The sequence below is a fragment of the uncultured Friedmanniella sp. genome (assembly GCF_964244285.1).
Taxonomy (GTDB): Bacteria; Actinomycetota; Actinomycetes; order Propionibacteriales; family Propionibacteriaceae; genus Microlunatus.
Genome location: NZ_CAXTHT010000001.1, coordinates 740,144 through 797,085, shown reverse-complemented (window position 1 = coordinate 797,085; position 56,942 = coordinate 740,144). Strand labels below are relative to the sequence as shown.

The window sequence follows — 56,942 nt, the reverse complement described above, 5'->3', positions numbered from 1 at the left end:
ATGCTCGCGGCCGCGGCGAAGGCGGCGGGCGCGCAGGTGTTCCGCGTCGGGCTGGTCAGCGACGACCCGTCCGAGGTGCTCCAGGTGATTGCCGACCAGCTGGTCCGGGCCGACCTGATCCTGACCACCGGCGGAGTGAGCCAGGGCGACTACGACGTGGTCAAGGCGGCGCTGCCCGAGCTGGGCGCCACCGACTTCGCCTCGGTGGCCATGCAGCCCGGCAAGCCTCAGGGCTTCGGCCTGATCGGGGACGACCGGACGCCGATGATCATGCTGCCGGGCAACCCCGTCAGCGCCTTCGTGTCGTTCGAGGCGTTCGTCCGGCCGGCGATCCGCAAGCTGATGGGCGTCACGCCTTACACCCGGCCCGTGGTGCGCTGCCGGGCCACGCACGACTTCGGGTCCGCGCGCGGACGGCGTCAGCTCGCCCGCGGCATCGTCAGCCTGGACGCCGACGGCGGTCGGCTGGTCGAGCTCACCGGCGGCCACGGCTCCCACCTGCTCGGCGGCCTGGCCCGGGCCAACGCCATCGTCGTGCTCGGCGAGGACGTGACGGCGGTGAGCGCGGGCGAGGACGTCGAGGTCTGGCTGCTGGAGGAGGTGTACGGGTGAGCGGACCGGTCTTCCCGCACCTGACCGAGGCCGGCCAGGCACGGATGGTGGACGTCTCGGCCAAGGAGGTCACCGCCCGCACCGCCACCGCGGCCGGCCGGGTGCTGCTGAGCGCCGAGTGCGTGGCCGCGCTGCGCGACGGGACGGTCCCGAAGGGTGACGCGTTGGCGGTGGCCCGGATCGCTGGGATCCAGGGAGCCAAGCGGACGTCGGAGCTGATCCCGCTCTGCCACCCCCTGTTCCTGAGCGGGGTGGACGTGACCGCCGAGGTGAGCGACGAGGGCGTCGAGCTGACCGCCACCGTCCGGACGAACGAGCGGACCGGCGTCGAGATGGAAGCTCTCACCGCCGTCACCACCGCCGCGCTGACCGTGGTCGACATGATCAAGGCCGTCGACCGGGCCGCGGTGATCACCGACGTCCGGGTCCTGGCCAAGTCCGGCGGCCGCCGCGGCGAGTGGCAGCGCAACGAGGACGGGAACCCGTGAGCGACTCCGCGCTGGTGATCACGGTCTCCACCCGGGCGTCCGCGGGCGTCTACGCCGACCGATCCGGCCCGATCATCGTCGAATCCCTGCGGACGCTCGGCTTCGAGGTGGACGACCCGCTGGTGGTGCCCGACGGGGACGAGGTGGGAGCGGCCCTGCGGTCGGCGGTCGAGGACGGCTATGCGGTGGTGATCACCACCGGCGGAACCGGGTTGAACCCCCACGACCACACGCCGGAGCAGACCCGGGCGGTGCTGGAGCGGGAGATCCCTCCGCTCGCGGCGGCGGTCGCGCGCTACGGTGTCGATCATGGTGTCCCGACGGCGGTGCTCAGCCGAGGGCTGGCCGGCGTGGCCGGGACGACCTTGATCATCAACCTGCCCGGCAGCACCGGCGGTGCGCGCGACGGGATGACCGTCCTCGCCCCGGTCCTGGGGCACGCCGTCAGCCAGATCCGTGGCGGCGACCACCGCCCGTGAGCGCCTCCGGTGAGCCGGGGTCAGGGGCCTGAGCTGGTGGGCCGGACCGACGAGCCGGGGCGCGGAGGATCGGGTCTGCAGCTCTTCGGGTCCCACCACTGGCCGGTGAGCCTGCGGCACGGACCGGTGCTGCTGTCACCGATGCGTCACCGCGACCGGGCCGCGTGGGAGCGGGTGCGGCAGGCGAACAACCAGTGGCTGCGGCCCTGGGAGGCGACCCTGCCCCCGGGTTCGCACTCCGGACCGGCCACGTACGCCGGCCTGGTCCGGGCCCTGACCAGGCAGGCCCGGGATGGCCGGATGCTGCCCTGGCTGATCTTCCACGACAACGCCGGGGGCGGACGGCCGAACTTCGCCGGTCAGCTCACCGTCAGCGGCATCGTGGGCGGTTCGGCCTCGTGGGGCCAGATCGGCTACTGGGTCGACGAGCGGCTGGCCGGCCGCGGCATCATCCCGACCGCGGTCGCGCTGGCGGTGGACTACTGCTTCGAGGTCATGCACCTGCACCGGATCGAGATCGCCATCCGGCCCGAGAACCACCAGAGCCTCCGGGTGGTCGCCAAGCTGGGGTTCCGGCCCGAGGGGCTGCGGCCGCGCTACCTGCACATCGACGGCGACTGGCGCGACCACCTGGTGTTCGCCCTCAACGCCGAAGAGGTGCCGGGCGGCCTGCTGCGGCGGTGGGAGAGCGTGCGGCCCCGCTGACGGGACTCGCTCGTCCCCTCGGCCCGGTTCTTCCCGACACGCCCCCGCAGATGAGCGGCCCGACCGGGACGGCCGTCTACGGTTCCCGTGTGGGGACGACAGGGATTATCTTTGCGGCGATCGCCATCGCCTGGCTGGCCTATCTCGTACCCCATTTCGCGCGCCGACCGGAGAACGAGCTGGTCGAGGAGCCCGTCGGCCCGGCCGAGCAGTTTGCCGACTCGATGCGCATCGTCCGCCGCGGCCGGGCGCCGCTGCTCAACCAGGACCTGGCCGAGATCGCCAGCTTCGAGGTCTCCACCCCGATGACCCGGCGCGCCGCCATCAACGACCTCCGACGGCTCGAGCAGCTGGCCGCCAGCCGCCGCCGCCGGGTGCTGATCGTGCTGGTCGGGGTGCTCAGCGTGACGGTCGTGCTGGCCGTGACGGGGCTCGCGCCGTGGTGGCTGCTGGTCGTGCCCGGCGGGCTGCTCGTGGCGTTCGCGACGCTGGCCCGCTTCAGCGTCCGGGCCATGCGCCACGGCCTGGACGCCCGCTACCGCGAGATCCGGCAGGGCGACGACGAGTCGACCGTGCTGATCCGACGCCGCGAGACGGCGCCGTCCGGCTCCGCTGTCGCCGTCCCTGCCGCCCCGAAGGCGACGCCCGGCGTCCTCTGGGACCCGGTGCCGATCACCAACGCCACCTACGTGTCCAAGCCGCTCGCGCCGCGCACCGTCCGCACGATCGACCTGTCCGGCGCGGCCGTCACAGCGTCGGCGCCCACCGGCCCGGTCACCGCAGACGCCCCGCTCAGCGCCCCCGCCCCGGCCGTCGTCGAGGACGAGGGTCGGGCCGCGTCGGCCTGACGCACCGGCCCACGTTTGGGGCCCCGCCGGGCTCTGGTGGTAATGTCCTCGAGGTCGGTCGAGGCCGACGGAGGGGCTTTGGCGCAGTTGGTAGCGCGTCTCGTTCGCAATGAGAAGGTCAGGGGTTCGAATCCCCTAAGCTCCACTTTTTCGGAAGTAGCCTTCACCAGGCTCTTCACTCCTCTGGAGTCACAGCCCTCAGCTGTCTGACTCATTCTCCAAGGCCGGACGTGTGTCAGCGGCATGCCCCGCCCTGTCGGACGGTCCAGACCGGCCCGGTCGGCGGTGGTCCCGAGGTGGAGCAGGTCGAGGTGGTGGTGGCCACCGACGCGTGGCCCGACCGGGCCTGGACCGTCAACGGTTTGCCGGCCCCAGGTCCGCCTCGAACCCGCTGCCGTGTCTTCAGCAGCACCCTTCAGACCCGACCAGCCCTCGTGCTCTGGGTAGGCGTGAACGAGCAGGTCAGGTCGCGATGACGTTGCCGGCTGAGACGGTGACGGGGATCGCCGCCAGCGGTTTCGGCGCTGGTCCCGACAGGTTCTTGCCGGTGAGCGCGTCGAAGATCGAACCGTGGCATGGGCAGAGCAGCTTGGCGTCGGCCGGCTTCACCGTGCAGCCCTGGTGTGTGCAGATGGCGGTGAAAGCGACGGCCCGACCTTCGGCCGGCCGGCTCACGATGATCGGCTTGCCTTTGAGCTGGGCCGAAACGGACCCACCAACCGGTACCTCCTTCAACGCCACGACCACGGGTGCAGCCGGTGACGGTGACGGTGACGGCGATGAGGTCGGTGGCGCGGATGCAGAACTCTTCGTCACCGGAGACGTTGTCGAGGAGGCGGGGGCGGATCCCGCGGGACGGGTTGAGGACGCTGGAGGGGTCGAGGACCGGCCCCCACAGGCGGCCAGGACGGCCCCTCCGGCTGCCGCCGTCATGCTCGTGATCAGCGCACGCCGAGACAACGACTCTTCGATCAAACCCTGCGGCTGCTCGTGCGTGGCGTCCTGCCTTTCATCGGTTGGCGCAGTCAGTGCTCGAGCGCGGCCGCGGTGGAGGCTTGGCGCTGGGTCGGGACCCCGGGGTGAGCCCACGCTCACCTCGGGGCCGGCTCGTGGAACTCAGAGGGTCTGGGCCTTGACGATGAACGGGCTGGCGGCCTTGAGGACGGTCGCGCGGGTGGCGGGCTTCTCGAAGGCCCCCTTGTAGACGCCGCCCTCGGCGGCCTTCTTGCCGAGCACCCCCAAGATGGCGGCGTGCCGGGCTTCGACGCCGAAGATGCTCGCGGCGGCGGTGAGGAGAGCCTTCTCCTTGAGCAGGCTCGGGGCCGCCCCGAGGTAGGCCTGAACCCCAAGGTTCTCGAAGGTGTAGGCGGTCTCCAGGAAGCTGCCCTTCGTCTTGAAAGCCGCGCCGAAGTCCACCTCCGGCGCGGCGACCGGGGTGGAGCCAAGGCTGCTGATGGTGTCCTTCAGCGCCACCACGTGCGCCTCCTCGTCCTTCTGGATGGCTTCGAGGTAGTCCTTGGACTTGCCGCTGAGTAGGTCGGCGTTGTTGCCCTGCCGGTAGAACTCGGCCTCGAGGTACTCGAGGGTGAGGGCGTAGTTGAGGACGTCGGTAGCTCCGCTGAACTCGTCGGCGGCGAAGGCCCACTTCGCGCCGAGCATCTGCAGCGCGATCGCGCCGGGGATGATGGCGGCGGTGCCCTTGATCAGGTCTCTGCGGTTGATCATGGTCGTCTTCCTTTCAGGACTTGATGAACTGGCCGGCGGCCTTGAGGACCGTTTTCATGGTGTTGTGCTTCTCGAACGAGGCCGGGAACGGGTTGCCGCCAAGAAGATCGGCGACGACAGCGGCGTGCCGGGACTCCACGCCGGCGATCGAGGCAGCGGCGGCCAGGATGTCGCCGTCGTTGACCCGCGCGACTTGACCGTGGTAGGCCGTCACCCCGAGCTCCTCGAACGCCGAGGCGGTGGTGAGGAACTTCTTCTTGCTGGTGAAGGTTCCGTCGGGATACTTGAAGGTCGGCTTGGCGGCGGGTTTGCCGCCAAGAGACTTCACGGTGTGGGTCAGGACCGTGACGTGCTCCTGCTCGTGGTCACGGATGGGCGTCACCAGGTCGAGGTCGCGTCCCGACAGGGCCCCGCCTTTGACGCCGCGGGTGTAGAAGTCGGCCTCGAGGTACTCCAGGGTCAGGGCGTAGTTCAAGATCTCGAGGTCGTTGGCGCTCGCGTCAGCCAAGGCCAGCTTGTCGTGCTGGGACAGGGCGACCAGGGTGGACCCGAAGCCGACCACGGCCGCTGCGCGGAGGAACTTGCGGCGCTGGCCCTCGTCGGCGAAGGTCATCACCGGACTTCCGCCGAACACCCGGCGGGCCGGGTCGGACTCGTCTACCGGAGCTGAGGGGATGTTCTGCTCGTTCATACCGAGCTCTCTTTCTCTGTGAGGGGACCTAGATGAGCGAAAGGGTTATCGGCCGGCTCCCCGAGAGCCTGGCGCTGCGGTAGGAGTGTCCGGGCGGCTACCTCCCACCCTTGGCCGGGGACTTCTTGACTGGACCGGCGGTACTGGCCCGCACGACAATCCGGTAGATCGGGTTTCCCTCCGGGTGACAGGCGAACAGGGTCAGGCGACGCTCGTCGGGATCCTTGGCCGGCTTGAGCACGAACGCCGGGTACTTGGCCTCGCGCACGATCGTGGTGTCCAAGACGTGGAAGGTCACCGCACGGTGGTGTCCCACCGACACCAGGATCTTGTCGCCCGGATGCAGCAGATTGAGGTACTTGAACGGCTGGGTGTGGGTGTTGCGGTGGCCCGACAGCACCGCCGTGCCAGCCGCGCCGGGCAGTGGTGTGCCTGGCCAGTGGCCCGGACCGTGGTCGAGCGCTTTTGCGTACACCCCTTCGCCGTAACTGGCGTCCAGACCGATCTTGGGAATACGGATCCGGCCCACCTTCTGGTACTTCCCTGGCGTTGTCCGCACCCCAGCTGCCGCTTTGGCCGAGACGGGGGTGTCATAGCCCTGTCCCGACGGGTCCGCCAACTCCTTCGTCAGCGCGGCCACCACCACCGGAGACGGTACTGACGCCTTCCGCTCTTGGCGCGGTTGCGCGGCCACCGCCTGCTTGATGACCGCCGACGGGTCCGCCGATGGATCACTCACCGGTCCCTGCCACGACACCACCCACGGTGCCAACGCACACACGGGGATCAGCAGCGCGAGCAACCACGTCGACACTCGGCGGCGACGCGCGGTCGGAGGTGGTGAGGGCAGGGCCACAAACGCTCAGCTTTCACAGCGGCAATCCACCGCCAAGCTCGGCTGCACAACTCATCGTGCAGCACCACGAAACCCCAAGCCGGACCAACACGGGAACCATAACACCGGATTAGTCGCGCGCAACCGATCCCGACAAGACGATGAGATTCCGCAGCTCGAGCAGCCTCATACGAGCTGCACGTTTGACGTTCAAGCGTTGTTCTGGGAGAAGATGCTTGGTCACGGTCCGGTGCGAGATCGAGAAGAGCCAGGCACCTACGGGACGTAGGTCACCGACATGTGCGCAATCTCGAGTCGGGTTTGCCCGGGAACAGCCGAACGTCGCGGAGCGGGTGTTGTCGGCCCGTTCTCGTACGGAGCAGGTCGACCTTCGACCGCAGTCTGGACGGCTGGTCCGTCAGCAAGCAGCACCCGGCAACTGACCGCGAGGGAGCCGTCGACGGAGTTGTCGTCCCGGGAATGCCGACTCTTTCCGTACCGGTTCTCATCCGGCCCGTCCGAGGGCTCGTCTCGGTCAACGGGGGAGCTTGCGACCCGCTCCCACCGTCGCGAGCCGGCAGGTGAGACTCGCGTGTGCCCCAGCGAGCCCGCTCTCTTCAGACGGTCCAGCCCCACCGGCCAGGTGTCGACGTCGGTCAGTGGGAGAGTCGCCGACGGGTCGAGGCGAGCAGGACGCCGCCGACGAGGACGGCGGTCCCACCGGCGAGGAAGACGGTGTGCACGTCCGTCGTGTCGAGGAGCGCGCCGCCGAGAGCGGCACCGAGGGCGATGGCGAGCTGGAAGGTCGCGACGAACACTCCGCCGGCCGCTTCGACCCGTTCCCGCTCGGCCCGGGACACCCACGTCTGCGACATCGTGGGGATGGCGCCGAAACCGATGCCCCACAGGGCGACGCCGACGAAGACGAGGAACGCGGAGGCGGCGGACAACGAGACCCCGACGATGGCTGCGGCGGTGATCAGGGGGACCGTCACCATCACGATGCCGAGGTGGCGGTCGGCGATGAGCCCGGACAGGAGGTTGCCGAGCAGGCCCCCGACGCCGTAGACCGCCAGGAGTACGGCGATCGTCGAGGGCGAGAGCCCCGGTACACCCTCGGCGGCCGTACGGATGAACGTGTAGCTGCCGAAGTGTCCGGCCACGAGGACCGCGAGGCCGATGAGTCCCACGAGCACCACCCGCGAGCGGAGGACGGCGAGCAACGTCTGGACACCGCCACCGACAGACGCCGGTACCGAGGGCATGACGACGATGATCAGGACGATGGCGATCCCGGTCGCGGCGGCGACCCCCCAGAACACCGCACGCCAGCCGGCGAAGGAGCTGATCAGCGCCCCGAGGGGGACAGCGGCCACGGTGGCGGCCGCCACGCCCAGGTTGACGACCGACATGGCGCGTCCGAGCTTTCCGGCGGGAACGAGATGGGCGGCGACGGCAAGGGCCATCGACCAGGTGCCCGCGATGGCGACGCCCAGCACCAGGCGGGCCACGACGACGAGTGCGTAGCTCGGCGCGACGGCGGTCAGCAGGTTGGACAGCAGGGCCATGACGAGCAGGCCGGTCAGGAGGCGCCGCCGGTCCAGGCGCGGGAACAGCAGCCCCACCCCTGGGGCGGCGACCATCCCGACCAGCGCGGTCGCGGTGACGACCTGGCCGGCGATGCCTTCGGTGATGCCGAAGTCGCTCGCCATCAGGGGGAGCAGGCTGGCGGGGAGGAACTCGCTGGTGACCAGCGTGAAGACCGCGATCATCAGGGCGATCACGCCGAGCCACCCGGACCGGGCCGAAGTCGGTGCCGTTGTCGTGGTGAGGGAGACCGAGGCGGTGCTCGTCATGCCAAGCTCCTCGAGGGGCGGGTGCGCCAGGCCCGCGGGCGCGGAGCTGGTCAGAACGACGGGACGTGGTGCCCGGCGGACGGTGGCGGGCGAGGCAGGAAGGCGGGATGGCTACCGAGTCCGCGGTTCAGACGGGATCACGGGCCACAACGCTCTCGTGCGGGGATTGCTTCCTCAACCGCGCAGGCGGCGAGGGTCGCCAGCAGCTGCAAGCCATCGCGGCTCGGTGATCCGGGTGCTGCGGTGAAGGCGAGCAGCTGCAGTCCGGGCTCCGAGAGGAGGTCCAGGGCCTCGAAGGTGAGGTCGAGGTCCCCGACGACCGGGTGCTAAACCTGCTTCGTCTCGCTGCAGGGCGGCGACCCCGCCAAGCTCGCCCGTGCTCTGGTCCAGAACGGTCGCTCGTGTCCGCCGCACGCTCGCCGAGCTGACCATACTGGCCCTCGACACGGAGGGGGGGTCAGGGTGCGGCAGGGCGCAGTGGGCCAGGTCAGGGTGACACAGCATCACGGCCAGACGGTCGTCGAGAAGCGCTTCGCCGATCCTGCTCGCCGCGAGGTCGAGATGCTCGCCCTCCGCACCCTGTCCGACCACGACCTGCCGGTGCCCGACCTCATCGAGGTCGGACCGGACTCGATCCTGATGACGCTGATGCCGGGCGAACGGCTCGACAGCGGCGACGCCGAGCTTCGACTCGACCGGCTCCGCACCTCGGCGGGTCTGCTACGCCGGTTGCACGCGCGACGACCACCGAAGGGGTTCCCGTCCGGTCCCGACGACGCCCACATCATCCGGCGCTACCAATCCGCTGGCGGACCACCGCTCCCGCTGGCGATTCCGCCGGCGGCCGGTCCGTCGACCCTGTGCCACGGCGACTGGACCGACGGCAATCTCCTCGCGGTGGGGACGGAGATCACGGCCGTCCTCGACTGGGAGGCCTCCCACGTCGGGAACCCGATGCGGGAGGTGTCGCGCGCGGCGTGGGGAGCATCGTTGAAGGACCCGCGCTCGGTCGAGGCCCTGGTCGAGGGTTACGGCGCTGATCTCGCCGACGTGAGGGCCTGGTTCCCGATCCACGCGGCGGAGCTCTGGCTCTGGTTCGCCGAAGCAGGACCGCCCGAGTATCTCGACCAGCTCACCGAGAAGCTCACCCGCTGGCCCTGATCGCCGTGAGAGCGACCCGAATCCCGTTGGCACGCTGTTCCGCCGCTGCGGCACCGGCACAGCGGCGACGGGCGGATGGATCCGTGGGAGCATGGCAGGGTGACCAGGCCAGAAGATGGTCCCGGCGAGCGGGCCCAGTCCGCACGTCGGCGTGCCCGTGAGCTCGAGGACCGCCTCGAGCGGCTCCGGGGCGGCGAGGCCGTGACGGCGGAGGACGCCAGCCGGGCGGGCGAGGCGGCCCAGCGACAGCGAGCGCGCAGCGCCGACGCCCACCGCGGCGCCGCCGAGGCGCACCGACGGGCCGCTCGCCACCACCGGGACGCCTCCGACGTGCTCGACGCTGCGGGGCAGGGTGAACGCGCGGCTGAGCACCGCCGTCGCGCGGTGGCCGACGACGAGGCCGCCACCAACGACGACGGCGCTGCCACCAACGACGAGAACGGCTGATGTCCACGAGCTCCCAGCCGACGACCCCGCCGACGTCGCCCGTCCCGCTGCTCGCGATCGGCGGGTCGGCCGGCAGCCTCGGTCCGCTCACCGAGCTGGTGAACGGTCTGCCGGCCGACCTGGATGCCGCGGTCCTGGTGTGCCAGCACACCGGCCAGGACGGGCGCAGCCATCTGCCCGACATCCTCGCCCGCCGTTCGCAGCTCCCGGCCTCCTGGGCGGTCGACGAGGAGCGGCTCGAGCGCGGCCACGTCTACGTGGCCCCTCCCGGCCGGCACCTGCTGGTCAACGACGGCTTCGCCCGCGTCAGCGCCGGGGCGAGGGTCAACCGGCACCGGCCTTCGGTCGACGTGCTGTTCGCCAGTGCCGCGCAGAGTGCCGGTCCGGCCACCATCGCGGTGGTCCTGTCCGGCGTCCTCGACGACGGTGCGGTCGGCGCGGCGCTGGTCGACCTCGTCGGCGGAACGGTCTGGGTGCAGGACCCGGACGCGGCCGAGTTCGGCAGCATGCCCGGTGCGGCCTTGGCGGCAGCGCCAGGTGCGAGGATCATGAGCAGTGTGCCCAGCAGCCGGGACATCGTTGCCGCGTTGCGACGATCATCAGCCGCACGAGCCTCCGACGTGCGGCCGGCCACGACCGAGGTGGAGGTGGAGGTGGGTATGGACGGTGCGTTCCCGAACGAACCCGGTTTTCTGCGCTCAGGGGAAACGAAGCTGACCAGGCTGGCCTGCCCCGAGTGCGGCGGCGGGCTGGCGCAGGTGGACCTGCCCCAGATCAGCTACTTCCGCTGCCACGTCGGGCACCAGTACGGTCCGCAGTCCCTGGCCGCGGCCCAGTCCGACGCCACCGAGCAGAAGCTGTGGGCTGCGCTGGCTGCTCTGGAGGAGCAGGCGGTGGTCCAGGGGTACCTGGAGGGCACCGAGGTCCTGGTCACCTCAGAACCGCCCCGTCCCGGCACGTTCCGCAGCAGTGCCTCCGAGCTGGCCGACCGGGCGGTGGCCCTGCGCGAGCAGGTGCAGAAGTGGACCCTGGCCGCTCATCCGGACGACGCCGCGGCGACGACCTGACGACCTGCTCCTCAGCTCCGGGACCCGCCGGCTGAGGACAGCTCCTCCATCAGCACGAGCGCTCCGCTCGGCAGACCGTCACCCGTGCTCAGGGGCGTCACGGTGACCCGGAGGATCACCGCACGGCCGCGCCGGTTGACGGCGTCCAGCCGCTCGCCCACCACCGAGGGCCGGCTGCCCGCGAGGACCGGCTCCAACCAGGCGTGGACGGTCTCGGTCGGCAGCCCGCTGTCCAGCTCCAGGAGCCCGGTCCCCACCGCCTCGTCGGCGCGCAGTCCCCAGAGCTCGTAGGCCTGCGGGGTCCAGACCTGGACCTTGAGGTCGCGGCCGACGACGATCATCGCCGCCTCGAAGCTGCTCATGATCGACTGCATGAAGGCGTTGAGGTCGGTGATCTCCCGCGTGCGGTCGGCCAGCAGGTCGTTCGTGCTCTGCATCTCGTCGTTGGCGGACTGGAGCTCCTCGTTCATGGTCTCCAGCTCCTCGTTCGTGGACTGGAGCTCCTCGTTGGTGGTCTCGAGTTCCTCGACGGTGCTCTGCAGCTCCTCGTTGGTGGTCTCGAGTTCCTCGTTCGTGGACTGGAGCTCTTCGTAGGCCACCTCCAGCTGCCGGTTCGTCCCCTCCACCTCGACGCGGAGCTGACGGAACCGTGTGACGTCGGTGAAGCTGATCGAGGCGCCCGTGACGCTGCGCTCCTCGTCCAGCAACGGCACGATCTGGATGTCGACGAACAGCTCGTCCGGCCCGGAACGCCGCCAGTCGATCTCGCGCAGCGCCACCGTGTTGCGGGCGGCGATCGCGGCGGCCAGGTGGGACCGCAGCTCGATCGGCCGGTAGGAGACCTCGAGGTCCTGGAAGGGCCGGCCGAGGTCGCGGTCGGAGAGGCCGAGCAGCGCGCTGGCGCGGTGGTTCACCACGACCAGGCGCCCGTCGGCCCCGACGGCGATCTGCGCGATCGGGGCGGTCAGCAGCACCTCCTCGCGGAGGTGGCCGAAGTCGTCGCCGCGAACCGGGGGGAGCTGACGGCGGAAGGTCGGTGCCGCCGTCACGCCGTCGGGGACGACCGACCTGATCCGGCGGAACATCCGCCGCTTGAGGTCGACGGGGTCGAAGAGGTTGCTGTGGTTGAGCAGCATCTCGGCCTTGCCGAGGAACAGCACCCCCCGCGGCCGAAGCGCGAAGGCCAGCCGGTTGACGATGCGGGCCTGGGTCTCGGCGTTGAAGTACATCAGGGTGTTGCGGCACAGCAGCAGGTCGATGCGCGAGATCGGGGCGTCGCGCGTGAGGTCGTTGCGACCGAAGATGACGTTGCGCCGCACGTCAGGGGTGAACACGTACCGCCCGGCCACCTGGTCGAAGTACCGTTCCCGGTACTCCTCGGGCAGGCCGGCCAGCTCGCGCTCGGAGTAGGTCGCCTGGCGGGCGTGGTCCAGCGCCTCCTCGTCGACGTCGGTGGCGTAGATCTTGACCCGCTCGCGGAACTCGCTGCCCATCAGGTCGTGCAGCAGCATGGCGACCGTGTAAGCCTCCTGGCCGGCCGCGGAGCCCGCGCTCCAGACGCGCACCGGACCACCGTTGCTGGCGTCGACCAGCTCGGGCAGCACGACGTCGCGGATATAGCCCCAGCTCTCGGCGTCCCGGAAGAAGCTGGTCACGTTGATCAGGATGGTGTTGAACAGGGAGGTGAACTCGTCCGGCTGCAGCTGCAGCACGTCCTGGTAGTCCTCGTAGCTCTCGACGCCGACCTCGTGCATCCGGTACTGCACCCGGCGCACCAGGCTCGGTCGCTTGTAGCCGGTGAAGTCGAACGACCGGCTCTCCTTGAGGAAGACCAGGAGCCGCTCGAAGGCAGGGTCACTCCCGAGCCCGAGACCGGGAGCCTCCTCGCCGTCGCCGGCTGCGCTCTCCGGCACGTCCTCCTCGCCCCGGTCGACCTCCAGGTCGCGCTCAGCCATCGATCACCGCTCCTTCCGCGCCCAGCAGGGATGAGAAGCCTGACACGGGCGCTGATCCGATCAGACGGCGCACCAGGTCGGCGGACTGGGCTGCGTCGTCCGCCTGCTGACCGAAGCGGTCGGCCGACAGGGGACTGCCCCGCTCCAGCGCCCGTTCGGCCAGCTGCCGGCTCAGAGCGGCCTTCTCCTCGAGACTGCGCAACGCCATCCACAGCGCACCCTCCATGGCTTCGGCCTGCTGCCGTAGGAGACCGGCCGCCGTCCAGGCGTGCCCGACGCGGCACCGGAAGCGCAGTAGGCCCCCGTCCTCGATCTGGAACATCGACCCGAAGCAGTCCGGGCAGCCGAAGCCGGCCGGGACCCCGGGCCGGCCCCCACCCTGCCCGGTCGCCTCGTCCATGGCGGCCAGCTCCACCTCCAGGGTCAGGACGTCGGAGGGGGTTGAGGTCTCCGGGCCGAGAACGGCCGTGCGACAGATCCGGTTCACCTCGGCCGCGAGATCGACCACCCTCGCCGTCCGGGCCCGGAGCAGGTTCGCCGCCACGGACTGCGGCATGGTCGGGTACGCCGCCTCGCCCGGGTCCTGCACGAGCACCAGGCCGCCGCGTTCCTCGACCGAGATGGCCCCGGCCGTGCCGTCGTCCATGGTGCCGGAGAGTACGACCGCGATGACGCGCTGGTCCAGCGCCCGGGCGGCGCTGCGGAACAGGACGTCCACTGAGGGCCGGTGCCCGTTCTCCCGGGGGCCCCGGGACAGCCGCAGCCCTTCCTCGCGTACCAGCAGGTGGTGGTCGGCCGGGGCGACGACGACCCGACCGGGTCGCAGGTCCTCCTCGCCGGTGGCGAGGGAGACCGGCAGAGCGCTCACCCGCTGCAGGATCTGTGACAGGATCCCGGACCCGGTCGAGGGCACGTGCAACACCACGAGCACCAGGGCCGGCAGGTCGGCCGGCAGCTGGCCGATGAAGTTGCGCAGGCTCTCTACCCCGCCCGCCGACGCCCCGACGACGACGACGTCGGGGCGGACGTGACCAGTCACGACCGGGCGGCTGCTCATCGTCGGGAGGGGGGCGGGGGCTCCCGACCTGTGTCGACCAGGCTGTCGGCCAGGGTGCGCAGCTTGACGTTCAGGTCCTGCGACCACGACACCAGCAGCGCGAACGCCTCGTCGGGGGTGATCTGGCGGCGTTCGGCGAGGATGCCGACGGCCTGCCCGATCCGCTGCCGGGAGGTGATGGCCCGCTGCAGCCGGTCGGCCTCGTCGCGCTGGCGGACAGCCACCGCGACCAGGACGGCCAGAGCCGTCAGCGCGATCTCGGACTCCGGCGTCAGCTCGTCGTCGTCGCCGGCGTACACCGTGAGCACCCCGAGCCGCCGGGGGCCGACGACCAGGGGAGCCGAGATGGCCGCCCGACCGAGGCGCTCGCCCTCGCGCGCGGGGGCGAGCGCCTCGGTGAGCTGGGCGGCATCGCCTGCGCTGAGGACCAGACCGGCGTCGCCGGCGCCGGGGACCAGCCGGAGCGTGGCCGCCAGCACCACGTCGGCGAGGTCGGTTCGCGTGGCACAGGCCTGCAGCTCCACGGCGGCCTCCGCCAGCTCGAGAGCCAGTGGGGCCGCGGGAGGCAGCTCGTCGGACTTGACCGCGCGCAAGGGGTGCGGTCGGTCGGCAGCGGGGAGCAGCTCCCACCGCAGCAGGGGCTCGCCCCCGGCCGCGGATCCGACGACCTCGGCGAGCACGTCGACCCGGACCTGGCCTCCGCCGGCCAGGCGGAGGTGGACGCCCGCCGCCTGCTGCGGTCCGTCGTCGGCCATGAGCCGGGTGATCATGCCGCGGACGGCGCGCCGGTCGGCCACCTCGAACCAGCTGGCGATCGGGCGGGGGGTGATCCGGACCTGGGGCTGTTGGAGCAGCTGCTGGGTCGCCCGGGTCAGCTGTTCGACCACACCGCGGTGGTCGGTGATCGCGTAGGCCTTGGTCGAGTGCTCCAGCAGCAGGTCACGCTCCGCGCTCAGCGACAGCAGGGCGCCGCGGGCGCTCTCCAGCTCTTCCTGCTGCACCCGGAGCTCTTCGTCGGCGATGAGCAGCTGCTCGGCGAGCTCGTTCAGCTCGCCGAGCAGGTCGACCGAACGCGGGCCCGACGGCTCTGCCAGCTGCAGGATCCGCTGCCGACGGGTGGTCAGCTCTCCGAGGAAGCGCTCCAGGTTCAGTGCCGACGTCATCAGCGATCCTCTCCACTGCTCTCGGCCAGTGGGGCCGGCAGGTTTCTGACTCCGAGGGTATCCCAGCGGAGCGGTGACGGACCCGGTCGTCCGGCTGCGTCCGGGCGCCGGTCGGTGGGGCAGGGCCGGAGCCTCAGGCGATCAGCAGCGAGCCGGAGACTACGGCTTCGGCCACCTCACCCAGCCGTCGGGCGTTGCTGAAGGCGAAGGCCCGCAGCCGGGCGAATGCCTCCTCGACGGTGAGGTCCAGCTGGGCGGCCAGCATCCCCGTGGCGAGCTGCACGGGGTCGTCGGCGGCGTCACCCACCGGCTCACCGCGTTCGATCGTGTCGAGGTCGGCCAGCAGCGTCTTGGCGGCGACCGCGGCCAGGAAGAAGTAGTCGGCCCACCGCCGCTCCCCGGCCCCGCCCTGGTCACGCGGGTACAGGGTGATCGACCCCAGCCCGACGCCGTTCAGCTGGACCGGAAACGCCCCGATGGTGGTGACGCCGGCCTCCACGGCTCCGTCGACGTAGCCGGGCCAGCGCGAGTGCTCCTGCTCGACCTCGGTCACCAGGACCGGGCACCGACGCTGGTACGCCTCGAGTCCCGGACCCTCGCCGACGAGCCGGGCCACCTCTTCCCGCTCGCGGGTCCACTCGTCGGTGACGCCCAGGAGGTGGGGGGCGCCGCGGCCGTCGTAGCCGTTGAGGGCCACACCGCGGAGCGCGGGCAGGACCGTCGGGACCGCGCGGCAGAGGGCGTCGTTCCAGCCCTGCCAGGACGGCTGACCACAGTGGTCGGCCATCGCCAGCCACAGCTCCTGGCGCCGGTCCTTGGACCAGCCGGCGTTGGCGTCGCCGTGCGAGGCGAGGGAGACCAGGGCGCGGCGCAGCACCTGGTTCTCCTCCTCGGCCGCCGACCGCTGGCGGTCGCGGTGGTCGGAAGGTGCGGGGCGGGGAACCGCCGGCGGGGTACGCCGAGTTCCTGGCGTGGTCCGGGCCACGCCCGGCGCCCGCGTCGACCCGGGCCGGTGCAGGTCGGCGGCCCTGGCGTAGGTCTGCAAGAGCCGATCGAGCGCTCGCGCCGCCTCGGCCTTCTGGTGGGCGGCCGACTCCTTGGCGAGTACGACGTCCTCGTGCGTGCTCGGCTCACCCCGTCGCAGCCGGGCGAGGCGGTCGCGCAGCTCGCTCGAACGCAGGGCCGCCGCCGCCACCCGGGCCGCGGCCAGCTCGCCTCGGTCTGACGCCACGTCGGTCACCTCTCCGCATGCGAAGGAACGCGTCCTCGCTGCTGGTACCACCCACCATGCCAGGAGCGGCCTCAGCCGCTGCTTCCGCCGGGCCGGCAGTCACCTCCATCGGTCGCGAGGCGGTGCCCCCAGGTGGTCGCTCGCCCCGTTCTGCCGGCCGTGCCCACGGCCGCATCGAGCAGCAGCCGGTCCATGGCCGACTGCAGGTCGGACGCGCCCGCCCGCAGGGACGGCAGCTCCGCGGCCGCCCGCTGCGCCAGGGTCGCCAGCTTCACGTTGTAGGTCTGGCTGTGCCAGATCAGGAGCTGCAGAGCGGGATGGGGGGCGAGACCGTGGCTGAACATCAGGGCACCCTGGAGCTGGTTGATGCTCTCCCTGCTCCGGCTGGACGCACGGACCGCCTCGTCAGCTGCTGAGTTCAGGGCGGCAGTGATGTCGTTGACCTGGCCGTGGCAGACGGCCGAGGCGAGGTCGCCGCCGAGGACCCAGCCGGACTCGACCACCGTCCTGACCCGCCCGGACGAGGTGTGGATGCCGTGCCGCCAGCTGAAGGAGCGGACGCCCCGCCGCAGCTCGGCCTGGAGGTGCTCGCCCGCAGCGCGGTCGGAGTCGGCAAGGTGCTGCAGCCACAGCTGCGTGCTGGGGACGGCGGCGCGATCGCCGTAGCCGAACAGCTGGAACAGGTAGGGCGACCAGGACCAGTAGTCGTCGCAGAGCCGCCAGACGTATCGACCGACCCGGTCCGCCGTCCCGCTGCCGTCACCGAGGGCGCGGGGCGGGCGACGGATTTCGGGGGCCGCTGAGCCGGGGACCAGGTGCGGTGCGCCCTGGCAGTCGATGCTCATCGGAGGAGGGCGACGGGTCGGGTCGACGCCGACGTCGCGCTGACGCTGCGCCCGGTGAGGCTGTGGAGGTCGAGCAGGAGGGCGCCGGGGTCGAGGGCCGGCTGGTCGCGCCACTGGTCAGCGGGCGGCACCAGCGATCCGGCTACCGCCAGCGACCAGCCGTGCTGCTGGTCGTCCTCGAGGTGGTCGACGCAGACCATGACCAGGGGGGGGCGGGAGGCGAGGGCGTCGAGCACCGCCGGCGGTGGGACGATGACCAGCACGTCGGAGCCGATGCGGTAGCGGATCGCGGTCGAGTGCGCCCGACGTCCGGGCAGGAAGAGCCGGCCGGTCTCATGGGTCGCCAGGAGTTCCCGGCAGCGGTCGCGGCTCAGGTGCTGCACCGCGACGCCGAAGCGGGCGATCGGCCACCAGGCGGGGACGGTGTCCGCGGTCACGCCGCGGACCGTGGTCGGGGAGGTGAGGGTGGGGCTGGAGGTGGTCATGGCAAGTCCGTCAGGCCGAGTCCTTGAGGATTCCGGCGACTTCGACAAGCGGTTTGACCAGCGTGTCGGCTCCGGATCGGCTGATGGAACAGCAAGGCCAGCGTAGCGGTTGCAGGGCGGGGTTGACCAGAGAGTGACGGCGGTCAGCCGTGCTGGCTGCGAGCCCTGCGGACGGCTTCGTCGACGAGGGTGCGTGCGACCTCCACCAGCTTCTGGTGCTCGTGCTGGCTGAGGGTACGCAGTCGCCGCAGCGCCTCGGCCTGGTCGACGCCGCTGCGGCTCATCACGATCCCGACGGCCCGCTCGATCATCAGACGGTCCTCGAGGGTGGTCGTCAGCTGAAGGGCGAGTCGTTGGGCCTGCTCGAGGGCCTGGGCGTTCTGGACGGCGATAGCAGCCGGGACGGCGTAGAGCTCACCGACCTCGGCGGCGCGCCTGTCGAAGGCACCCTTACCGAAGCTGTAGACGTTGATCGCGCCGATCACGCCGTCGGGAGTAATGAGGGGGAGCGAGAGCGCACTGTGGACGCCCATCCGGGCGACCCGGCCGCCGAACCGACGCCACCGCGGGTCGGCGCCCAGAGAGCCGGAGACGACGGTCCGCGCCTCGACCGCCGCCGTGAGGCAAGGTCCCTCGCCCAGCTCGTACTGCACCTCCTCGATCGCCGCCACGAACGGCACCGAGGCCACGACGGTCCGACCGCGGCCCTCCTCCAGGAGCGTGAGCCCAGCTCCGTCCGCGCCCGGTATGGCTTTCGTGGCGAACCCGGCCACCCGGTCCAGCAGCTCCGACAGCGGCAACCGTACCGACCCCAGCCGACCCAGGCCGTCCAGCCCGGCGCGGAGGTCGTGCTCCTCGAGCTCGTACTCCGCCTCGGAGCGCGACCCGTCGTCGACCTCGGTCACGGGGACCGAACCCCCGCCAGACTCCGTCACGACCTCACCCCTCTGCTCGTGCGCTGTTCCAGTGTCCAGTGTCCCTGATTTCTCCTCCAGGCGCGCCCCCGGGTTCTGAGTGCCGGTCGCTCCCTGCGGCAACTCGTCGGCTCCCTGTGGGCCAGCGCGAAGGAACGCCCTGCTGGTACAGCTCTCGGCAGCGACTCCCTTTCCGGAGCCAGATGGGGTTGGCTGGTCGGTGTGACTGACTCGGTTCGGAGCGCCCCTTCCCACCTCGGGTACTGCCCGGACTGTGAGTACCTCGGCGACCAGCCGGCCCCGGAGCCGGAGCGTGAGCGGGGTCGAGCCCGGCTGACCGCGGGGCCTGGTCGCGACCGTGGTGTTCCTGACGGCGATCGCCCCGCTGGCCACCGACATGTACGTACCCGCCTTCCCGCGGGTCGCCGCGGAGCTGACCGGGAGCGCCACCCAGGTCCAGCTGACCCTCACTACCTTCTTCGTGGGCATGGCCCTCGGGCAGTTGGTGGGCGGCCCGGTCTCGGACCAGCGTGGGCGCCGACGCGCTGCTCGCCGCGGTCGTGGTGATGACCCTGGCCTCCGTCGCGTGCGCGCTGACGCCCACGGTGGGGCTGATGATGGTGGCCCGCCTCGTCCAGGGTTTCGCCGGCGGCTGGGCCATGGTGATCGGACGGCGGTGGTCGTCGACCTGGCCACCGGCTCCCGACTCGTCCGGGTGCTCAACGTGATCGCCGCGGTCGGGGGCATCGCGCCGATCGTCGGCCCGCTGGTGGGTGCGGTCATCCTGCAGCTGTCGCACTGGCGGGTCTCGTTCTGGGTGGTGGCCGCGCTCGGGGTGGCCATGACGGTCGCCGTCCTGGTCGCGGTGCCCGAGACGCTGGCTCCTGACCAACGGCACGGCGGCGGGCTGCGGGCGTTCGGCGTGGCCGGCTGTGAGGTGCTGCGGAACCGTCGCTACGTCGGCTACCTCGTGGTCAGCGGCTCGGCGATGGGCGCTCTGTTCGCGTACGTGGCGACCTCGGCCTTCGTGCTGCAGTCCATGAACGGGCTGTCGCCGGTCGCCTACTCCGTCGACTTCGCCGCCAACGCCAGCGGGATGACGCTCGCCGCCGGGATCGCCATGCTGGCCGGGGCCGTGTGGTTCGACACCCCGCTGGTCGTGGCGCTCGTCAGCTTCTTCGTGCTGACGACCGCGCAGGGCCTGATCGGCGCGAACGGCGGTGCGCTGGCCTCGGCCCGAGGTGCCGGAGCGCCCGGGTACGGGCTCGGCGCTGCTCGGCTTCGTGCAGTGGGTCGCCGCCGGCACTATCGCGCCCCTCGCCGGCCTGGGCGGGGAGGGCACCGCCGTGCCGATGGCGGTCCTGATGGTCGGCGGAGCGGTGCTGTCCATGCTCGGGCTACTCGTCCTGGCCCGTCCTGGAGCATCTCGAACCCCTAACCGGCTTTGACAGTCATTTTCGTCTAGGCTAGCGTCAGGGCCGTCGCACTTCTGCTGGACCACCCGAGGGAACCCCTGTGAAGCCCATCCGCGCCCTGCTGCTCGCCACCCTCGCGGTCGGTCTGTCCGCCTGCACCAGCACGGCGGCGACACCCGGTGGGCCAGAGGCCCCGAAGCCCGTCGCGGTGGTCGCCTCCACCGACGTCTACGGCGACATCGTCAAGGTGATCGGCGGCGACGCGGTGTCGGTGACCTCGATCATCGATGACCCGGACAAGGATCCGCACGAGTACGAGGCCAACGCGCAGACCCAACTGGCGGTCTCCAAGGCCCGTCTCGTGGTGGAGAACGGTGGCGGGTACGACGACTTCGTGGACACGATGCTGTCCTCGGCGGCCACGAAGCCGACGGTGGTGAATGTGGCTGACCTGTCGGGCTATGACCAGGAGCCGGCGTCGGGGGAGTTCAACGAGCACCTGTGGTACGACTTTCCCACCATGACCAAGCTCGCGGGCCGGCTGAGCGCCGACCTTGCCGCCGCTGCTCCGGAGCAGGCTGCCACGTTCACGGCGAACGCCAAGACCTTCACCGACCAGCTGCAGAGGATGGAGCAGAGCGAGGCGGCGATCAAGAAGGACCACGCGGGGGAGGGGGTGGCCATCACCGAGCCGGTGCCGCTGTACCTGCTGGCCGCGGCCGGTCTGGACAACCTCACCCCGGAGGCGTTCAGCGAGGCGGTCGAGGAGGGCACCGACGTGGCACCAGCCGTGCTGAAGCAGACCACCGACCTCTTCGACACCCAGCGGGTGAAGCTGTTGGCCTACAACTCCCAGACCTCGGGCCCGCAGACCGAGACGGTGCTGGCTGCGGCCAGGAAGAACTCGGTCGCGGTGATCCCGGTGACCGAGACGCTGCCCACCGGGCAGACGTACCTGACCTGGATGCAGGGCTACCTCGACGCGGTCTCCGCCGCGCTGGCCGACTGAGGTGGCCGTCCTGACCGAGACGGTGTCCTCACCGGTGTCGGAGCCGCCGCCCCCGCTGCTGAGCGTCCGGAACGCCACGCTCCGCTTCGGCGAGCGGACGCTGTGGTCCGGGCTGGATCTGGAGGTGAGGCGCGGGGAGTTCATCGCCGTCCTCGGCCCGAACGGGTCCGGCAAGACCAGCCTGATGCGGGCGATCCTCGGCACCCAGGCGCTGAGCGAGGGGTCGATCGAGATCCTGGGCCAGCCGGTCCGACGGGGCTCCGCCCAGGTGGGGTACGTGCCCCAGCAGCAGCTGGCCGACCGGGGCACCCCGCTCCGGGCGCGAGACTTCGTCGGGCTGGGGCTCAACGGGCACCGGTTCGGGGTGCCCCTGCCCAGCCGGGCCCGACGCCGGGCCGTGGACGCGACGCTCGAGACGGTGCAGGCCTCCCACCTGGCCCGGCGGCGGATCGGGGACCTGTCGGGCGGGGAGCAGCAGCGGCTGCGGATCGGGCAGGCCCTGATCGGCGACTCCCGGCTGCTTCTCTGCGACGAGCCGCTGATCTCGTTGGACCTGTACCAGCAGCGGGCGGTGAGCACGCTGATCGACGCCAGCCGACGGGACGCGGACCGGGCCGTGCTCATGATCACCCACGACATCAACCCGGTCCTCGACGTCGTGGACCGCGTCGTCTACCTCGCCGAGGGGCAGGTCCGGACGGGCCGGGTCGACGAGGTGCTGACGAGCGAGGTGCTCTCAGAGCTCTACCGGACCCCGGTCGACGTGATTCGGGCCCGGGGTCGGATCATCGTCGTCGGCCTGCCCGACGGCGCCCACGAGGGGCACGAGGCCCATCCCCGGGGCGGGCTCGAGGCATGACCCACGACCTGCTGGGCCAGCTGTTCCAGTTCGACAACTACGGCGAGCTGCTCGTGCTGGTCCGTAACTCCCTGCTCGCCGGCGCCGTCCTCGGCCTGACCGGGGGCTTGGTCGGGGTCTTCGTGATGGCCCGGGACATGGCCTTCGCCGTGCACGCGGTCAGCGAGCTGTCGTTCGCCGGGGCGGCCGCGGGCCTGCTGTTCGGCGTCGGGGTGGTCACCGGCTCGCTGGCCGGTTCTCTGACCGCGGCCCTGCTGATCGGTCTGCTCGGCTCCCGGGCCCGGGACCGCAACTCGATCATCGCGGTGCTGATGCCGTTCGGCCTCGGCCTCGGCATCCTCTGCCTGGCCCTCTACACCGGCCGGGCGGCGAACAAGTTCGGCCTGCTCACCGGGCAGATCGTCGCCGTCGACAACCCGCGGCTGCACGTGCTGCTGGTCATCTGCGGCATCGTGGTCGTCGGGCTGCTGCTGGTCTGGCGGCCGCTGACGTTCCTCAGCATCGACGCCCAGGTCGCCGAGGCGCGGGGGGTGCCGCGGCTGCCGCTGTCGATCTTCTTCATGGTGCTGCTGGGGCTGGCCGTCGCGGTGTCGGTGCAGATCGTCGGCTCACTGCTGGTGCTCTCGATCCTGGTCACCCCGGCCGCCGCTGCGCTGCGCGTCTCCGCCTCACCGCTGGTGGTGCCGCTGCTCTCGTCGCTGTTCGCCGTCGTCGCGATGGTCGGCGGCATCATGTTGGCGCTGGGCGGTTCGGTCCCGATCAGCCCCTACGTCACCACGTTGTCCTTCCTGATCTACCTCAGCTGCCGGGGGGCCGGCTGGTGGCGGGAGCGCGAGTCCGGCCGGCGCCGTGACACTAAGGTGGTCGCGTGAGCAACGAGGTGGGGCCGCAGCGTAAGACCCGGCAGCGGACGGCCGTGGGCGCCATCCTCGACCGCTCCGACCAGTTCCGGACGGCGAGCCAGATCCACGACGAGCTCCGCCACGCCGGGGAGAACATCGGCCTCACCACGGTCTACCGCACGCTGCAGATGATGGCCGGCGGCGACGGTCTCGACCAGATCCGCACCGACGACGGCGAGACGGCCTACCGCCGCTGCTCCCGTGGTCACCACCACCACCTGGTCTGCCGCAGCTGCGGCCGGACCGTCGAGGTCGAGGGCCCCGCGATCGAGGTGTGGACCGACCAGATCGCCGCCGACCACGGCTACACCGACGTGCAGCACCACCTTGAGATCTTCGGCGTCTGCGCCGCCTGCGCCCCGGGCTGACGTCGGGGTCGGATCGGCTCGTCCGTGGCTTTCGTCAGGCGGAGGGCTGCCCGGAGCCGCGGCCGGCGGCCTGGACGCGGCGGGCCAGGCCGAGCTTGGCGAAGATCACGGCGACCTGGTTGCGCACGGCGGTCTCGGTGAGGGCGAGCTGGGTGGCGATCTCGGCGTTGGTCGCCCCGTCAGCCACCCGGTCCAGGATCTGCCGTTCGCGCTCGCCGAGGCCGGCACTCCTGGATGCGTGGCCGGCACCTCCGTCGACGCTCGGGGGCCGGCCGGTCGAGGGCACGCCGCGCAGCCGGTCGAGCAGCCGTCGGGTGGCCTCGGGATCGGTCAGGGTCTCCCCCCGCGCGGCCCGCCGGATGCTGTGGAGGATGCCGGCTCCGTGGATCTGCTTGGTCAGGTAGCCCAGGGCTCCCGCCATCACCGACGCCAGCAGCGCCTCCTCGTCGTCGTGGAAGGTCAGCAGCAGGCAGTTGATCTCGGGGTGCCGGGCGCGGACGTCGCGGCAGACGTCGATACCGCTCCCGTCGGGTAGCACGACGTCGAAGATCGCCACGTCGGGGCGCACCAGGTCGACCTTACGTACGGCCTCGGCGGCGCTGGCGGCCTCGCCGGCGAAGACGAGGTCGTCGGTGGCCGACAGCAGCTCGTTGAGACCGCGACGGATCATCTCGTAGTCGTCGAGGACGAAGACGCGTACGGGGCTGGTCGCTGAGGGGGCGTCAGTCATGGGGTCCACTTCGTGGTTGCTTCCCCCCGAGCGGAATTCCAGTCTGCCACAGCACGCTGCGACGCCGTCTGGGGCGAGCCGTCCCGTGTACCATCAGCACGTACTCGGGCCGATCGTTCCCTCAAGGCTTCCTCCATGCCTACCGTCCGCGGCCCTGCCTGCCCTGCTCCAGTCCGTGTGCGCGCCCGCTGCGGCGCGTGCCCCGCATGATCATGTGGTGGCAGCTCGAGGTCGTCGCCAACAGCGTGATCAGCGTCGCCTACCTCGTCATCGCCGCGCTGATCACGATCCCGTTGTACCGGCTGCACCAGGTGCGGTCCAACAAGCTGGGCACGGCGACGGCGATGATCTTCTTCAGCTGCTCGGTGGGTCATGGTCTGCACGCCATCAGCCCGTTCGTCGTCCACACTCCTGCCATGCCGGGCATGTCCGGCATGGTGGGCATGAGCACCTGGTGGAGCGCGTTGTGGCACACCTTCACCGCGGGGGTCGCGGTCTACTACCTCACCCTGCGGAAGTTCTACGGTCGGCTGCTGAACACGGCCCCGATGTTCGACGACCTGCTGGAGAAGCAGCGACTGGCCGACCTGGAGAAGCTCGAGACCGAGGTGCTGGCGCGGGCCGAGGCCGAGGCCGAGCGCGACTTCTACTTCTCGATGATGAAGTCGATCAACCAGAACAGCCACTCCCTGATCTACGTCAAGGACCTCGAGGGCCGCTACGTCCTGGTCAACCGGGCCTGGGAAGAGGCCGTCGGGGTCACCGAGGCTGAGATCGTCGGCCAGACCGACGAGAGGGTCAGCCCGACCCTCGCCGAGCAGTGGCGCGCGGCCGACCGGGTGGCGGCGGAGCGGGGTCGCTACCGGTTGGAGGAGCACGTGCCGAGCCGGGCCGGCGACCTCTTCTACGACTCGGTCAAGTTCCCCATCCACCGCTCCGACGGCACCATGTACGCGGTCTGCGGGGTCAGCCTGAACGTCACCGAGCTGAAGCGCACGAACCAGGAGCTCGCGACCGCCCGGGACGACGCGCTGGCCGCAGCGGAAGCCAAGTCCACCTTCCTGGCCACGATGAGCCACGAGATCCGGACCCCGATGAACGCGGTGATCGGGATGACGGACCTGCTGCTGGACACTCGGCTGGACGAGCAGCAGCAGGACTTCCTCAACACCGTCCGGTCCAGCGGCGACGCGTTGCTCGCCGTGATCGACGACATCCTCGACTTCTCCAAGATCGAGTCCGGGGAGCTGCGGCTCACCCCCGGTCCCTTCCGGTTGCGCGAGGAGATCGAGAACGCGCTCGACTTCGTGGCCGCCGCCGCCAAGGCGAAGGAGCTGGACCTCGTCTGCTACGTCGACGAGACCTGCCCGGACACCGCGATCGGCGACGCGCCGCGGCTGCGTCAGGTCCTGATCAACCTGCTGTCCAACGCGGTCAAGTTCACCCCCGCCGGCGACGTGCTGCTGGGGGTGTCCGCGGGGCTGGCGGTGGACGGCAAGCTCCCCCTGACCCTCAAGGTCACCGACACCGGCATCGGGATCACCCCCGACGGCATCAGCAAGCTCTTCACCTCCTTCAGCCAGGTCGACACCTCCTACACCCGCTCCTACGGCGGCACCGGCCTCGGCCTGGCCATCAGCCGTCGGCTCGCCCAGGCCATGGGCGGGGACATCACGGTGGAGTCCACGCCCGGGGAGGGGTCGACCTTCACGGTCACGGTGGAGCTGGACTCCAATCTCGCTCCCGTCGAGCCGCTGCCCGAGGACGATCCGGGGACCGAGCTCGCCGGCAGGTCGGTGCTGGTCGTCGATGACAACCTGACGAACCTCCGGGTCCTCGACCTGCAGCTGAAGGCGCTGGGGCTGGACACCACGACCGCGGCCACACCGGCCGAGGCGCTCACCGCGGTGGCGAGCGGGCGGACCTTCGACGTCGCCGTGCTCGACAAGCACATGCCACAGATGAACGGCATCCAGCTCGCGGCCGCTCTGCGCAGGATGCCGTCCTTCGCCACCACGCCGATGATCCTGCTGGCCAGCGTCGGTGACCGGCTGCCGCCGATGACGGCCGCCTTCGCGACCATCGTCAACAAGCCGGTGAAGGCCCTGGCCCTCAAAGCCGGCCTGAAGGCGGCGCTGGACTCCGGCGGCGACGGCCCCGGTGCTGCCTCCCACCGGCAGCTGCCTGCCGGACCCGCGGACCACCCGCTGAGGATCCTGCTGGCCGAGGACAACCTGGTGAACCAGCGTGTGGCCCAGCTGATGTTGAACAAGCTCGGTCACCGCGTCGACATCGTGACCAACGGGCGCCAGGCCGTGGACGCCATCACCGAGACGACCTACGACGTGGTGCTGATGGACATCCAGATGCCGCAGCTCGACGGTCTGGCCGCCACCCGGCAGATCCGGGCCACCCTGCCGGAGGAGCGCCAGCCGCACATCATCGCGATGACGGCGAGCGCCCTGCTGGAGGACCAGCGGGCCTGCACCGCCGCCGGGATGGAGAGCTACCTGACCAAACCGGTACGCGCGGCTGACCTCAAGCTGATGCTCGACAACGTGGGAGTGTCCATCCGAGCGCAGAACCCGGCACCGGACGAGACCCCGATCCCTGCGGCGGCCTCGCTGCTGGCGGTCGACCTCGACGTCTTGGACCAGCTTCGTACCGACCTCGACGACACCGACGGGTCGGCGGTCCGGCAGCTGATCCAGACCTACCTGGCGAGCGCCGAGACGCTGATCCCCGATCTCGTGGCGGCGGTGGAGGCCGGCGACACCGCGGGAGCGGGCAGCTTGGCCCACGCCCTCGCGTCCGCGACGGGCCTCGTCGGGGCCAAGCCGCTGGCCGGTCTCCTGCAGCAGACCCAGATCGCCGCGCGGACCGCGGCCTCGGACCTGCCCGACCTCGCCGTCCGCATCACCACCGAGTGCGCTCGGGTGGTGGACGTCCTGCAGGAGCTGGCCGCGGAACCCGTGAAGCCCAGCTAGCTCGAGTTTCCGCCCGACTGGCGCAGAATCAGACAGGTGTTCGATAATGGCTCATGGCCACCCCGGACAACCTGCTCATGTCGGCCCTGCACGGGACGGCCTGGCGTGCCGCCGTCGAACGCCGGTCGATCGCTGAGGCGGTGGCCGAGCTCCAGGGCGTCGCCGGCGGCCGCACGGACCTGATCGCCGAGACGGCGGGCATCACGGCCGGCTCCTGGCTGGCCTGGCCCGAGACGCACGTCGGCCACGAGCTGGTGGTGGCCGGCCTGCTCGTGGTGGCCGCGGAGAACCTGGACTACGACCTGCTGGCGCACTGGGTGCGGGTCGGCTACGAGCGGGGCCTGCGCTCGCGCCAGCCGGTCCACGGGGATCCCGTCGGCCACGGCGAACGCCCCTGAGGAGCGACGAGGGGCCGGTGACCTCGCGGTCACCGGCCCCTCGTCGTGCTGCTAGCGGGCTACTTCTGGAACCCGATGTTGGCCCACTGCGGGCTGCTCAGGCCGAAGGCGCCGTAGTTGGCGATCTTCGACTTGGTGGCGATCAGCTCGGGCCGCTGGTAGAGCGGCACGATGCCGACGCTCTTCCAGAGCAGCTGAGCCGCCTGGTTGGCCAGCACGGTGCGCTGGGCCGGGTCGGTCTCGACCTTGATCTGCGCGGTCAGCTTGTCCACGTCCGGCAGCGAGAGCTGCTGGTAGTTGCTCTCCGAGCCGGTGCCGTAGAGCTGGTTGATGTTGGCGTAGGGGAACTGCGTCCCGATCCAGGTGAACGCGATCATGTCGAAGGCGTGCGTCGACAGGGTGGTGTTGAACGCGTCGGAGGCGACCTGGACGATGTCGACCTTGACCCCGATGGCCTTCAGCTGGTTCTGGGTCTGCAGCGCCTCGTTCTGCGAGGCCGGGACGCCGTCGAGGGCGGAGAACTTGACCTCGAGCTTCTTGCCGTCCTTCTCGCGGATGCCGTCGGAGCCCGCCACCCAGCCCAACGCGTCCAGGTCCGACTTCGCCTTGTCGACGTTGTAGTCGATGCCGGTGGCCTTGCCCTCGTCCTCGTACCCCTGCTGGTTGCTCAGGATGATGCCGTTGTTCAGCTGGGTGACCGGCCAGTCGATGCCGGCCAGGTCGGACGCGCCGATCGACTGGCGGTCCAGTCCTTCGACGAGGGCCTGGCGCACCTTCTCGTCCTTGAGCACGCCGGCCTTGGAGTTGAACGTGATGTGCCGCCAGTTGGGGCCGGCCGCCTTGCGCACGGTGGCGTCGGCGACGCCCTTGGCCTGGTTGAAGCCGTTCGGGTCCGGGCCGATGTCGAAGGCGTCGATCTCGCCGTTGACGAAGGCGTTCGGCGTGGCGTCAGTGGCGATGGTCCGCCAGGTGATCTTGTCCAGCAGCGGCTTGTCACCCCACCACTTGTCGTTGGGGACGACGTCGATCGTCTTCTGGGTGCGGTCTTCCTTGTCGACCTTGAACGGTCCGGAGAGCCAGTCGTTGTCCAGCTTGGCCCAGCCGTCGTTGAACGTCTTGGCGTCCTTGATGCTCTCCGCCTTCAGCGGCCCGGAGAGGGGCGAGGCCCAGTCGGGGAACGCGTCCTTGAAGGTCACCGTGACGTCGAACTTGTCGGAGCCCGACTTGATGTCGCTGATCTGGTCGAAGCCGTCGGTCGAGGCGCACTTGAAGGTCTTCTGCCCGCCGTTGCAGGCCTTCCACGTGGCCGTCAGGTCGTCCACGTCGATCGGCGACCCGTCGCCCCACACGGCCTTCGGGTTCAGCACCAGGTGGATCACGGTCGGCTTCTGCGACGTGACCTCGGCCGAGGTGAGGAAGTCCGGGTTGGGCGTGTAGGCACCCTTGGCGTCGAAGTTGAAGTAGTTCGGCAGGAACGTGTTCCGGATGTTCGTCAGCTCGCTGTTGTTGCCGTCGATCTCGAGCGGGTTCCAGTTGGTCCCGAGGTCGCTGACCGCGAGCTTCATCTCCCCGCCCTGGGCCAACGAGGCCCGGTCCTGGGCGTTGATGTCCTGGGACGAGGCCGCCGCGATGGTCGGCTGGTCCGAGGCGGTGGTTCCCGGGTCGTCGGTGCTGCCGCTGCCGCACGCTGCCAGGACGAATGCCCCCAACAACAGTGGTGCCGCAATGATCTTGCGTGGAATCACTGATCCTCCATGAAGTCTGGTGGCCGACCCGGGGCCGACCCTCACTCAGTCACTCTAAGCACCGGCGTCGGTACTGGCCAAAGTCGCCGCGCTGACGCTCCTTGCTTGGGCTCTACTGTGCCCGTCCCGTGCAACAACTGTGTTACCCCGGGCTGGGGACCGGCTCCGGGGAGCCCGTCGGCAGCACCACGAGCTCCTCGTTGTAGTGACAGGCCGTGGTGTGGTCGGGTGCGCCGAGGGGGTAGAGGTCGGGCACCACGTCGACGCAGCGCTCCTGCTGGCTGGCGGCCAGCGTCGGGAACTTCTGGCAGCGGGTACGGAACCGGCAGCCGCTCGGCGGGTTCGCCGGGCTGGGCAGGTCGCCGGTGAGCAGGATCCGCTGCCGGGTGCGCTCCCGGTTGGGGTCGGGGATCGGGATCGCCGAGAGCAGCGCCTGGGTGTAGGGGTGGGTCGGGTGGTCGTAGACGCTGTCGACGTCACCGATCTCCACGATCTTGCCCAGGTACATCACCGCCACCCGGTCCGCGATGTGCCGGATCACCGCGAGGTCGTGGGCCACGAACAGGTACGACAGGCTGAGCTTGGCGCGCAGCTCGTCCAGCAGGTTGATGACGCCGGCCTGGATGGAGACGTCCAGCGCCGAGACCGGTTCGTCCAGGACGATCAACCTCGGCTCCAGGGCGAGTGCCCGGGCGATACCGATCCGCTGCCGTTGCCCGCCGGAGAACGCCCCGGGGTAGCGACTGGCGTGGGACGGCTCCAGCCCGACGAGACCCAGCAGCTCGTTCACCCGCCGCTCGATGTCGGCCTTCGGCACGCCGAAGACGCCCATCGGCTCGGCGATCAGGTCGAAGACGGGCATCCGGGGGTCCAGCGAGGCCATCGGGTCCTGGAAGACGACCTGGACGTCGCGACGCATCTGCTTCCGGTCTCGCCGCGTCAGCTCGCCGGTGTCGCGGCCCAGCACCACCACCCGCCCGTCGGTCGGTGGTTGCAGGTTGAGCACCTCGAGCAGCGTGGAGCTCTTGCCGCAGCCGGACTCTCCGACCAGGCCGAGCGTCTCGCCCTTCTTGATCTCGAGGTCGATGCCGTCGACGGCGTGCACCGTGCCGATCCGGCGCCGGTAGATGGCGCCCTTCATCAAGGGGTAGTGCCGCTTCATCCCTTCCAGCTGCAGCACGGTCTCCCGATCGGCGCGCGGCACCCGCTCCAGCGGAGCGTGCACCGGCGCGGCCACCGGGAAGATGTCGTCGAAGCGGAGGTTCCCCTGGGCGATCCGGCCGGTGTGGATGCACGCGGCCACGTGACCGGGGTGCTCGGTCGGGGCCAGCGGCGGCTCGAGGGTCAGGCACTCCGGAGTGGACATGGGGCACCGCGGCTCGAACGGGCACCCCGGTGGCAGGTTGACCACCGACGGCGGGTTGCCCTCCAGGCTGGCCAGCGCCTGCTTCTCGACCGCGTCCAGCCGGGGTACCGCCCCCAGCAGGCCGATCGTGTACGGCATCCGCGGCTGGTAGTAGATCTCGTCGACGGTGCCCTGCTCGACCGGCCGGCCCGCGTACATCACCGTGACGCGGTCGGCGATCCCGGCCACCACGCCGAGGTCGTGGGTGATCATGATCATCGCCGCGCCCGTCTCGCGCTGCGCCTTCTTGAGCACCTCCAGCACCTGGGCCTGAATGGTGACGTCGAGCGCGGTGGTGGGCTCGTCGGCGATGATCACGTCGGGGTCGTTGGCGATGGACATGGCGATCATGGCCCGCTGACGCATGCCGCCGGAGAACTCGTGCGGGAAGGAGCGGACCCGGACCTGCGGGTTGGGGATCCCCACCAGGTCGAGCAGCTCGACGGCCCGGTTCATCGCCGCAGCCTTGGACACGTCGTGATGGGTCTGGATCGACTCCACGATCTGGTCGCCGATCGTGTACACGGGCGTCAGGGCCGACAGCGGGTCCTGGAAGATCATCGCCAACGACTCGCCGCGCAGCTTGCTGAGCCGCTCGTCGGTCACGCCGAGCAGCTCGTCGCCGTGCAGCTTGACCGAGCCGGTGATCCGGGCCGCGGCGGGGTGCAGGCCCATGATGGCCAGCGAGGTCACCGACTTGCCCGACCCGGACTCACCGACGATGGCCATCGTCTCCCCGGCCGCCAGGTCGAAGCTCAGTCCCCGGACGGCTTGGACGGGCCCGGCCTCGCTCGGGAAGGTCACGTGCAGGTCCTGCACGCTCAGCACGGTGCCGGAGGTGGTCCGGCGGGTCTTGGGCAGCGGGGTCGGGCCGCTGGACACGGTGGTGCTCATCGCGCGGATCCTCCGGAGGCGGAGTTCGGGTCGAGCGCGTCACGCAGACCGTCACCGACCGCATTGACGCAGAGGACGAGGGCGACGACGGCGACGGCCGGGCTGGTGAACAGCCACGGGAAGCTGTTGACCTGTCGGGCTCCCTCGCCCAGCAGCGTGCCGAGCGAGGTGTCCGGGGGCTGCACGCCGAAGCCGAAGAAGGAGAGCCCGGTCTCGGCCAGGATGGCGGAGCTGACGTTGAGCGTGGCGTCGATGATCAACAGCGAGGAGATGTTCGGCAGGACGTGCCGGACGATCGTCTTCGGCGCCCCCAGACCCATGAACCGCGCGGCCTGCACGTACTCCCGCTCCTTGATCGACAGGGTCAGGCTGCGCACCACCCGGGCCGACAGCATCCAGCCGAACGCGGCCAGCAGGACCACCAGCAGCAACCAGGAGTTCGGGCCCTTGGACGCCCCGGTGGTCAGCACGGCGATCAACAGGAACGAGGGCACGACCAGCAGCAGGTCGATGACCCACAGCGCGACCCGCTCGAACCAGCCACCGAAGTAGGCGGCGAAGGAGCCGACGATGGCGGCGGTGCCGGTCGACAGGATGGCGACGAAGAAGCCGATCAGCAACGACTTGCGGAGGCCGCGCAGGGTGAGCGCCAGCACGTCGCGGCCGCTCTGGGTGCTGCCGAGCGGGTGCCGGTCGCTCGGCGGCTTGAGGAAGGCGAAGCGGTCCACCTGGTCGTACTTCCAGTGCGAGAGGTACGGCCCGGCCAGCGCGAGGACCACGAACACCACGATCAGCGCCAGCCCGACCACGGCGCTCCTGTTGCGGAGGAAGCGGCGCAGGATCAGCTGGCTCCGGGTGAGCCGCCTCGTCGGCGTGGGCTCCTCGACGGGGGTCCCCAGCGGGCTCTCGTCGGCAACTTCGAGCAGGTTCTGACCCATCGGACTCTCCTAGCTCAGCCGCACGCGCGGGTCGAGGATGGCCACGGCGATGTCGGAGAGGACGGCGCCGACCAGCACGCAGGCGCCGCTGAAGGCGACCACGGCCACCGTGCCGTTCACGTCCTGGCCGGTGATGGTGGAGACGCCGTACTCGCCCATGCCGTGGAAGGAGAACATGATCTCCATGAAGGTGGCGCCGGTGAACAGGGTGGCGATCGAGAACGCGAAGTAGGTGCCGGTCGGGATCAGCGAGGTCCGCAGCGCGTGCTTCATCACCGCCCGCGAGCGTCGGAGCCCCTTGGCCCGGGCCGTCCGGACGAAGTCCGAGCCGAGGGCGTCCAGCATCAGGTTGCGCTGGATCCGGCTGAAGAAGGCCAGGTTGATCAACGTCAGGGCGATCGTGGGCAGCAGCAGGTGCTGGGCGCGGTCGGCGAGCGCCGCGCCGAAATAGCTGCCGTGGTCGCCGGTCTCACCGACGAACTCGAACAGCCGCAGCCCGGTCGCGTTGTTGATCTTCGTGGCGAAGACCTGGAGGGCGCTGGCGAGGACGAAGGCCGGAATGGACAGGATGAACAGTGAACCTGCGGTCGTCGTCCGGTCCGAAGGCTTGTACTGGCGGGTCGCGGTCCACGCGCCGAGGAGCACCCCGATCACCGTGCCGAGCAGCGAGCCCAGCGTGATCAGGCGGATGCTGACCCCGATCCGGCGGCCCACCTCGTCGACGACCTCCCCGCCCTTGGGGGCCTGGCCCCAGTCCCAGTGCAGGACGATGCTCTTCAGCCAGATCCCGTAGCGCTCCAGCAGCGGCACCCGGTCACTGAGGTTGCGCCCCAGCAGGTTGGCCTCGATCGCGCCGGGGTCCAGGGGCGGGTTGATGAGCTGGTAGAGCATTCGCGGATGGAGCTGGGTGGCGGCCAGGAAGTAGCTGAGCGAGACCGCGATGAAGAGCAGGACGATGTAGTTCGCCACCCGTCGTGCGATGTACGCGCCCACTCGCGTCCTCCCGGCTGCTCGACCCAGACCCCGTGCTTTGCACTGTAACGGCTTCAATGACGTCGGCTGTTACGGCCGGCAGAAGCCCCTCAGATCCAGCTGCGGAACCACATCCGGGACAGCCACGCCGGGTGGGGCAGCAGCTGGTCGGTGAGGATCGGGTAGAGGTAGGCGAAGTTGGCGGCGACCAGGGCGACGAAGGCGCCGCCGATGATGGCGCCGACCATCCTGCGGTCGCCCGCGTGCGGGTCGCCGGCCCTCGGTGGAGGCCCGAGGATGCGGCCCAGGCAGAGGCTGACCGCCATCACCGAGAACGGGATGAGGGTGATCGCGTAGAAGAAGAACAGCGGCCGGGCGTCGTAGTGGAACCAGGGCAGCCAGGCGCTCAGCACACCCACGACGGGGATGCCGAAGCGCCAGTCCCGGCCGCCGATCCACAGCAGGGCCGCCGCGACCAGGGCGAAGACCGCCACCCACCACAGCGCCGGGGTGCCGATGCCGCTGATCACGCGGATGCAGTTGTCCGGCCCGACGCACCCGTCGGTCCCGGGCGCGATGTTGTTCACCGCGTCGATGCCGATCGGACGGGCCAGGATCAGCCAGCCACCGGGGTCGGCCTTGTACGGGTGGGTCTGGGTCATGATGAAGCTGCCGGTGTGGAAGCCGTAGATGTCGCGCTGGTAGTGCAGCAGCGAGGCCAGCGGCTTTCCCAGCACCTTCACGGTGGTGGCTCCGGGGTGCTCGGCCCCCCACTGCCGGTCGTAGCCGCCGCTGGTGGCCAGCCAGCCGGCCCAGGTGGCCACGTAGACGAGCCCGCTGAGCACGACCAGCGAGACGAAGGCCGGCCACCCGTCGCGGAACAGCGCGCCGTTCGCCCGCCAGCCCGCCCCTGCCAGCCGTCGCGCGCCGATGTCCCAGGCGAGGGAGAGCAGGGCGAAGGCGGCGAGCAGGTAGAGCGCGCTCCACTTGGTCCCGAGCGCGAGCCCGAAGCAGAGCCCGGCGGCGATCCGCCACGGCCGGACCAGCAGCGCCGGCCCGTACCGGCCGCCGAGGTCGGACCAGCCGTGGGACTCGAGGTGGTCGGCCAGCCGGCTGCGCATCCAGTCGCGGTCGACCGCCAGGCAGGCCACCGCGGCGACCAGGAAGAAGGCCAGGAAGACGTCCAGCAACGCGATCCGGCTCATCATGAAGGACAGGCCGTCGAAGGTGAGCAGCAGTCCGGCCGTGGCGCCGATCAGCGTCGAGCGCGAGACACGCCGCACCATCCGGATGGTGACCATCACGAACAGGACCCCGAAGACGAGGGAGGAGAAGCGCCAGCCGAAGGAGTTCATCCCGAACAGCTGTTCGCCCCCGGCGATCAGCCACTTGCCCACCGGCGGGTGGACGATGAACGACGGCGTGTCGAGCATCACGTCGGTCTTGCCGGCCGTGATGGAGGCGTCGGCGTTACCGGGCCAGCTGCGCTCGTAGCCGTGCTTCAGCAGCGAGTAGGCGTCCTTGGCGTAGTAGGTCTCGTCGAAGACCAGCTTGTTGGGGTAGCCCAGCCTGACCACCCGGATGACGAAGGCCAGGGCGCCGATCAGCAGGGTGACCAGCCACGCCGTCACCCGGTCGGTCGGCATCGGCAGCCGCAGCCGTTCGACGGTGCTGGGGAGCCGCCGGGCGGTCGCCTCGGGCACCAGGGCGGTCGCGCCGGAGCGCCGAGGGATCTCGAGCACGGGCGCCGCGAGCTCGCTCACCTGCTCGGTCACCGGGTCATCCTAGGTGGGCAGTCTGGGAGGCTGGACCGATGAGCCCCGAAGACGACCGACAGGGTCGGGGAACGGTCGGGACGGTCGTTCTGGCCGGCACCCCCATCGGCGACGCCGCGGACGCGTCCCCCCGGCTGCGCGCCGAGCTGGCCGGCGCGGACCTGATCGCGGCCGAGGACACCCGGCGCTTCCGGCGGCTGCTCGACCGGCTGGAGGTCACGACCTCGGCGCGCGTCGTCTCCTACTTCGAGGGCAACGAGGCGGCCCGGACACCGGAGCTGCTGGCCGCGCTCGCCGACGGGGCGCGGGTGGTGCTGGTCACCGACGCGGGAATGCCGTCGGTCTCCGACCCGGGCTACCGACTGGTCGCCGCGGCGGTGGCGGCGGGCTTCGTCGTGACCGCCGTGCCAGGACCGTCGGCCGTCCTCACCGCCCTGGCCGTCTCCGGGCTGCCGGTGGACCGCTTCTGTTTCGAGGGCTTCCTGCCGCGCAAGGCGGGGGAGCGAGCCCGTCGGCTGGGGGAGCTCAGCGCTGAGCCGCGGACGCTGGTCTTCTTCGAGGCGCCGCACCGGACGGCCGAGGCCCTGGGGGCGCTGGCCGAGGCCTTCGGTGCCGAACGCCGGGGTGCGGTCTGCCGCGAGCTGACCAAGACCTACGAGGAGGTCGTCCGCGGACCGCTCTCGGAGCTGGTGGCCTGGGCCCAGGGAGAGGTGCGGGGCGAGGTCACGCTGGTCGTGGCCGGCGCCCCACCTGCCGTGGTCGATCTGGACGTGGCGGCCGCTCGGGTCCTCGAGCGGGTACGGGCCGGCACCCGGCTCAAGCCGGCGGTGGCCGAGGTGGCGGCCGAAACAGGCCTGGCGAAGAACGCTCTGTACGAGATCGCCCTGAAAAACGCACCCCAGAAGGCCTCTTCGGGCTCCAACCGACCGATTTCAGGCGTCTAGGGGTCGTTTTTCAGGGATCTGCCAAGGTAAGTGACGTGGACCTGCCCCCCTCACCCGAGCCGCTGCCCGGCCCGGTCGTCGACTCGCACTGCCATCTGGACTACACCGAAGGGTTCTCCGGGCTCGAGCCGGAGGAGGCGATCCGACGGGCTGCCGAGGTCGGGGTGACCCGGATCGTGCAGATCGGCTGCGACGTGGCCAGCTCGCGGTGGGCGGTCGGGGCGGCCGAGCGCTGGCCGTCCGTGGTCGCGGGGGTTGCGCTACACCCGAACGACGCGGCCCGGCCGGGTGAGGGCCTGGCTGACGCACTGGCGGCGATCGAGGCGCTGGCCGGCCAACCCCGCGTCCGCGCGGTGGGGGAGACCGGGCTCGACTACTACCGGACGCCGGAGGCCGAGGGCCAGGCGCGGCAGCGGGAGGCGTTCGCCGCCCACATCCAGCTGGCGAAGGCCCATGACAAGACGCTGGTCATCCACGACCGGGACGCGCACGCCGACGTCCTGGACGTCCTCGACGCCGAGGGTGCGCCGTCGCGGATCGTCATGCACTGCTTCTCCGGCGACGCCGACTTCGCGCGCGCCTGCCTCGACCGCGGCGCCCACCTCTCCTTCGCCGGCACGGTGACCTTCAAGAACAGCCCGCACCTGCGCGAGGCCCTGGCCGTGACCCCGCTCGACCGCCTGCTCACCGAGACCGATGCGCCCTACCTGACCCCGTCGCCGCTCCGGGGCCGGCCGAACGCGTCCTACCTGATCCCGCACACGGCCCGCTTCCTCGCCGCGACCCTCGACGTGGAGCTGGCCGTCCTCTGCCGGGCCCTCGACGCCAACGCCGAGGTCGCCTTCGGCGGGAGCTGGTAGATGGAGCTGGCGGAGGCGTTGCGTCGCCGTCGGATGACCCGGCGGTACGACCCCGACCGGCCGGTGGCCGAGGAGCAGCTGCGTCGGGTCACCGCGGCGGCGCTCCGGGCGCCTTCGGCCGGCTTCACCCAGGCGGTGTCGCTGCTGGTGCTCACCGGCCTCGACCGCGAGACCTTCTGGGCCGCCGCTGCCCCGGACCAGGACGCCGTGACCGGACCGAGCCGCTGGCTGGCGGGGATGCGGACGGCCCCCGCCCTGGTCACCCTGTGGACCAGCCGAGAGGCCTACCTCGACCGCTACGCCCAGCCCGACAAGGGCTGGGCCGACCGGGACCCGGACCGCTGGTCGGCGCCGTACTGGTACGTCGACGCGGGCATGGCGGCGATGGCCGTCCTGCTGACCGCCACCGAGCTGGGCCTGGGCGCCTGCTTCTTCGGCGTCCCGACGACCAGCGCGGCGGCCGTGCGGACCGCCTTCGGTGTGCCCGCCGACCAGCTGAGCGTCGGGGTGGTCAGCCTCGGCCATCCCGCCGAGGACGAGCGGCCGGGCGGATCGGCCCGACGGCGCTCCCGGCGTCCTGCGGCCGAGCTCGTCCACCGTGGCCGCTGGTCCTAGAGGTCCTGGCAGACCGCTAGCAGACCGAGGGGCGATCGAGCGACGATTTCCCGTCGTGTCGCGCCGCCGTTATGCTTCCGTGACCATTCCGGTCGGCTCAGCCGCCGTCCGGACGTCTCGAGGGGGCCCGGACACCGCTGGGCCGCATTGGAGCCACATGCGCAAGATCATTCCCGTTGTCGCGGCCGGAGCCGCCCTGGCGGTCGTCGGCACGTCCGTCGCCTACGCCTCCCTGGACAAGGACGTGACCGTCTCGGTCGACGGCCAGGCGCGGACCCTGCAGACCCGGGCCGGCACGGTCGGCGAGCTGCTCGCCGACCAGGGCCTCACCGTCAGTGACCGCGACGTGGTGGCCCCCGCCGCCTCCAGCAAGGTCAGCGACGGCACCCGCATCGCCGTCCAGTTCGCCCGTCCCGTGACCTTCACCGTCGACGGGAAGCGGCGGACCGTCTGGACCACCGCCACCAGCCTCGACGCCGCCCTCGGCGCCCTCGGGGTCAACACGAGCGGCGCGGACCTCTCCACCAGCCGCAGCACCGCCATCGGCCGGCAGGGTCTGAGCGTCGACGTCGCCACCCTCAAGGCCGTCACCGTCAAGGCCGCCGGCAAGAAGCGCACCGTCAAGACGACCGGGGCGACCGTCGGACAGGCCCTGGCCGCGGCCAGGATCACGGTGGACGGCAACGACAAGGTGACGCCGAAGACCTCCACCAAGCTTGTCGCCGGTGCCGCCATCACCTACACCCGGGTGGGCGTGAGCACGGACAAGAAGAAGGAGCGGGTCTCCTTCACCACGGTCCGCAAGAACAGCGGCTCGCTCGAGCGCGGCAAGACCAGGGTGGACACCGAAGGCCGCAGCGGCAGCCGCACCCTCACCTACCGCGTGGTGCGCGAGGACGGTCAGGTCACCAGCCGCAAGAAGACGGCCACCACGCTCACGCGTCAGCCGCGGACCGAGGTGGTTCTGGTCGGCACGAAGGCACCGAAGGCCACCACTTCCGGCGGCGCGTCCGGGGGCGTCTGGGACAGGATCGCGGCGTGCGAGTCCGGGGGCAACTGGAGCATCAGCACCGGCAACGGCTTCTACGGCGGGCTGCAGTTCACCATGAGCACCTGGCACGCCTACGGCGGCAGCGGCAACCCGGCCAACGCCAGCAAGAGCGCGCAGATCGCCGTGGCCCAGAAGGTCCAGGCTGCGCAGGGCTGGGGCGCCTGGCCGGCCTGCACCTCGAAGCTGGGGCTGCGCTGAGGTGATCCGGGGCGTCGCCGATGTGATGGAGTAGCGGCCTGATGCCACACCAGGGCCTGCTCGACCCCACCGCCGTCCGCGAGATCGCCGCCCGGCTGGGCCTGCGTCCCACCAAGCAGCGCGGGCAGAACTTCGTCCACGACGCCAACACCGTCCGTCGCATCGTGGCGACGGCGCAGGTGGGCCCGGACGACGCCGTGCTCGAGATCGGTCCGGGTCTGGGCTCGCTGACCTTGGGCCTGCTGGACGTGGCCGGCTCGGTCACCGCGGTGGAGATCGACGAGCTGCTGGCCGACGAGCTGCCCGCGACGGTGGCGGCCCGGCTGCCTGGGCGGGCGTCGGCGTTGAGCGTGGTCACCGCGGACGCGCTCCGGGTCACCGAGCTGCCCGTCCCGCCGACTGTGGTGGTGGCGAACCTGCCCTACAACGTCTCCGTCCCCGTGCTGCTGCACCTGCTGGCCACGTTCGGCAGCTGGCAGCGCGGCTTGGTCATGGTGCAGGCGGAGGTCGCCGACCGGCTGGCCGCCGGGCCGGGCTCGAAGGTCTACGGCGTTCCCTCGGTGAAGATGGCCTGGTACGCGGAGACGTCCCGCGTCGGCACGGTCGCCCCGTCGGTCTTCTGGCCGGTGCCGAACGTCGATTCCGGTCTGGTCGCGATCCGTCGCCGGCCGCTGCCCGAGACCACAGCCACCCGTGAGCAGGTGTTCGCCGTGGTGGACGCGGCGTTCGGGCAGCGACGCAAGATGCTGCGGTCGGCCCTGGCCGGGCTGGCCGGCAGCTCGGCCGGTGCGAGCGAGGTGCTGGTGGCCGCCGGCGTCGACCCGCAGCTGCGGGGCGAGATGCTCACCGTCGGCGACTTCGCCCGGATCGCCGAGCAGCTGGCCCGGCGGACCCCTGCGGCCCCGTTGGAGCCCACCCTCTAGCCTCGGAGCGTGGCCTCCCCCCTCCCCCCGTTGTCCGTGGGAGTCCGGGCCAGGGTGCCGGCCAAGATCAACCTGGCGCTGAAGGTCGGCCCGCGGCGCCGGGATGGTTACCACCCGCTGGCCACCGTCTACCACGCCGTCTCGCTCTACGACGAGGTGAGCGCCGGCTGGGCCGAGCCCGATGAGTTCGAGGTCAGCGTCAGCGGCGAGGGCGCCGACCTGGTGCCGCTCGACGAGGACAACCTGGTCGTCCGGGCCGCCCGGCTGCTGGCCCGGACGCACGGCCCGTACGACTCCCTGGGCGCCAGCCTGAGCATCCGCAAGGCGATCCCGGTGGCCGCCGGACTGGCCGGAGGGTCTGCCGACGGTGCTGCCGCACTGGTGGCCTGCGCGGCGCTGTGGGACCTCGACCTGTCGGCCGAGGCGCTGCGGACGCTGGCCGCCGAGCTGGGCAGTGACGTGCCGTTCGCCCTGCTGGGCGGGACCGCCGTGGGGAGCGGCCGAGGCGAGGAGGTGGTGCCCGCGCTGGCCCGCGGCACCTACCACTGGGTGCTCGGCTTCGGCCACCACGGCCTCTCGACGCCGGCGGTCTACGGCCGGTTCGACCAGCTGACCCCGCACCCGGCCGCGCCGGAGGTGCCGGACGAGCTGATGACCGCCCTTCGGACGGGCGACCCGCGCCAGCTCGGCGCGGCGCTGGTGAACGACCTGCAGCCGGCCGCGCTGGACCTGCAGCCGCGGCTGCGTCAGGTGATCGAGGCGGGTCTGGACTTCGGTGCCGTGGGGGCGCTGATCTCCGGTTCGGGCCCGACCGCCGCCTTCCTGGCCGCCTCCGAGCCGGCCGCCATCGACCTGGCGGTCGCGCTCAGCGCCGACGGGCTCTGCCGCGAGGTCCGCCGGGCCAGTGGACCGGTGACGGGAGCCCGGCTCGTCGGCTGAGTCCTAGCCACGGCGCTCCTGGTGGTCCCGAAGCCCGGTGGCCCCTAGGGTCGGCGCATGTCCACCGCCGTCCCGGGTCTCGTCCGTCGGCTGCTGCCCCGTGACCCGCACGAGGAACACCGGGTGGCCTCGCCGCTGGAGCTGCTGACCGACCTGTGTTTCGTGGTGGCCATCGCCTCGGCCGCAGATGAGTTCCACCATGCCGTGTCGACCCACCACGCGGCCCAGGGCGCCCTCGGCTTCGCGATGGCCTTCTTCGCCATCTGGTGGGCCTGGTTGAACTTCACCTGGTTCGGCTCGGCCTACGACAACGACGACGTGGTCTACCGGCTGCTCACCATCCTGCAGATCGTGGGGGTCCTCGTGCTGGCCGCGGGCATCCCGGCGGTGTTCGAGGGCGAGGTGACCGTGGTGGTCATCGGCTACGTCGTGATGCGCGTCGGCCTGGTGCTGCAGTGGCTGCGGGCCGCCCGGCACGACCCGGGGCACCGACGCACCGCCCTGCGCTACGCCGCGGGGATCGTGGTGGTCCAGCTCGCCTGGATCAGCTACATCTGGGTGGCCGAGGTCGAGGTGCTGCGCGTCCCGTGCTTCGTGCTGCTGGCCCTGGCCGACATGGCCGTGCCCGTCTGGGCCGAGCGGACCGGCATGACCACCTGGCACCCGCACCACATCGCCGAACGCTACAGCCTGTTCTTCATCATCGTGCTCGGCGAGACGGTCCTGTCGGCCAGCACCGCGGTGAGCACGGCCCTCACGGAGCAGGCCGACCGGGCCGGCGTCGCGGTGGTGGCCGCCAGCAGCGTGCTGATCGTCTTCGGCTGCTGGTGGCTCTACTTCTCCCGTGACGTCGCCGACGTCCTCGACCGGGCGGCGGAGCGCCAGGTCTGGGTCAGCTACGGCTGGGGCTTCGGCCACTACGTCGTCTTCGCCTCCGCGGCCATGACCGGGGCGGGGCTCGCCGGTCGGGTCGACCACTGGACCCGGCACAGCGAGTCCTCGGCCCTGGTCAGCGCCGCCTCCGTGACGGTCCCCGTGGCGGTCCTCGTCGCCAGCATCTGGCTGGTCCAGCTGGGCCGGGACGAGGCCTCCGGACGGACCGGACTGCGGTTCAGCGTCGCTGCCGTGCTGATCCTGGCGGGTACCTTCAGCCCGCTGCCCGAGCTGGTGGCCGGCCTGGTCGTCGCCGGGCTGCTCGTCCTCCAGGTGCGGGCCGGCCGCCCTGGTCAGACGCCGGCGGCAGCCGGGCTCACGTGACCGCGTCGCCGCCGTAGACCAGCAGCAGCCGTCGCAGCGCCGACGCCAGCTGCTGCTGGTCGTCGGCGTCCAGACCCGCCAGCAGCCGCTGCTCGGCGGCGAGCAGGTCGGCCAGCGCCGCGTCAACGGCGGCCTGACCAGCGTCGGTGAGCCGGACCAGGACGCCGCGCTTGTCGTCGGGGTGCAGCTCGCGGTGCACCAGGCCGCGGGCGGCCAGCCGGTCGACCCGGTTGGTCATCGTCCCGGAGGTGACCATGGTCTCGCGGCTCAGCTGGCCGGGGGAGAGCTGGTTGGGACTGCCGGCCCGGCGGAGCGCGGCGAGCACGTCGAACTCCCAGGGCTCGAGGTCGTGGGCACTGAAGGCGGCCGCGCGCTGCCGGTCCAGGTGCCGCGCCAGCCGGGTGACCCGGGACAGCACCCGCATCGGGTTGACGTCCAGGTCGGGTCGTTCCCTCGCCCAGGCCTCGACGACGACGTCGACCTCGTCACGAGGTCCGGGGTCGTCGGCCATGGGCGGCATCCTACGGGCGGCCGGGCACCTCCCCGGCTCAGTGAGCCTGCAGGTCCGCGTCCGAGCGGGGCATGGTGGCGGCCAGCGCGATGATGCCGGCGCACAGCAGGGCCGGGACGGCCATGGCGTGGTGGATGCCGAGGTGACGGACGAGGAAGCCGACCACGGCGGGGCCCATCAGGAACGCGGCGTAACCGAAGGTGACCACCACCGCCAGCACCCGGCCGCCGCCGAGGTGACCGGCGACGGCGTACACCTGCGGGGCGATCATGCCGACACCGAAGCCGACCAGCGCCCAGCCGGCCACCAGCAACGGCAGGCTCGAGACCAGCGTGACGACCGCGTAGCCCACGGCGGCACAGATGCCGCCGAACCGGACGACCGCGCGCCGGCCGAAGCGCGCGACCAGCCGGTCGCCGAGCAGCCGGATGACCACCATGAAGCCGCTGACCGCGATCAGGCCGAGGGCGCCGGTGGTCGGGTCCACGTGGGCCACGTCGGTGACGTGCAGCGACGACCAGTCGACCGCCGTGCCCTCGGACAGGCCGAAGGCCAGGGCCATGGCCCCGAGCACCCAGGCGGCACGCGGGATCTTGGTCCGGACGCCGTCCACCGAGTGCGCGAGCGGCCGCGTCTGTGGGGTGATCTTGACCAGCACCACCAAGATCAACACCGCGACGACGGCGATGCTGATCATCAACGGAGTCACGATGTCCCCGCCGGTGATGTCCAGACTCTTGGCCATGATCAACACCGCGCCCGCACCGACGAAGCTGCCGAGTGAGAAGTAGGCGTGGAAGGAGCTCATGATCGGTGTGCGCCGAGCGCCCTCCACCTGGACGGCGATGACGTTCATGCTCACGTCGATCGCCCCGTTGCCGAGCCCGAGCAAGATCAACCCGACGACGGCGACCCCGAAGCTCGGGGCGAGGGCGACCGTGACCGCGGCGGCGATGAGGACCGTCAGGGCGGCGAGGGCCACCTGGCGGGCGCCGACGGCGTCCGCGAGCCGGCCACCGATCTGCATCGAGAGGATGCCCGCCAGCCCGGCGCAGAACAGCATCACCGCGATCGAGGTGTCGCCGATCCCGAGCTTCTCGCGCAGCGACGGCAGGGACGCGGCGTAGCCCCCGATCAGCAGGCCGTTGGCCGCGAACATCGTGGTCACCGCCCTCGCGGCCCGTCGGCTGCCGAGGGGGTCCGCACCCGGGGTGCCGGGGTGGACGAGGGGTGGGGAGGTGGTGGTGCTGGTCATCGGGATGGTCGACCGTCTTCTGTATCGTTCAAGTGAGAACACCACGATAACCGCGCCGCCAGCGTGGAAGCAAGCCGAACCGGCCGCGCCTCAGGTCGCGGGCGGCGTGACCAGGGTGGGTTTGGCCTGCAGGTGGCTGAGGCCGTTCCAGGCCAGGTTCACCAGGTGTGCGGCCACCTCGGCTCGGGGTGGGTGCTGCGCGTCCAGCCACCACTGACCGGTGACAGCGACCATCCCGACCAGCATCTGCGCGTACATCGGGGCGGTCTTGGGGTCGAGGCCTCGCCGGCCGAACTCGGCCGCGAGGATGCCCTCCACCCGGGAGGCCACGTCACTGAGGATGGTGGCGAACGAGCCGCTGACCCCCGTCCCGGAGGAGTCGCGGGCCAGGATCCGGAAGCCGTCGCGGTGCGCCTCGATGTAGTCGAGCAGGGCCAGCGTCGCCTGCTCGAGCAGCTCGCGCTGGTGGCCGGAGGTCAGCGAGCCGCGGATGCCGTCCAGCAGGGTGCGGACCTCCCGGTCCACCACCACCGCGTACAGGCCCTCCTTGCCGCCGAAGTGCTCGTAGACGACCGGCTTGCTGACCTCGGCGCGGGCGGCGATCTCCTCGACCGAGGTGCCGTCGAAGCCGCGGGCGGCGAAGAGCGCCCGCGCGACGTCGATCAGCTGCTCGCGCCGGTCGGCCCCCGACATCCGCACCCGGCCCGGCCGCCGGGCGCGCGTGGACTCGCGTCGGTCGGCGTTCCCGGCAGCAGCCATGCCCGCCAGTCTGAGCGTTCGCCGGTCGGGGCGGAAATCGGGCCGGACCGGGGCCGCTGCGGCTCTCGTCGAGAGTGCGGCGGGGACGGGGCGTGCGTAGTCTTACCTCCGGTCGGTCGCCGTACCGGTCGTTCCCCGGTTGGTCTGCCGGCAGGGCCCGCCTGACTTTGAATCAGGACTAGCGACGTAGGTTCGACTCCTACCCGGGGAGCTCGGCAGGAGTCCCGCGACCAGAAAGAGCTCGATGCCCGGACCGCTCGACTCACCGCCCGCTGCCGTCATCGTCCTCGCCGCCGGTGGCGGCACCCGGATGCGGTCCAGCCGGTCCAAGCTGCTGCACGAGCTCGGCGGGCACTCCATGCTGAGCTACGCCGTCACCGCCGCCACTCTGCTGCAGCCCGAGCACGTGGTCGTCGTCGTGGGCCACCAGCGGGAGCAGGTGCTGGCGCACCTCGCCGAGGTCGCCCCGCACGCCACCGCCGTCGTCCAGGAGGAGCAGCGCGGTACCGGTCACGCGGTGCAGGTCGCGCTGGCGGCGCTGCCGGCGCTGACCGGGGAGGTGGTCGTGACCTACGGCGACGTGCCGCTGCTGACCGGCGACACCCTGACCGAGCTGGTGGCCGCCCACCGCGCCGAACAGGCGACGGTCACCGTGCTCACCGCCCAGGTCGGCGACCCGACCGGCTACGGCCGGGTGCTGCGGGACCGCAGCGGCCACGTCGAGGGCATCGTCGAGCACCGGGACGCCGACGAGGACCAGCGCCGGATCACCGAGATCAACTCCGGCATCTACGTCTTCCAGGCCGACACCCTGGCCGCCGGGCTGGCCGGCCTGCAGCCCGACAACAGCCAGGGCGAGCTCTACCTGACCGACGTCATCGGCTCGGCCAGCGCCGCCGGCGGCACGGTGGCCGGCTACCCGATCGAGGACGTCTGGCAGGTCGAGGGCGTCAACGACCGGATCCAGCTGTCGCGGCTCAACGCCGAGCTCAACCGGCGGACGCTGGAGCGTTGGATGCGCGCGGGCGTGACGGTCGTCGACCCGGCCACCACCTGGGTGCACGCCTCGGTCGACCTCGGCACCGACGTCACCCTGCTGCCCGGCACCAGCCTGGAGGGCGCCACCTCGGTCGCCGCGGGCGCGGTGATCGGCCCGGACACCACCCTGGCCGACGTCGAGGTCGGAGCCGGGGCACACGTCGTCCGGACGCAGGGCTCGCTCAGCGTCATCGGGGCGGACGCCTCGGTGGGTCCGTTCGCCTACCTCCGGCCCGGGACGAACCTCGGCCCCGGCGGCAAGATCGGGACCTTCGTGGAGACCAAGAACGCCCGGATCGGGGCGCACGCCAAGGTGCCGCACCTCACCTACGCCGGCGACACCGAGATCGGCGAGGAGGCCAACATCGGGGCCGGGGTGATCTTCGCCAACTACGACGGCGTGGCCAAGACCTCGAGCAGGGTCGGTCGGGCGTCCTTCGTCGGCAGCGACTCCGTCCTGGTGCACCCGGTGGAGGTCGCCGACGGGGCCTACGTCGCCGCCGGCTCCACCATCACCGGGCACGTCGGCGTCGGTGAGCTCGCCGTGGCCCGGGGCACGCAGCGCAACATCCGGGGCTGGGTGGCGCGCAAGCGGGCCGGCACCAAGACGGCCCGGGCCGCAGCGGCCGCCCAGGCCCGGCAGGACGAGCAGACCCAGGACGAGCAGATCCAGGACGAGCAGACCCAGCACGAGCAGCAGCACCATGGGGGGACAGAGTCGTGACGGGCTTGAAGCGGGCGGGCGAGAAGCACCTGATGCTGTTCTCGGGCCGGGCCTACCCCGAGCTGGCGGCCGAGGTCGCGCGGCTGATGGAGGCCGAGATCGTGCCCACCCGGGCCCTCAACTACGCCAACTCCGAGATCTACGTCCGCTTCGAGGAGTCGGTCCGCGGCTCGGACGCCTTCGTCATCCAGAGCCACGCGGCGCCCGTCAACGAGTGGGTGATGGAGCAGCTGATCATGGTCGACGCGCTGAAGCGGGCCTCCGCCAAGCGGATCACCGTCGTCGCACCTTTCTACCCCTACGCCCGGCAGGACAAGAAGCACCGCGGCCGGGAGCCGATCTCGGCCCGGCTGATGGCCGACCTGTTCAAGACCGCCGGCGCGAACCGGCTGATGTCGGTGGACCTGCACGCGGCGCAGATCCAGGGCTTCTTCGACGGGCCGGTCGACCACCTCTGGGCGCTCCCGGTGCTGAGCCAGTACGTCTCCCAGCACTACGACACGTCCGAGATGACGGTGGTCTCCCCCGACGCCGGCCGGGTCCGGCTGGCCGACATGTGGACCGACCAGCTCGGGGTGCCGCTGGCCATCATCCACAAGCGGCGTGATGCCAACGTGGCCAACACCGTCGCCGTGCACGAGGTCGTCGGCGACGTCCGGGGCCGGGTCTGCCTCCTGGTCGACGACATGATCGACACCGCCGGCACCATCTGCCAGGCCGCGGAGGCGCTGAAGGCTCGCGGGGCCAAGGCCGTGATCGCCGCCGCGACGCACGCCGTCCTCTCGGGCCCGGCCGTGGAACGGCTGACCGCCACCGGCTTCGAGGAGGTCATCGTCACCAACACGCTGCCCATCCCCGAGGACCGGCGCTTCCCGGGGCTGACGGTGCTGTCCATCGCGCCACTGCTGGCCCGGGCCATTCGCGAGGTGTTCGAGGACGGGTCCGTCACCAGCCTCTTCGACGGCCAGAGCTGACCGCCTGCCAGCCCCTCCGTGGGCCGGTCGTGGGGCGGCTCCCGTTTTCCCTCGCTGACGGCGGTCGGCTAGCATGACCAGGTTGCCTCGGCGAGGGTCGCAGACCGTGATCGACGATGGGCGGGCCCATGGGCTCTTCCGGTCGGATGGTGTGCTGCTTCCTCGTCAGGTTCTCCGCAGACAAACCATCGCTCGCTAGAGGAGTTCGTTTCGTGCCCGAGGTCAAGCTCACCGCCGAAGTTCGTACCGAGTTCGGCAAGGGCGCAGCCCGCCGCATCCGCCGCGCCGACAAGGTTCCCGCCGTTCTGTACGGTCACGGGACCGACCCGATCCACATCACGCTGCCGGGGCACGAGACCCTGCTGGCGCTGCGTACCGCCAACGCGCTGCTCTCCATCGACGTGGACGGCACCTCTCAGCTGGCGCTGCCGAAGCAGGTCCAGCGTGACCCGCTGAAGCACACCATCGAGCACGTCGACCTGGTGCTGGTCCGCTCCGGCGAGAAGGTCACCGTCGACGTGGCCATCAGCGTCGAGGGCGAGGCCGGTCCGGAGACGCTCGTCGTGGTCGACCGCACCAGCGTCTCGATCGAGGCGGAGGCCACCCACATCCCGACCGAGATCATCGTCTCGGTCGAGGGACTGCCTGCGGGTACCCAGATCCTCGCGTCCGACCTGAAGCTCCCCGAGGGCTCCTCGCTCGGCATCGACCCCGAGGCGCTGATCGTCAACGTCACCGGCGCCGTGTCCGAGGCTGCGCTGGAGGCCGAGCTGGCCGAGGCGGAGGCCGAGCTGGGCATCGAGCCGACCGTCGCCGAGGGTGACATCGTGCCTGAGGAGGGTGACGGCGAGACCGGGACCGGCGAGGCCGCGGACGCCGAGCAGTCCTGATCTGGCTGGTGGTCGGGCTCGGTAACCCGGGCCCGACCTACGCAGGTCACCGGCACAACGTCGGTTTCGGCGTGGTCGAGGAGCTGGCCGCCCGGACGGGCGCCCGGTTCACGGTGACCAAGGGCATCCGGGCCGAAGCGGCCGAGGTCCGCCTCGGTGCACCGGGTGCCGCTGACGTGCCGCGACTGGTGCTCGGCAAGTCGCGCACGTACATGAACGAGACGGGCGGACCGGTCTCGGGCCTGCTCCGCTACCACAGGCTGACCCCTGACCGGCTGGTCGTGGTGCACGACGAGCTCGACATCGACCCCGGCCAGCTACGGGTCAAGTTCGGTGGCGGCGACAACGGCCACAACGGTCTGCGCTCCATCCGGGCCTCGCTCGGCACGGGTGACTTCTACCGCGTCCGGGTCGGTGTGGGCCGTCCCGCCGGACGCCAGGATCCGGCCGACTTCCTGCTCAGCAACTTCGCCGCTCGCGACCGCGAGGGCCTGGCCGTCGAGCTGGTCCGCGCCGCCGACGCCGTCGAGTCCCTGGTCACGGCCGGTCTGGAACGCACGCAGAGCACCTTCAACTCCTAAGGCCCCAAGAGGGCCAGGGGAACGACGGCGACACCGTCGGGCCTGCGGTACGCGTACGGTCCCGCGGTGAGGACGACAGCGTCGATCAACTCCTCGCCGAGCTCGTTGCGAAGCCAGTGCAGGTGCCGGACGTCGGCATCGCTGGGCGTCGCCCCCAACTTGACCTCGATGGCGAGCACCCGACCCGCCTCTCCGCTGACGACGAGGTCCACCTCGTGGCGCCCGGCCTGAGTTCGCAGGTGACCTACCCGTGCTTCGGCGGCTTGGGCGAACACGCGCACACTCAGCGTGGCCAGCGACTCGAAGAGCGGCCCCAGCATCGCGCCGTCCCTTGGACGGGTCGGCCCTTCCCCACCCACCAGCGACTCGGCAGTGAGCGAGAGCAGCTGAGCCGCGAGGGCCGGGTCCGCAAGATGGTGCTTGGGTGCGGCGGTCAACCGGGTCAGAGAACTCCGGCTGGGCACCCACGCCTCGACGGGGTCGAGGATCCAGAGCCGCTGCAGCGCGTCACGGTATCCGAGTGCCGTCACCTTCGTCGGCTTCTGGCTCTCACCCGGAGTGGCCGCGTCCCGGACGGTCTCGTAAGCCGCAGTCGTGGCGGTCGCTGCTGCGTAGGCGGTGAGCCATTGACGCATGGCTGCCGGGCGACGCTGGAGGGACCCGCTCTCGGTCACCTCGTGGTCGAAGAGGCGGTCCAGGTAACCGCCCAGCTGCGCGCGGTGACCTCGGGTGCTCTTTGCCGAGCGGATTCCCGGGTAGCCCGAGGCCAAGATCTCCTCGACGTAGGCGTCCAGTCGCACGTCGGTCTCGCCTCCGACCTCGGCCGCGCCCCGCAGGAGAGCGGCCAGGGAGACTGTCGGCTGCCCGACGCCTCGTTCAGCGAGGGTCATCGGCCGCATACGGAGCGGCACGATGCGGCCGGCCCCGGTATGGATCTGGGCTGTCGGGGTGGCGGACCCGGTGAGCAGGTAGGAGCCGGCTGGCGCGCCCTCGTCGACCGCTCGCCGGACGAGGTCCCAGATCTCGGGCCAGCGCTGCCACTCATCGAGCAGCAGGGTCGGTGGGATGCTGTGCAGAAGTCCTGGCTGGGCCGCGAGCAGCTCTCGGTCCGCAGGCCGGTCGAAGCGAAAGATCCGGGTCACACGCTGGAGGGCGGTTTCGGTTTTCCCGACGCCCTTCGGGCCGTCGAGGGAGACCGCACTCAGGTCGGCGAAAAGCAGGTCGAGCTCGCGGTCGATCACGCGCGCGCGGTAGCCCGGCCCGTCACTGGTGGCCACGGGGCGACTATACCCTTCAACCAGCTCTGACTATACCGTCTGACCAAGCCTCGCTATACCGTTCGACCACCCACCCTCGGCGAGCGCCGGTGAACGGGATGTGGATCAGCCGTCGATGGGTGTGCAGACCTCGGTTGGCCGGGCCTGTAAGTTGGTGCGGTGACCCTGACGGGACTCGTTGACCTCTTCTGTACCGACCCCACCCTCGCCGCCACGTTGGACGACGCACGTGTCCGTCGGCTGCCGGCCCTCGATCTGACCTCACCGCCCTCGATGCGGCCCCTGGTGGCTGCCGCGCTGGCGGCCTCACGCGACCGCGGTGGTGCCGGCCGCCCGGTCCTCGTGGTGACCTCCACCTACCGCGAGGCCGAGGACGTGACGGCCGCACTGCAGTCGCTCGCCGGTGATCAGACAGTGGCCTACTACCCCGCGTGGGAGACGCTCCCGCACGAGCGGCTGAGCCCGCGCTCGGACACCGTCGGCCGCCGGCTCGCCGTGCTCCGCCGGTTGGCCGGGAACAGCCCCGAACCCGCGCCGAGGATCGTCGTCGCCCCGGTCCGCAGCGTGCTGCAGCCGCAGGTCAAGGGCCTGGGCGACCTGTTGCCCGTCCGGTTCGTGGCCGGGGAGGACCACGACCTCGGCGACCTCGCGGCCGCGCTGGTCAACGCCGCGTACGTGCGGGTCGACCTGGTGGAGCGGCGGGGCGAGTTCGCCGTCCGCGGCGGCATCCTCGACGTCTTCCCGCCCACCGAGGAGCACCCGGTGCGGGTCGACTTCTTCGGCGACACCGTCGAGGAGATCCGCTACTTCACCGTCGCCGACCAGCGCTCGAGCGAGCTCACCCTGACCGAGGTCACCGCCTCGCCCTGCCGCGAGCTGTTGCTGACCGACGACGTCCGCAGCCGGGCGGCCACCCTCGCCGCGGCGCACCCCGAGCTCGGCGAGATGCTCGAGCGGATCGCCCAAGGCCACGCCGTGGACGGCATGGAGGCCCTCTCGCCCGTCCTCGTGGACGGGATGGAGCTGCTGGTCGACCTGCTGCCGGCCGATACCCACGTCCTAATCTGCGACCCCGAGCTGGTGCGTGGCCGGGCCATCGACCTGGTGAGGACCAGCGAGGAGTTCCTGCAGGCCTCCTGGGCGGCCGCCGCGGGTGGCGGGAAGGCGCCCATCGACCTGGGCGCCTCCTCCTACCAGCCGCTGGCCGACGTCCGGGCTGCCGCGATCGCTCGTGGCCTGGCCTGGTGGACGCTCTCCCCGTTCAGCTCCGGCCCTTCGGCGGGCCCCGGGAGCGGATCGACCGGCTCCGGAGGCGTGGTGCGCACCGACGACGGCGAGATCGTCGACCTGCGCACGTCGGTCAGCGGCACCGGCGTGGAGTCCCGCACCATCGCCGGTCACCCGGCCGAGAGCCACCGCGGCAACACCGAGGCGGCCATCGCCGACATCGCCGGCCGGGCCCGCGCGGGCTGGCGGGTCGTGCTGGTCGCCGAGGGCAAGGGCACCAGCCGCCGGTACGCCGAGGTCGCCGTCGAGCACGAGCTGGCGGTGCGGGAGCAGGTCGACCTGCGCACGCCGCCGGCCGAGGGCTTCGTCACCATCGTCAACGGCGAGCTGAGCGGCGGCTTCGTGGCCGAGGAGCTCAAGCTCGCGGTCTACACCACCACCGACCTCTCGGGTGCCCGGCCGCCGGACAAGTCCGCGCGCAAGATGCCGGGTCGGCGCAAGAACCAGATCGATCCGCTCGAGCTGAGCCCCGGCGACCCGGTGGTGCACGCCCAGCACGGCGTCGGCCGCTACCAGGAGATGGTGCAGCGGACCGTCCAGAACGCCACCCGGGAGTACCTGCTGATCGAGTACGCCCCCTCGAAGCGCGGTCAGCCGGGCGACCGGCTGTTCGTGCCGATGGACCAGCTCGACCAGGTGACCCGCTACGTCGGCGGGGAGAACCCGACCCTGGACAAGATGGGCGGAGCCGACTGGAACAAGCGCAAAGGGCGCGCCCGGAAGGCGGTGCGCGAGATCGCCGCCGAGCTGATCAAGCTGTACGCCGCGCGTCAGGCCACCCGTGGCCACGCCTTCTCACCCGACACCACGTGGCAGCGCGAGCTCGAGGACGCCTTCAACTTCGTCGAGACCCCCGACCAGCTCGCGGCCATCGACGAGGTGAAGAGGGACATGGAGCAGATCGTGCCGATGGACCGGCTGATCTGCGGCGACGTCGGCTACGGCAAGACCGAGATCGCCGTTCGGGCGGCGTTCAAGGCGGTGCAGGACGGCAAGCAGGTAGCCATCCTGGTGCCCACGACGCTGCTGGTCCAGCAGCACCACGCCACCTTCGCCGACCGCTACGCCGGCTTCCCGATCAACGTCGCCCCGCTCAGCCGTTTCCAGTCCGAGGCCGAGACCCGCGCCACGATGGAGGGCGTCGCCGAGGGCAAGGTGGATGTGGTCGTGGGGACGCACCGGCTGCTGGGCGGTGAGGTGAAGTTCAAGGACCTGGGCCTGGTGATCATCGACGAGGAGCAGCGGTTCGGCGTCGAGCACAAGGAGCAGCTGAAGCGGCTGCGCACCCACGTCGACGTGCTGGCCATGTCGGCCACCCCGATCCCGCGGACGCTGGAGATGGCCATCACCGGCATCCGCGAGATGAGCACGATCGCCACCCCGCCGGAGGAGCGGCACCCCGTGCTCACCTTCGCCGGCCCGTACGACGAGGCCCAGGTCACCGCCGCGATCCGCCGTGAGCTGAGCCGTGAGGGCCAGGTCTTCTTCGTGCACAACCGGGTGCAGAGCATCGACAAGGTCGCCCGCCGGATCACCGAGCTGGTGCCGGAGGCCCGGGTGGTCACCGCGCACGGCCAGATGGGGGAGCAGCGCCTCGAGCAGGTGATGGTGGACTTCTGGGAGCGCCGCGCCGACGTGCTCGTCTCCACCACGATCGTCGAGGCCGGCCTGGACATCGCCACCGCCAACACCCTGCTGATCGACCGTGCCGACCTGCTGGGGCTCTCGCAGCTGCACCAGATCCGCGGCCGGGTGGGCCGTGGCCGCGAGCGCGGGTACGCCTACTTCATGTACCCGCCGGACCGGCCGCTGACCGAGGCCGCCCACGACCGGCTCGCCACCATCGCCGCGCACACCGACCTAGGCGCGGGGATGGCGGTGGCCATGAAGGACCTCGAGATCCGCGGTGCCGGCAACATGCTCGGCGGCGAGCAGTCCGGCCACATCGCCGACGTCGGCTTCGACCTGTACATCCGACTGGTGGGGGAGGCGGTCGCGGACTACCGCGGCGACGACTCCGAGCCCGACCCCGAGGTCCGGATCGAGCTGCCGATCGACGCGCACCTGCCGGCGGACTACGTCGAGTCTGAGCGGTTGCGGCTGGAGATGTACAAGCGGCTGGCCGAGGTGAGGGCCGAGGCCGACCTGAAGGCGGTCGAGGCCGAGCTGCACGACCGCTACGGCACCCCGCCGGCGGCGGTCGGGAACCTGCTCGAGGTGGCTCGGTTCCGGCTGCTCGCCCGCAACACCGGGCTGCACGAGATCGTCAGCCAGGGCAACCACATCCGTTTCGGGCCGGCCGACCTACCGGACTCGAAGAAGCTGCGGCTGCAACGGCTGTACCCGCGCTCGCTGGTCAAGGAGACGGCGAACTTCATCCTGGTGCCGCGGCCGATGAGCAGCACGGTGGGCGGTCCCGCCGTGACCGACACGGCGCTGATGGCCTGGTGCACCAAAGTGATCCTCGACGTGTTCGTCGGCTGAGGAGTCTGCACATCCGCTGTGAGTAGGATCGCCCGCGACGAACGGCCGCAGCGTGCGTGCCTGCGAGGAACGAACGAGGATGGTCGATGACGTACCTGCCCGCACGACGGCGGCGCTCGGTGGTGGTCATGGTGCTGGCGGGGCTCGCCCTGACCGCCTGCGGCCACGCCGATCCCGGGGTGGCGGCCTACGTGGGCGACCAGGAGGTCAGCCAGAGCCAGGTCGACCAGGCGGTCAAGGGACTGTCCTCGATCGTCGACGCGGGCCAGAGCGTCTCGGTCGAAGCCGTCGTCAACGCCCTCGTCCAGGGCGAGCTGGCCGAGCAGATCGCCGTCGACCGGAAGATCGAGATCACCGACGCCGAGCGCGACGCGGCGCTCAAGGGGACGAACCTGGCGGGCCTGGTCAAGGTGGCCGACGCCCAGCCGGTGGTCTTCGACGTGGCCGACCAGGCCATCGTGGCGCAGAAGCTCGGCAACGCGGCCTACCTCGACGAGGTGAAGAAGCGCAGCGTCATCCTCAACCCGCGCTACGGCGTCCTCGACCCCACCCAGAAGACGATCGTCGCCGACCAGTCCGGCTCGCTCTCGGTCCCGGCACCGAACGCGTCGGTGGCCGCACCCTGACCGAGCCGGGCGAACCCGTGCCCGAGGCCGACCCGACGGCGCCGCTACCCGAGGTGGCCCGGCTGGTGGCGGTGATGGAGGTGCTGCGCCGCCGCTGTCCCTGGGACGCCGAGCAGACGCACCGCTCGCTGGTGCAGTACCTGGTCGAGGAGGCGCTGGAGACCGTCGAGGCGATCGAGTCCGGCGACCTCGTCGACCTGCGCGAGGAGCTGGGCGACCTGCTGCTGCAGGTGGTCTTCCACGCCGAGATCACTGACGCCTTCGACCTCGACGACGTCGCTCGCGGGGTGGCGGACAAGCTGGTCGGCCGGCACCCGCACGTCTTCGCCGGCGAGGGCGTCCCCAGCGACCTGCACCACACCTGGGAACAGCGCAAGGCGCTCGAGAAGGGCCGGACCTCAGCCCTGCAGGGGATTCCCGAGCAGCTCTCGGCGCTGGCGCGGGCCCACAAGATCATCAGCCGGGCCCGCTCACGGCGGGTCCCGCTGGACCTGCCCACCGAGCCCGTGACCGCGGAGTCCGTGGGCGCCGAGGTGCTCGCCCTGGTCGCCTGCGCCCAGGCGTCCGGTGTCGACCCGGAGCAGGCCGTCCGCGACTCCGTCCGTACCCTGGAAGCCCAGGTCCGGGCCGCCGAAACGGCACCCGCCCAAGACCGCTGACCGCCGGCCGTTCACCCGCCCCGGCCCCGCATCCACTCGCCTCCGAACCCCGACGGTCACTTCACAGCCCTACGAGCCGTCTGGGCCTGCGCGCAGGGCTGTGTTGCGGCTCCTGGGGCTGTGAAGTGACCGTCCCGCCTCGTGCCCGGGATCCAGTCGCGGCCAACCAGGGTGGCAACGCTGAACTCGAGCCTAGAGGGCCGGCCGAGGTCTAGGCTGCGGCCATGTCCGAGCCCGCTCTGCCGCCGTACCGACGCAGCGAGGTGCGGGCCGAGACCGAGGCGGCCCTGGCGGCGCGACGCGAGCTCGGACCCGAGTACGACGAGCACATCGCCGCCGGGCTGGCGGAGCGGGTCGAGCAGCTGGCCGCCTACCGCAGCGTCGAGCTGCAGCACAGCTCCGCGAGGGAGCGCGCCGAGCTGGAGCTCGCCCAGACGACGCAGCGGCAGGGTTTCGTGCTGGGCATCATCTCCCTCGGCGTCGGCATCCCGATCACCGCGATCAGCGCCAACCTGGCCGAGCCCCACCTGCTCGGGATCGCCGTCTCCTGGGCCGGCATCGTCGGGGTGAACGTGGCGCACCGGTTGGGTACGCGCCGGGGGCGCCTCGCCGGTGGGTCGGACCCGCGCCGCTAGGGTGAAGCTCGTACGGCACCACTGACGTCCCGGGGTCCTGCGAGGGTCGGGGGCACCCACCGAAAGGCAGCATTCGTGGCGAGTATCGAGTTCGTCGGCGCCCGCGAGATCCTTGACTCGCGCGGCAACCCCACGGTCGAGGTCGAGGTGATCCTCGACGACGCGTCCGAAGGCCGGGCGGCCGTCCCCTCGGGAGCCTCCACCGGCGCCTTCGAGGCAGTCGAGCTTCGTGATGGCGACGCCCGGTACGGCGGCAAGGGCGTCAGCAAGGCCGTCCTGGGCGTGATCGACCAGCTGGGACCGGAGCTGGTCGGCTACGAGGCCAGCGAGCAGCGGCTGGTCGACCAGGCGATGATCGACCTGGACGGCACGGACAACAAGGGCAACATCGGCGCCAACGCCATCCTCGGCGTCTCCCTGGCGGTGGCCCACGCGGCCGCCAACTCCGCCGACCTGCCCCTCTACCGCTACGTCGGCGGGCCGAACGCCCACGTGCTGCCGGTGCCGATGATGAACATCGTCAACGGCGGCTCGCACGCCGACTCCGACGTCGACATCCAGGAGTTCATGATCGCGCCGATCGGGGCGGCCACCTTCCGCGACGCCCTCGAGATGGGCGCCACGGTCTACCACTCGCTCAAGTCCGTGCTGAAGAAGCAGGGCCTCTCCACCGGCCTCGGCGACGAGGGCGGCTTCGCCCCGAACCTGCCAGCGAACGTCGCGGCGCTCGAGCTCATCTCCACCGCCGTCGAGGCGACCGGGCTGACGCTCGGCACCGACATCGCGCTGGCCCTGGACGCCGCCAGCAGCGAGTTCTTCCGCGACAGGGTCTACCACTGGGAGGGCGGGACCAAGTCCGCCGACGAGATGACGGCGATCTACGAGCAGTGGATCACCGACTTCCCGATCGTCTCGCTCGAGGACCCGCTGGCCGAGGACGACTGGGCTGGTTGGAGCGCGCTCGTCGCTCGGATCGGGGACCGCGTCCAGGTGGTCGGCGACGACCTGTTCGTCACCAACGTGAGCCGGCTGCAGCGCGGCATCGACGAGAAGGCGGCGTCGGCCCTGCTGGTCAAGGTCAACCAGATCGGTTCGTTGACCGAGACCCTGGACGCCGTCGACCTCGCCCACCGTGCCGGGTTCCGCTGCATGATGAGCCACCGCTCCGGTGAGACCGAGGACACCACCATCGCCGACCTGGCCGTGGCCACCAACTGCGGCCAGATCAAGTCCGGCGCCCCGGCCCGCACCGACCGGGTGGCCAAGTACAACCAGCTGCTGCGGATCGAGGAGGACCTCGACGATGCGGCCCGCTACGCCGGTGCGGCCGCCTTCCCGAGGTTCCGTGCCTAGTGGTCACCACGAGCTCGGCCGGACCGCGGCCCCCCGCCCGTCCGGGCGCCGGGCCCGGCCGTAGCCGGAAGCGCACTCGACCGGCGACCCGGTCCCCGTCGGGGTCGCTGGCCAGCCCGTCCTCCCCGCCCAGCCCGGTGC

The 56,942-nt window shown here is 71.2% G+C and carries 53 protein-coding genes, 2 tRNA genes and 1 pseudogene (1 of these 56 cut by a window edge); 33 read left to right on the top strand and 23 right to left on the bottom strand.

Annotated features, from left to right (window positions below; genetic code table 11):
- From glp to ACFE7W_RS03750, 6 genes are all read left to right on the top strand, one after another.
- On the top strand, positions 1-612 hold the end of the coding sequence (gene glp, locus ACFE7W_RS03775; protein ID WP_375423419.1) for a gephyrin-like molybdotransferase Glp. 714 nt of this gene lie to the left of the window's left edge; the window shows 612 of its 1,326 coding nt (coding positions 715-1,326); its start codon lies off the left edge, out of view; its stop codon occupies positions 610-612.
- The gene (gene moaC / locus ACFE7W_RS03770; protein ID WP_375423418.1) at positions 609-1,100 is read left to right on the top strand and encodes a cyclic pyranopterin monophosphate synthase MoaC; all 492 of its coding nucleotides are present in this window, start codon (positions 609-611) and stop codon (positions 1,098-1,100) included. Before glp ends, moaC begins: the two co-directional genes overlap by 4 nt.
- Positions 1,097-1,579 (top strand): molybdenum cofactor biosynthesis protein B, encoded by a 483-nt coding sequence (locus tag ACFE7W_RS03765; protein ID WP_375423417.1) that lies wholly within the window; start codon positions 1,097-1,099, stop codon positions 1,577-1,579. The genes moaC and ACFE7W_RS03765 overlap by 4 nt, the downstream gene beginning before the upstream one ends.
- Positions 1,580-1,720: 141 nt before the next feature.
- On the top strand, positions 1,721-2,284 hold the full coding sequence (locus tag ACFE7W_RS03760) for a GNAT family N-acetyltransferase (protein ID WP_375423544.1): 564 nt from the start codon (positions 1,721-1,723) through the stop codon (positions 2,282-2,284).
- A gap of 50 nt (positions 2,285-2,334) precedes the next feature.
- Positions 2,335-3,132, top strand: a complete 798-nt coding sequence (locus ACFE7W_RS03755; RefSeq protein WP_375423416.1) for a hypothetical protein — start codon at positions 2,335-2,337, stop codon at positions 3,130-3,132.
- 72 nt (positions 3,133-3,204) lie between these two features.
- Positions 3,205-3,277, top strand: a tRNA-Ala gene (locus ACFE7W_RS03750).
- A gap of 317 nt (positions 3,278-3,594) precedes the next feature.
- On the opposite strand, the gene ACFE7W_RS03745 is transcribed toward ACFE7W_RS03750, so the two are convergent.
- The 6 genes and pseudogenes from ACFE7W_RS03745 to ACFE7W_RS03720 all read right to left on the bottom strand — a co-directional run.
- On the bottom strand, positions 3,595-3,879 hold the full coding sequence (locus tag ACFE7W_RS03745) for a ubiquinol-cytochrome c reductase iron-sulfur subunit (protein WP_375423415.1): 285 nt from the start codon (positions 3,877-3,879) through the stop codon (positions 3,595-3,597).
- Positions 3,880-4,248: 369 nt separating this feature from the next.
- Complete coding sequence (locus ACFE7W_RS03740; protein ID WP_375423414.1) at positions 4,249-4,857, bottom strand: ferritin-like domain-containing protein; 609 nt, start codon at positions 4,855-4,857, stop codon at positions 4,249-4,251.
- 13 nt (positions 4,858-4,870) lie between these two features.
- Entirely contained in the window at positions 4,871-5,548 is a 678-nt protein-coding gene (locus ACFE7W_RS03735) for a ferritin-like domain-containing protein (protein ID WP_375423413.1), read from the bottom strand.
- Positions 5,549-5,645: 97 nt separating this feature from the next.
- Positions 5,646-6,350, bottom strand: a complete 705-nt coding sequence (locus ACFE7W_RS03730; protein WP_375423412.1) for a class E sortase — start codon at positions 6,348-6,350, stop codon at positions 5,646-5,648.
- A gap of 689 nt (positions 6,351-7,039) precedes the next feature.
- A complete protein-coding gene (locus ACFE7W_RS03725; RefSeq protein ID WP_375423411.1) occupies positions 7,040-8,239 on the bottom strand; it encodes an MFS transporter in 1,200 nt (399 codons plus the stop codon).
- Positions 8,240-8,376: 137 nt separating this feature from the next.
- Positions 8,377-8,553 (bottom strand): annotated as a pseudogene (locus tag ACFE7W_RS03720) (transcriptional regulator); the annotation flags it as partial.
- A 178-nt stretch (positions 8,554-8,731) separates the two neighbouring features.
- On the opposite strand from ACFE7W_RS03720, the gene ACFE7W_RS03715 reads away from it, so the two are divergent.
- From ACFE7W_RS03715 to ACFE7W_RS03705, 3 genes are all read left to right on the top strand, one after another.
- Positions 8,732-9,400, top strand: coding sequence for a phosphotransferase family protein (locus ACFE7W_RS03715; protein WP_375423410.1), 669 nt, complete (start codon positions 8,732-8,734; stop codon positions 9,398-9,400).
- A 99-nt stretch (positions 9,401-9,499) separates the two neighbouring features.
- The gene (locus ACFE7W_RS03710) at positions 9,500-9,847 is read left to right on the top strand and encodes a hypothetical protein (RefSeq protein ID WP_375423409.1); all 348 of its coding nucleotides are present in this window, start codon (positions 9,500-9,502) and stop codon (positions 9,845-9,847) included.
- Positions 9,847-10,914: a chemotaxis protein CheB gene (locus tag ACFE7W_RS03705; protein WP_375423408.1), complete on the top strand. Its 1,068-nt coding sequence runs from the start codon at positions 9,847-9,849 to the stop codon at positions 10,912-10,914. Before ACFE7W_RS03710 ends, ACFE7W_RS03705 begins: the two co-directional genes overlap by 1 nt.
- Before the next feature lie 11 nt (positions 10,915-10,925).
- Here ACFE7W_RS03705 and ACFE7W_RS03700 read toward each other — a convergent pair whose 3' ends face one another.
- From ACFE7W_RS03700 to ACFE7W_RS03670, 7 genes are all read right to left on the bottom strand, one after another.
- A complete protein-coding gene (locus ACFE7W_RS03700) occupies positions 10,926-12,869 on the bottom strand; it encodes a CheR family methyltransferase (protein WP_375423407.1) in 1,944 nt (647 codons plus the stop codon).
- Entirely contained in the window at positions 12,862-13,926 is a 1,065-nt protein-coding gene (locus ACFE7W_RS03695) for a chemotaxis protein CheB (RefSeq protein ID WP_375423406.1), read from the bottom strand. The genes ACFE7W_RS03700 and ACFE7W_RS03695 overlap by 8 nt, the downstream gene beginning before the upstream one ends.
- Complete coding sequence (locus ACFE7W_RS03690; RefSeq protein ID WP_375423405.1) at positions 13,923-15,089, bottom strand: ANTAR domain-containing protein; 1,167 nt, start codon at positions 15,087-15,089, stop codon at positions 13,923-13,925. The genes ACFE7W_RS03695 and ACFE7W_RS03690 overlap by 4 nt, the downstream gene beginning before the upstream one ends.
- A gap of 133 nt (positions 15,090-15,222) precedes the next feature.
- A complete protein-coding gene (locus ACFE7W_RS03685) occupies positions 15,223-16,320 on the bottom strand; it encodes an ANTAR domain-containing protein (RefSeq protein WP_375423404.1) in 1,098 nt (365 codons plus the stop codon).
- 71 nt (positions 16,321-16,391) lie between these two features.
- The gene (locus ACFE7W_RS03680) at positions 16,392-17,165 is read right to left on the bottom strand and encodes a hypothetical protein (protein WP_375423403.1); all 774 of its coding nucleotides are present in this window, start codon (positions 17,163-17,165) and stop codon (positions 16,392-16,394) included.
- A complete protein-coding gene (locus tag ACFE7W_RS03675) occupies positions 17,162-17,650 on the bottom strand; it encodes a hypothetical protein (RefSeq protein ID WP_375423402.1) in 489 nt (162 codons plus the stop codon). Before ACFE7W_RS03675 ends, ACFE7W_RS03680 begins: the two co-directional genes overlap by 4 nt.
- Before the next feature lie 143 nt (positions 17,651-17,793).
- Positions 17,794-18,585 (bottom strand): GAF domain-containing protein, encoded by a 792-nt coding sequence (locus tag ACFE7W_RS03670; RefSeq protein WP_375423401.1) that lies wholly within the window; start codon positions 18,583-18,585, stop codon positions 17,794-17,796.
- A 337-nt stretch (positions 18,586-18,922) separates the two neighbouring features.
- On the opposite strand from ACFE7W_RS03670, the gene ACFE7W_RS03665 reads away from it, so the two are divergent.
- The 5 genes from ACFE7W_RS03665 (at position 18,923) to ACFE7W_RS03645 (ending at position 23,117) form a co-directional block, all read left to right on the top strand.
- Positions 18,923-20,002 carry an MFS transporter gene (locus ACFE7W_RS03665; RefSeq protein WP_375423400.1) on the top strand — a complete coding sequence of 360 codons (1,080 nt, stop codon included), beginning with the start codon at positions 18,923-18,925 and terminating at the stop codon, positions 20,000-20,002.
- 77 nt (positions 20,003-20,079) lie between these two features.
- A complete protein-coding gene (locus tag ACFE7W_RS03660) occupies positions 20,080-20,988 on the top strand; it encodes a metal ABC transporter solute-binding protein, Zn/Mn family (protein ID WP_375423399.1) in 909 nt (302 codons plus the stop codon).
- 1 nt (position 20,989) lies between these two features.
- Entirely contained in the window at positions 20,990-21,847 is an 858-nt protein-coding gene (locus tag ACFE7W_RS03655) for a metal ABC transporter ATP-binding protein (protein ID WP_375423398.1), read from the top strand.
- Entirely contained in the window at positions 21,844-22,719 is an 876-nt protein-coding gene (locus tag ACFE7W_RS03650) for a metal ABC transporter permease (protein ID WP_375423397.1), read from the top strand. Before ACFE7W_RS03655 ends, ACFE7W_RS03650 begins: the two co-directional genes overlap by 4 nt.
- Positions 22,716-23,117 carry a Fur family transcriptional regulator gene (locus ACFE7W_RS03645; RefSeq protein WP_375423396.1) on the top strand — a complete coding sequence of 134 codons (402 nt, stop codon included), beginning with the start codon at positions 22,716-22,718 and terminating at the stop codon, positions 23,115-23,117. Before ACFE7W_RS03650 ends, ACFE7W_RS03645 begins: the two co-directional genes overlap by 4 nt.
- Before the next feature lie 34 nt (positions 23,118-23,151).
- On the opposite strand, the gene ACFE7W_RS03640 is transcribed toward ACFE7W_RS03645, so the two are convergent.
- Complete coding sequence (locus tag ACFE7W_RS03640; RefSeq protein WP_375423395.1) at positions 23,152-23,847, bottom strand: response regulator; 696 nt, start codon at positions 23,845-23,847, stop codon at positions 23,152-23,154.
- A 206-nt stretch (positions 23,848-24,053) separates the two neighbouring features.
- Here ACFE7W_RS03640 and ACFE7W_RS03635 point away from each other — a divergent pair, with 206 nt between their 5' ends.
- Both ACFE7W_RS03635 and ACFE7W_RS03630 read left to right on the top strand, forming a co-directional pair.
- Entirely contained in the window at positions 24,054-26,834 is a 2,781-nt protein-coding gene (locus ACFE7W_RS03635) for a response regulator (protein WP_375423543.1), read from the top strand.
- 53 nt (positions 26,835-26,887) lie between these two features.
- A complete protein-coding gene (locus ACFE7W_RS03630; protein WP_375423394.1) occupies positions 26,888-27,232 on the top strand; it encodes a hypothetical protein in 345 nt (114 codons plus the stop codon).
- 59 nt (positions 27,233-27,291) lie between these two features.
- On the opposite strand, the gene ACFE7W_RS03625 is transcribed toward ACFE7W_RS03630, so the two are convergent.
- From ACFE7W_RS03625 to ACFE7W_RS03605, 5 genes are all read right to left on the bottom strand, one after another.
- Entirely contained in the window at positions 27,292-28,944 is a 1,653-nt protein-coding gene (locus ACFE7W_RS03625; protein WP_375423393.1) for an ABC transporter family substrate-binding protein, read from the bottom strand.
- Positions 28,945-29,119: 175 nt separating this feature from the next.
- Positions 29,120-31,276 carry a dipeptide ABC transporter ATP-binding protein gene (locus ACFE7W_RS03620; protein ID WP_375423392.1) on the bottom strand — a complete coding sequence of 719 codons (2,157 nt, stop codon included), beginning with the start codon at positions 31,274-31,276 and terminating at the stop codon, positions 29,120-29,122.
- Positions 31,273-32,214 (bottom strand): ABC transporter permease, encoded by a 942-nt coding sequence (locus tag ACFE7W_RS03615; protein WP_375423391.1) that lies wholly within the window; start codon positions 32,212-32,214, stop codon positions 31,273-31,275. The genes ACFE7W_RS03620 and ACFE7W_RS03615 overlap by 4 nt, the downstream gene beginning before the upstream one ends.
- A gap of 9 nt (positions 32,215-32,223) precedes the next feature.
- Positions 32,224-33,207, bottom strand: a complete 984-nt coding sequence (locus tag ACFE7W_RS03610) for an ABC transporter permease (RefSeq protein WP_375423390.1) — start codon at positions 33,205-33,207, stop codon at positions 32,224-32,226.
- 89 nt (positions 33,208-33,296) lie between these two features.
- Positions 33,297-34,832, bottom strand: a complete 1,536-nt coding sequence (locus ACFE7W_RS03605; protein ID WP_375423542.1) for a dolichyl-phosphate-mannose--protein mannosyltransferase — start codon at positions 34,830-34,832, stop codon at positions 33,297-33,299.
- Between the two features lie 167 nt (positions 34,833-34,999).
- Here ACFE7W_RS03605 and rsmI point away from each other — a divergent pair, with 167 nt between their 5' ends.
- The 7 genes from rsmI (at position 35,000) to ACFE7W_RS03570 (ending at position 41,748) form a co-directional block, all read left to right on the top strand.
- A complete protein-coding gene (gene rsmI, locus ACFE7W_RS03600) occupies positions 35,000-35,905 on the top strand; it encodes a 16S rRNA (cytidine(1402)-2'-O)-methyltransferase (RefSeq protein ID WP_375423389.1) in 906 nt (301 codons plus the stop codon).
- Positions 35,906-35,940: 35 nt separating this feature from the next.
- Positions 35,941-36,765, top strand: coding sequence for a TatD family hydrolase (locus ACFE7W_RS03595; protein ID WP_375423388.1), 825 nt, complete (start codon positions 35,941-35,943; stop codon positions 36,763-36,765).
- Positions 36,766-37,380: a nitroreductase family protein gene (locus ACFE7W_RS03590; RefSeq protein ID WP_375423387.1), complete on the top strand. Its 615-nt coding sequence runs from the start codon at positions 36,766-36,768 to the stop codon at positions 37,378-37,380.
- 157 nt (positions 37,381-37,537) lie between these two features.
- Positions 37,538-38,629, top strand: coding sequence for a ubiquitin-like domain-containing protein (locus ACFE7W_RS03585; protein WP_375423386.1), 1,092 nt, complete (start codon positions 37,538-37,540; stop codon positions 38,627-38,629).
- Positions 38,630-38,670: 41 nt separating this feature from the next.
- On the top strand, positions 38,671-39,552 hold the full coding sequence (rsmA, locus tag ACFE7W_RS03580) for a 16S rRNA (adenine(1518)-N(6)/adenine(1519)-N(6))-dimethyltransferase RsmA (protein WP_375423385.1): 882 nt from the start codon (positions 38,671-38,673) through the stop codon (positions 39,550-39,552).
- Between the two features lie 9 nt (positions 39,553-39,561).
- Positions 39,562-40,491, top strand: coding sequence for a 4-(cytidine 5'-diphospho)-2-C-methyl-D-erythritol kinase (locus tag ACFE7W_RS03575; protein ID WP_375423384.1), 930 nt, complete (start codon positions 39,562-39,564; stop codon positions 40,489-40,491).
- Between the two features lie 57 nt (positions 40,492-40,548).
- Positions 40,549-41,748 (top strand): low temperature requirement protein A, encoded by a 1,200-nt coding sequence (locus tag ACFE7W_RS03570; protein ID WP_375423383.1) that lies wholly within the window; start codon positions 40,549-40,551, stop codon positions 41,746-41,748.
- Here ACFE7W_RS03570 and ACFE7W_RS03565 read toward each other — a convergent pair.
- The 3 genes from ACFE7W_RS03565 to ACFE7W_RS03555 form a co-directional block, all read right to left on the bottom strand.
- Complete coding sequence (locus ACFE7W_RS03565; protein WP_375423382.1) at positions 41,741-42,259, bottom strand: MarR family winged helix-turn-helix transcriptional regulator; 519 nt, start codon at positions 42,257-42,259, stop codon at positions 41,741-41,743. The two genes, ACFE7W_RS03570 and ACFE7W_RS03565, sit on opposite strands and share 8 nt — an antisense overlap.
- 37 nt (positions 42,260-42,296) lie before the next feature.
- Positions 42,297-43,514, bottom strand: coding sequence for an MFS transporter (locus tag ACFE7W_RS03560; protein ID WP_375423381.1), 1,218 nt, complete (start codon positions 43,512-43,514; stop codon positions 42,297-42,299).
- A gap of 90 nt (positions 43,515-43,604) precedes the next feature.
- Positions 43,605-44,273, bottom strand: a complete 669-nt coding sequence (locus tag ACFE7W_RS03555) for a TetR/AcrR family transcriptional regulator (RefSeq protein ID WP_375423380.1) — start codon at positions 44,271-44,273, stop codon at positions 43,605-43,607.
- Positions 44,274-44,405: 132 nt separating this feature from the next.
- On the opposite strand from ACFE7W_RS03555, the gene ACFE7W_RS03550 reads away from it, so the two are divergent.
- The 5 genes from ACFE7W_RS03550 to pth all read left to right on the top strand — a co-directional run bounded on the left by ACFE7W_RS03550 (position 44,406) and on the right by pth (position 48,480).
- Positions 44,406-44,484 (top strand) — tRNA-Gln (locus tag ACFE7W_RS03550).
- A 33-nt stretch (positions 44,485-44,517) separates the two neighbouring features.
- Positions 44,518-46,035 (top strand): bifunctional UDP-N-acetylglucosamine diphosphorylase/glucosamine-1-phosphate N-acetyltransferase GlmU, encoded by a 1,518-nt coding sequence (gene glmU / locus ACFE7W_RS03545; RefSeq protein WP_375423379.1) that lies wholly within the window; start codon positions 44,518-44,520, stop codon positions 46,033-46,035.
- Between the two features lie 32 nt (positions 46,036-46,067).
- Positions 46,068-47,009: a ribose-phosphate diphosphokinase gene (locus tag ACFE7W_RS03540; protein ID WP_375423541.1), complete on the top strand. Its 942-nt coding sequence runs from the start codon at positions 46,068-46,070 to the stop codon at positions 47,007-47,009.
- Between the two features lie 212 nt (positions 47,010-47,221).
- Complete coding sequence (locus ACFE7W_RS03535; protein ID WP_375423378.1) at positions 47,222-47,899, top strand: 50S ribosomal protein L25/general stress protein Ctc; 678 nt, start codon at positions 47,222-47,224, stop codon at positions 47,897-47,899.
- On the top strand, positions 47,899-48,480 hold the full coding sequence (pth, locus tag ACFE7W_RS03530) for an aminoacyl-tRNA hydrolase (protein ID WP_375423540.1): 582 nt from the start codon (positions 47,899-47,901) through the stop codon (positions 48,478-48,480). Before ACFE7W_RS03535 ends, pth begins: the two co-directional genes overlap by 1 nt.
- On the opposite strand, the gene ACFE7W_RS03525 is transcribed toward pth, so the two are convergent.
- Positions 48,477-49,757, bottom strand: coding sequence for an ATP-binding protein (locus tag ACFE7W_RS03525; RefSeq protein WP_375423377.1), 1,281 nt, complete (start codon positions 49,755-49,757; stop codon positions 48,477-48,479). The genes pth and ACFE7W_RS03525 overlap by 4 nt on opposite strands.
- A 159-nt stretch (positions 49,758-49,916) precedes the next feature.
- On the opposite strand from ACFE7W_RS03525, the gene mfd reads away from it, so the two are divergent.
- From mfd to eno, 5 genes are all read left to right on the top strand, one after another.
- Entirely contained in the window at positions 49,917-53,528 is a 3,612-nt protein-coding gene (mfd, locus tag ACFE7W_RS03520; protein ID WP_375423376.1) for a transcription-repair coupling factor, read from the top strand.
- An 86-nt stretch (positions 53,529-53,614) separates the two neighbouring features.
- Entirely contained in the window at positions 53,615-54,154 is a 540-nt protein-coding gene (locus ACFE7W_RS03515; protein WP_375423375.1) for a hypothetical protein, read from the top strand.
- A 74-nt stretch (positions 54,155-54,228) separates the two neighbouring features.
- Complete coding sequence (locus tag ACFE7W_RS03510; protein WP_375423539.1) at positions 54,229-54,813, top strand: MazG family protein; 585 nt, start codon at positions 54,229-54,231, stop codon at positions 54,811-54,813.
- A 224-nt stretch (positions 54,814-55,037) separates the two neighbouring features.
- Positions 55,038-55,448 carry a hypothetical protein gene (locus ACFE7W_RS03505; protein WP_375423374.1) on the top strand — a complete coding sequence of 137 codons (411 nt, stop codon included), beginning with the start codon at positions 55,038-55,040 and terminating at the stop codon, positions 55,446-55,448.
- A 75-nt stretch (positions 55,449-55,523) separates the two neighbouring features.
- Complete coding sequence (gene eno / locus ACFE7W_RS03500) at positions 55,524-56,801, top strand: phosphopyruvate hydratase (protein WP_375423373.1); 1,278 nt, start codon at positions 55,524-55,526, stop codon at positions 56,799-56,801.
- Positions 56,802-56,942: the final 141 nt, after the last annotated feature.

Coding starts and splice junctions, on each gene's coding strand:
- ACFE7W_RS03640 (WP_375423395.1), bottom strand. CDS start 23,847: ATGACTGACGCCCCCTCAGCGACCAGCCCCGTACGCGTCTTCGTCCTC.
- ACFE7W_RS03570 (WP_375423383.1), top strand. CDS start 40,549: ATGTCCACCGCCGTCCCGGGTCTCGTCCGTCGGCTGCTGCCCCGTGAC.
- ACFE7W_RS03705 (WP_375423408.1), top strand. CDS start 9,847: ATGTCCACGAGCTCCCAGCCGACGACCCCGCCGACGTCGCCCGTCCCG.
- ACFE7W_RS03585 (WP_375423386.1), top strand. CDS start 37,538: ATGCGCAAGATCATTCCCGTTGTCGCGGCCGGAGCCGCCCTGGCGGTC.
- rsmI (WP_375423389.1), top strand. CDS start 35,000: ATGAGCCCCGAAGACGACCGACAGGGTCGGGGAACGGTCGGGACGGTC.
- ACFE7W_RS03690 (WP_375423405.1), bottom strand. CDS start 15,089: ATGACGTCGGCACTGAACCTGGAGCGCTTCCTCGGAGAGCTGACCACC.
- ACFE7W_RS03605 (WP_375423542.1), bottom strand. CDS start 34,832: ATGCCGACCGACCGGGTGACGGCGTGGCTGGTCACCCTGCTGATCGGC.
- ACFE7W_RS03510 (WP_375423539.1), top strand. CDS start 54,229: ATGGAGGTGCTGCGCCGCCGCTGTCCCTGGGACGCCGAGCAGACGCAC.
- ACFE7W_RS03755 (WP_375423416.1), top strand. CDS start 2,335: ATGAGCGGCCCGACCGGGACGGCCGTCTACGGTTCCCGTGTGGGGACG.
- ACFE7W_RS03515 (WP_375423375.1), top strand. CDS start 53,615: ATGACGTACCTGCCCGCACGACGGCGGCGCTCGGTGGTGGTCATGGTG.
- ACFE7W_RS03505 (WP_375423374.1), top strand. CDS start 55,038: ATGTCCGAGCCCGCTCTGCCGCCGTACCGACGCAGCGAGGTGCGGGCC.
- ACFE7W_RS03675 (WP_375423402.1), bottom strand. CDS start 17,650: ATGACCACCTCCAGCCCCACCCTCACCTCCCCGACCACGGTCCGCGGC.
- ACFE7W_RS03555 (WP_375423380.1), bottom strand. CDS start 44,273: ATGGCTGCTGCCGGGAACGCCGACCGACGCGAGTCCACGCGCGCCCGG.
- glmU (WP_375423379.1), top strand. CDS start 44,518: ATGCCCGGACCGCTCGACTCACCGCCCGCTGCCGTCATCGTCCTCGCC.
- ACFE7W_RS03695 (WP_375423406.1), bottom strand. CDS start 13,926: ATGAGCAGCCGCCCGGTCGTGACTGGTCACGTCCGCCCCGACGTCGTC.
- rsmA (WP_375423385.1), top strand. CDS start 38,671: ATGCCACACCAGGGCCTGCTCGACCCCACCGCCGTCCGCGAGATCGCC.
- ACFE7W_RS03635 (WP_375423543.1), top strand. CDS start 24,054: ATGATCATGTGGTGGCAGCTCGAGGTCGTCGCCAACAGCGTGATCAGC.
- ACFE7W_RS03565 (WP_375423382.1), bottom strand. CDS start 42,259: ATGGCCGACGACCCCGGACCTCGTGACGAGGTCGACGTCGTCGTCGAG.
- ACFE7W_RS03540 (WP_375423541.1), top strand. CDS start 46,068: ATGCTGTTCTCGGGCCGGGCCTACCCCGAGCTGGCGGCCGAGGTCGCG.
- ACFE7W_RS03735 (WP_375423413.1), bottom strand. CDS start 5,548: ATGAACGAGCAGAACATCCCCTCAGCTCCGGTAGACGAGTCCGACCCG.
- ACFE7W_RS03740 (WP_375423414.1), bottom strand. CDS start 4,857: ATGATCAACCGCAGAGACCTGATCAAGGGCACCGCCGCCATCATCCCC.
- ACFE7W_RS03620 (WP_375423392.1), bottom strand. CDS start 31,276: ATGAGCACCACCGTGTCCAGCGGCCCGACCCCGCTGCCCAAGACCCGC.
- ACFE7W_RS03650 (WP_375423397.1), top strand. CDS start 21,844: ATGACCCACGACCTGCTGGGCCAGCTGTTCCAGTTCGACAACTACGGC.
- ACFE7W_RS03590 (WP_375423387.1), top strand. CDS start 36,766: ATGGAGCTGGCGGAGGCGTTGCGTCGCCGTCGGATGACCCGGCGGTAC.
- ACFE7W_RS03615 (WP_375423391.1), bottom strand. CDS start 32,214: ATGGGTCAGAACCTGCTCGAAGTTGCCGACGAGAGCCCGCTGGGGACC.
- ACFE7W_RS03560 (WP_375423381.1), bottom strand. CDS start 43,514: ATGACCAGCACCACCACCTCCCCACCCCTCGTCCACCCCGGCACCCCG.
- ACFE7W_RS03630 (WP_375423394.1), top strand. CDS start 26,888: ATGGCCACCCCGGACAACCTGCTCATGTCGGCCCTGCACGGGACGGCC.
- ACFE7W_RS03725 (WP_375423411.1), bottom strand. CDS start 8,239: ATGACGAGCACCGCCTCGGTCTCCCTCACCACGACAACGGCACCGACT.
- ACFE7W_RS03680 (WP_375423403.1), bottom strand. CDS start 17,165: ATGAGCATCGACTGCCAGGGCGCACCGCACCTGGTCCCCGGCTCAGCG.
- ACFE7W_RS03760 (WP_375423544.1), top strand. CDS start 1,721: ATGCGTCACCGCGACCGGGCCGCGTGGGAGCGGGTGCGGCAGGCGAAC.
- ACFE7W_RS03700 (WP_375423407.1), bottom strand. CDS start 12,869: ATGGCTGAGCGCGACCTGGAGGTCGACCGGGGCGAGGAGGACGTGCCG.